We start from the raw sequence: 56,917 nt of genomic DNA, 5'->3' as shown, positions 1-56,917 counted from the left end.
CCCTGCCCGATCCCCGGCCCCGCCATGACCAACGGCACACGCAGCAGCCCGTCATACAGCATCGGACCTTTCAGCAGCAGGCCGTGATCCCCCAGCCATTCGCCGTGGTCGGAGGTGAAGATGACGATGGTGTTCTCCAGCCGCCCTTCGGTCTCAAGATGATCCAGAATGCGCCCGATCTGATGATCAATGGCGGCGATCATGCCGTAGTAGACGGCTGTCACGTCGCGCAGGTCGCGGTCGTTCAGTGCGCCCTCATAGCCCCAATAGGGTTGATCGCCCGCATGGTCGCGTTTTTGGTTGCGCCGCGTCGGGCTTTCCAGAAAGGCGCGGTGCCACCACGGCCGCCGGTCAAGGTCCAATGCGCGGTGCGGCGGCAGATCCACCTCTGCGGGGTCATACATCGTCGACCACGGCGCCGAGGCAAGGAACGGCGGGTGCGGATCGGGGAAAGAGACCCATGCCACCAGCGGCGCGTCCCGGTCCTCTTGCAGCATCTCCATCGCCTGATCGCCGATCCAGCTGGTTGACTGCCATTCATCGTCCAGCGCCGAGCGCCAGACCTGCTTGTGATGGGTCAGCGGCGGCACCGGCACCTTGGCCCGCGCCCAGCGGTCGCCGCCCTGCCCGTCCTGATCCAGGAAATTCTCATAGTGCAGCGTGTAAGGCTTGTCCTTCCAGCCACAGTGATGGTGCGGGCGCAGCATCATTCCGACCCGGTCGAACCCCATATAGGGCCCGGTCCAATCCTCGGGGTAATCCGCGACAGAGATGTAGCACTCTGGCGTCCCGGTGGCCGCAAACGTCTCATGGGTGGACAGATGCGCCTTGCCGATGAACCGGGTATCATATCCGGCACGGGCAAACACCCCGCCGAACCCCTCGGCGGCAATCGCCGGGTCAAGGTTGCGCCCGTTGTCGCGCACGCCGTGGCTATAAGGCAGCTTGCCGGTCAGGATAGAGGCACGCGCAGCCTGGCACATGGGATGCGGCGTGATGCAGGTGTCAAACCGCGCGCCCCGGTCGGCGATGCGCTGAATGTTTGGCGTCCGCACGCCCCGCCCGGCCCCGCCGATGCAATCGCCGCGCTGTTGGTCCGTGGTAATCAACAGGATATCCGGCGCGCGGCTCATACCGTGGTCCCTGACGCGCCTGTGCTTGCCTGTCTCATGCCCATGAAGCCCTCCCAAACTCCGAAGTGTCGCGGTATGATTTCAACCAACGATATTTCCAAAATCGTCGACTATTTTTTCCCTCGTGTCGACTATTTATTTTTGGTATGACCAAAATAATAGGCTACGACGCTGATACCAAAAGAAACTTCTTCAACTGACCCGGCCAGAGAATGGACAGACAATGACCACGCCCCCCCTCTCCCGCCTTGATGTGCACGTGTTTCGCGTGCCGCTGGACCGGCCCGTAGCCACCAGTTTCGGCGCCATGCGCGACCGTCCCGCCGTCTTTGTGCGGATCGAGGATACCGATGGCGCCTTTGGCTGGGGGGAGGTGTTTGCCAACTGGCCCGCTGCCGGGGCCGAACACCGCGCGCGCCTGCTGGTCGAGGATATGGGCGATCTGTTGATCGGACAGCGCTTTGCCCACCGCTCCGACCTGTTTTACCGCCTCACCGAACAGACCCGAATCCGCGCCCTGCAATGCCGCGAATGGGGGCCGTTCGATCAGGGGATCGCGGGGCTGGACGTGGCGATTCATGACCTGATGGCGCGCGCGTCAGGCCACAGTCTTGCGCAGTTCCTCAACCCCGATGCGCCGCCCTCGGTCCCCACCTATGCCAGCGGCATCCACATCCGCGACGCCTCCGGGATCATCCCCCGCTGCCGCGCAAATGGGCATACCGCCTTCAAGATCAAGACCGGCTTCGACCTGCCCCGCGACATTGCGGACACCCTGCGGATCGCCGGGACACTTGCGCCCGGCGAACGGCTCTTTGCCGACGCCAATCAGGGGTGGGACGCGGATCAGGCCATTGCCTATCTACAGGGACTCGCGGGCGTTTCACTGGGCTGGCTGGAGGAACCGATCATCGCCACCGCCGCACCAGAGGACTGGGCCCGTATCCAACAGGCCAGCGGGATCCCCCTAGCGGGCGGCGAAAACATCGCCGGATTCGACGCCTTTGACAGCGCCCTTGCGGCGGGCACCTTCGGCTACCTGCAACCGGATCTTGCCAAATGGGGCGGCATCACCGGGTGTGAGGGGGTCGCCCGCCGCGCGCTGAACGCCGGGGTCACCTATTGCCCGCATTTTCTAGGCGGCGGCATCGGCCTGTTGGCCTCAGCCGCGCTGCTGGCTGCCGTTGGCGGTCCCGGCCTGCTGGAGGTGGATGTAAATCCCAATCCGCTGCGCGCGGGTTTTGACCTGTTCCGACCCGGACAGGCGCAAAACCGCCTGCACCTGCCACAGGCCCCCGGCCTTGGCGTCACCGCCCTGCCCGACAGCCTGTCACGCTTTGAAACCCTGCACGCCAGCCTGACGGCCAAGGGGCTCCGCTATCACAGCCCCTGATCACCCGATTCGCCGCGCCGCCCCCTGCCCTGCCGCGACAGGGTCCGCCGTCCGGACCGCCAAAATCGCCAGATTTCCCGGTTTCGCATCGCAGGTGTAAATTTTTCTAATTTTTTCAACGACCTAAAGCGCCCATTGCATCGTTCGCATGAACAGCCACAATATCTAGAACGGCGGCCAATGCGGTCCGGGTGCACGAAACAGTTGCCAAAAGCCCTTCAACTTGCGTAAAGAAACGGAAAACAAAGCTCTGGCGAAAAAGAGCGTTCCTAAGAGGCGGCAGACAGGTGACAGGCGGACCAGACCCGATCCACATCAATACACGGATCCGCGAAAACGCGCAAAACCTCGCGGATGCGCTTGAGGCGCATATGCTCAAAAGCTTTGCGCCCGACGCGCGCAAGCAGCTTCGCCTGTTCTCCGCTGGCGAGGCGGCGAACCTGTTGGGCATTTCCCCCAGTTTCCTGCGCAAACTGCACTTCGAGGATCGTGTACCAGATGTACACATGACGCCCGGTGGTCGCAGGCACTATTCCGCGGCGGACCTGACGACCATCCGCAAGGTATTGGAGGAAAACGCCAAATCCCCCGGCGGCTATCTCAAAGGCAGACGTGAGGGCGACCCGGTGCAGGTGCTGTCCTTCCTCAACTTCAAGGGTGGCTCGGGCAAGACGACCTCATCCATCCACACCGCGCAGCGCCTTGCCCTGCGCGGCTATCGCGTGTTGGCGGTCGACATCGACCCGCAGGCCTCGCTCACCACCCTGTTCGGCCATCAACCAGAGGTTGATTTCCTGCATTCCGGGTCGATCTACGATGCGATCCGCTATGAGGACCCCCTGCCCTTCCGCGAGATCATTCAGGAAACCTATTTCACCGGGCTGGACCTCGCCCCCGGCGGATTGATCCTGCAAGAGTTCGAACACGAAACGCCCACCGCGCTGCGCAACAACATACAGCCCCCCTTTTACGCCCGCATGGCCGCCGCCCTGCAAGAGGTCGAGGCCGATTACGACGTCATCATCTTCGACTGTCCGCCGCAGCTTGGCTACCTGACCATGTCGGCGCTCTGCGCCTCGACCGGGGTGCTGATCACTGTGGTGCCCAACATGCTGGACGTCGCCTCGATGAGTCAGTTCCTGCAAATGAGCGCCGACCTGCTCGACGTGGTGTCCGATGCTGGCGCGCGGATGGAGTTCGATTTTCTGCGTTTTCTCATCAACCGCTACGAACCCTCTGACGGGCCGCAGCAACAGGTCGTCGCCTTTCTGCGGCAGCTGTTCGGCGATGAGGTCATGACCAACGCCATGCTGAAATCCACTGCGATTTCCGACGCCGGTCTGACCCAGCAAACCATCTACGAGGTCGAACGCAGCGCCTTTCACCGCAACACCTATGACCGCGCGGTGGATTCACTGAATGCTGTGAATGATGAGATCGAAACGCTGATGCAACAGGCTTGGGGGCGCTGATGGCACGCAAGGGAATCCTCTCCACCGATCCAACCGCAAAACCGGCCCGGCGCAATGCCGCGGAACGGATGATGCCCCGTGGCACCGTCGGCGCGCTGCAAAGTTCGCTGACAAAGCTACAGGAAAACGCGGTTCAGGATCTGGACCCGGCACTGATCCATGACGCGGGCGTGGCCGACCGTCTGGGCACGGATGAGACCGCCGACAGCGCCCTGCGCGAGTCGTTGCGTGTCTACGGACAACAGGTGCCCGTCCTCGTCCGCCCCCGCGCCGATCAGCCGGGGCATTTCGACATCGTCTATGGCCGCCGCCGGGTGATCGCCCTGCGCGAGTTGGGCCAGACGGTCAAGGCGATGGTGCGCCATCTGGACGACAAGGCGCTGGTGCTGGCGCAGGGGCAGGAAAACACCGCCCGTCAGGACCTGTCCTTTATCGAAAAAGCCAGCTTTGCCGCGCAGTTGGAAACGCTGGACTACGACCGCCAGACCATTGCCGACGCGCTGTCGATCGACCTTCCGATGGTCAGCCGGATGCTGAAAGTGGGTCGCTCCTTTGACATGGCGTTCCTGCGCGACATCGGCTCTGCCCCCGGCATCGGCCGCGAACGCTGGCTGAAACTGGTCGAGGCGTTGGAGGCCGACACCGTCCGTGAGCGCGTGACGGCGCGGATGCAGACGCTGGATTACATCGACGGGTCAGATGCGCGGTTCGAACAGGTTCTGGCATGGGCCACCGGCGCCGCCACCCCCAAAGCGGCCAAGGTACGCCCCCTGCCCGCCCGCAAGATCACCGGCCCCGGCGGCGTCGCTCTGGCGCGCGTCAAACGGTCGGACAATGGGATGACGATGACAACCACAGGGGCTTTTGCCGCATGGCTCGACAGCCACGCAGAGGACCTTGTGAAAGAGCTTCACGACCGCTGGCTCAAAAACCGGTCGGAAGACTGAAGGCACCGAAACGAGCAGACACAGGAGGCACGACAGAAGACCAAAAGAAAAGCCCCCCAGGATTGATCCCGGAAGGCTCTCTCATTTCTCGCACTCTTGAGATAGCCCCTCAGCACTGACCCTGTCAACGCTACCGATTCGGTGGGCGCTACTTTTTTGTCTTACGTGAAATTTACATGATGGAAATGTCCCGAATCCCCTTCGGGCAGCCGGTCGAGCTATGCCCGTCCCATGACAAATGGGCGCTTCTCGACATGCTGACCCGCGCCGCCGCGCGGTTTGGACTGAACCACCGCACCCTGACGGTGTTGCGCGCCCTGCTGTCGTTCTTTCCCGAACGCGAACTGCCCGCCAGCGCCGGTCTGGCGGTCGTCTTTCCCTCGAACCGCACCCTGTCACAACGGCTGAACGGAATGCCCGAAAGCACCCTGCGCCGGCATCTGGCGACGCTGGTCCGGCTGGGGATTGTCAGCCGTCAAGACAGCGCCAACCGCAAACGCTTTGCCCGCTCTGGTGGCCTCGCCTTTGGGTTCGATCTCAGCCCACTTGCGCGGGAGGCGGACACCGTCGCGATGGCCGCCGAAGCAGAGATGCAAGCCGCCAAGGAGATCGCCGCCCTGCGCGCCCAACTGGCGGCCACGCGGATGCGGTTGATCGAGGACGGCACCCTGACCGAAGATCACCCCCTGATCGAAGAAACCCGCCTGACACTGCGCCGCAAGACCGGTGCCGATGACCTGCGCGCGCTGTTGGCAACCTTGGAAAACCACTTGGACAACAGCCGGAAAATTGCCCTCGCACCCGCCGAAATGAGCGCCGAAACCCGCGAAAATGAGCGGCACATACAGACTACAGATGAATCCATTTCTGTATCTAGGGCCGAGGCAAATCGCGGAGATCAAACCGCCCCCGTATCGCTGACCGATGTGGTGGACGCATGCCATGAATACCGCAGTTTCCTGCCCGACGCGCCAAACGATTGGGACGGACTGCAAAGAGCCGCAGGACAGCTTTACCCCATGATGGGCATCGACCGGCCCACCTATGAAGAGGCGCATGGATTGATCGGGCGTCAGGGAACGGCGGTTGTCATCCTGTGTATCCTTGAAAAGATGGCCGATATCCGCAGTCCGGGCGCGTATCTGCGCGGCTTGTGCAAGCGCGCCGTTCAAGGGCGATTGAACCTCAAGGCGATGGTGAAGGCGCTGAACAGTCGGCGATTGTCAGCTGACAATCTGGTCTGCTGAGACGCTGTGACGCCGGAATTGTCAGCTGACAATTTCTGTCATTGGGCCAGTGCGTTTGGCTCTGGCTACAGCAGAAATTCCGCGCGCAGCCTGTCGCCGTGTTCGTCCAGTTCCGGACCTGTCGAGGCCGGGGCAGGCCGAATACCCTCCATCCGGATCGGGGCGGAGGGGGACAACATCCGGGCGACCAGATCGCCGCCTTGGTTGCGCATGTCCTCCCACGTCAGCACGCGGGCGCACCAGATGCCAAGAGCACCCAGATCGGTTTCCCACGTGGCCGCGGATTTGTCCTTTAGCCGGATGGCGATGCGTTGGCACAGGGCGTCGCGGTCCTTGAACGGATCACCGCTCAGGTCCAAGTTCAACGCCGCGCCCAGCCGGTCCAGCGGGGTCATCGCCAGTGCCAGATGGCCTGTGGCGCAAGCATAAACGCCGTAAGGCGCGCCCAGATAGCCGTGGGCCGACCCCTGATCCATGCGTTGCGGCGGGGTCTGGCCGTTGGTCAACCATGTGCTGAGGAACTCGAACTGCATATCCATCAGCGCCTCCAGCAGCGAGGTCTGAACATGGTCTCCTTTGCCGGTGCGGGCCAGCCGGAACAGCGCGGCCAGCAGCCCTTGGGTCAGGCAGGCCCCGGCAGAGATATCCGCGATCGGCAGACCCACGGGCACCGGCCCGTCGCCTGCATTCCCGCTGAGCCACATCAGGCCAGATCGCGCCTGCGCCAGCAGATCCTGACCGGGCAGGGCGGCCCAATCGCCGCTTTCGCCGTAGCCGGAAATGGAGCCATAGACGACCTGCGGATTGATCGCGCAGACCTGTTCATAGGACAGGCCCAGACGGTCGATCACGCCGGGGCGAAAGTTCTGGATCACCACGTCGGCTTGGGCAATCAGGCGGCGCGCTGCGTCCAATCCCTGCGGGGTTTTCAGGTCCAGCGCGATGCTTTCCTTGCCGCGGTTGATGGCGTGAAACAGCGTCGAGTCGCCCTTGATACGGGTGTCAGAGACATAGTGATGGCGGCACAGATCACCGCCATCGGGGTTCTCGATCTTGATGACCCGCGCGCCCATGTCCAACAGCCGCAGCGAGGCATATGGCCCCGCAAGGAACTGGCTGAAATCGACAACGGTGATGCCGTCAAGCGGCGCGGTCATGGCGTCAGGATCGCTGCGGTGTCGGCCCCCAATGCAGGCGCGGCGGCGGCGTTACGAAGGGTGTTCCCGTCAATGCGGATGGGACAGCGGGTGGTGCGGGCGGTGGCGCCGCTGGCGGTCTGGATGTCCTGAAGCGGGTCGAGCGCGGCAAAGCCGTCGCTCGCCGCAAAGGCGGGCCAGTCCAGAACCGGGGCGCACCAGATGCCCGCCGCCTCAAGAATGTCCAGCCAGTGCTGCGTGGGGCGTGTTTTCAGGACGTCGCCGACAACGGATTTGATCTCATCCAATCGGGCAAAGGCGTCGCTCTGCGCAAAACCGGCGATCTGCGGGGCGTCCAGCAGATCCGCCAGTTTTGCCAGCGGACACATGGCCAGCGCCATCCAGCCGTCGCCCGTGGGATAGATGCCGTAGGGGGCGGGCTGATAGGGGTTGGCGTTGCCCTGCGCATGGCGGCGGGGCTGGCGGTTGTCGTCATTGAGAAAGCAGGTGAACTGTTCAAAGGTCATGTCCAGCGCGGCGGACATCAGGTCCACCTCGACCAGACCGCCCGCGCCGGTGATCCCGCGCCGCACGAGGCAGGCAAGAATGCCCTGCACCAGATGCCCGGCGGTGGCCACGTCCAGCATGGCAAAGCCGGTGGGGACGGGGCCGTCCTCGGCGTTGCCGTTCAGCCATGCGATGCCCGACAGCGCCTGCACCAGCAGATCCTGACCGGGGGTGTCGCGCCACGGGCCGGTGGTGCCGTAGCCGGACACCGCGCCATAAACCAATCGAGGGTTCAGCGCGCGCACCGCGTCATAGCCCAGCCCGATCCGGTCCATCACGCCGGGGCGAAAGTTGTGGATCATGACATCGGCAGTGGCGATCAGCGCGCGGATGCGGTCCAGGTCGGCGGGCTGTTTCAGATCGGCGGTGACGCTTTTCTTGCCCCGGTTGAAGGTGTGAAACACAAGGCTGTCGTCCTCAAGACGCTGATCGTTGACCACCATCGACCGGCAGAGATCGCCGCCTTGGGGGCGTTCGACCTTGATGACCTCGGCCCCCAGATCGCTGAGGCGCAGCGCCGCCACGGGGCCTGCAAGGAATTGTGCGAAATCCAGAACGCGCAGGCCGGTCAGCGGCAGGGCAGGGGCGTCTATGGTCATTTAGTCACCTGTTATCAATGAGTTAAAGCGTTTTCATGTGGACTGTTCTGGGGTGAGAAGCCCAATCCGCGCGACAGGTCCAGCGCGGTGGCGCGGATCTCTGCCAGCGTGGCCTCTGCGGTGGAGGCCTGACCAAGCTGCTGGATGAAACCGGAGGTGATGGCCGCCACCACGCCGCGCGCATCAAAGACCGGGGCGCAGAGGTTACGCACGCCCGCGATCATGGTGCTGGAGGTGTCCTCATACCCGGTTTCGCGGATGCGGGTCAGGCGGGCGCGCAGGGCGTCGCGGTCAGCCTTGGGCTGGCGGGCGATGTGGCGGGCCTGTGTGTCGTCGTCGGAAAAGGCAAGGATCACATGGCCGGAACTGGTCTGGCTGACCGGGAACAGCGCGCCGGTGCGCACGGCGTATCCGGCGGGCAGGGGGCTGGCCACGCTGGTCAGGACCAGTACGTTTTCGCGGTTCAGCACGCCAAGGTGGCAAGATTGATTGGTGCGCGCGGCGATGCGTTCCAGACGGGGCAGGGCGGCGTGCAACAGCCGTTCGGTCGGGTCGTGGCGGTGTGACAGTTCGAACAGGCGCAGGGTCAGGGCATAGCGGCTGGTCTGCGGGTCCTGTTGCAGGTAGCCGCGTTCGGTCAGGTAGATGACGATGCGATACAGCTCTCCCATCGTGCGGTTCAGCGCGTCGGTGATTTCGTTCATCGTCAGGCCGTTTGGCGCGTCGGTCAGCAGTTCCAGCACGTCCAGCGCCTTTTCCACCGCCGGGACGGTGGATTTCTTTTTCTCTTCCGCTTTGGTCATGGCTCATTCCCTGTCTTGTCGGCCCGCAGTTTGGCCTGTTCCGCCTTGGCGAAACAGAGGGACATGAGTTCGTTTTCGTTTCGGAGGCCCTGTTCCAGCGTCAAATCCATCGCGCCGCGCACCGCCGCCTTGACCGCTTGGGTGGCGTGGGGGGCGTGGTTGGCGATTTGTTGGGCGACCTCGCGGGCCTTTGTCAGTTCCGCGCCGGGGTCGGTCAGGTACTCGACCATGCCGATGCGGGTGGCTTCCTCTGCGTCGAAGCGGTCACCGGTCAGCAGGTATTTCAGCGCCTGCCCCTGACCGCAGAGGCGGGTCATGTGCTGCGCGGCGCCGCCTGCGCCGTTCCAGCCAAGCTGCACCTCTGGCGCGGCAAAGACGGCAGAGGTGGCAACCACGCGCAGGTCACAGGCCAGCGCGATTTCCAGACCGCCGCCAAGCGCCCAGCCCTTGACCGCCGCGATGGCGGGTTTGCGCAAGCTGAGGATTGGCGGGATGTAGTCGAAGCGATTGCGCCATGCCCAGAAATCCTCATACCCGTCCAATGCGGCAATGTCGGAGCCTGCGCAAAAGGCGCGGTCGCCTGCGCCGCGAAAGATCACCACATGGGCGGCGGCGGTTTCATTCGTCTCGGCGCAGCAGGTGGCGATCTGGCGGTACATGGCGGGCGTAAGGGCGTTGTGTTTGGCCGGGCGGTCCAGCACGATTTCCGCGATGTTTCCGGTCAGGTCAAAGCGCACGGCGCCATCGGTGTCGGTGGTCATGGGGGGCCTCAGTCGAATTTCAGGTTGGGCAGCCAGAGCGAGAGCTGCGGGACATAGGTCAGCACGATCAGCATTCCGAAGAGGACGATGTAGAACGGCAGCGACGCGCGGATGAATTTGCCGATGGGCGTGCCGGTGATCATGCAGGTCGTGAACATCAGCGTGCCAAGGGGCGGCGTGACCCCGGCGATGGTCAGGTTGAACACCATGACGATGCCGAAATGGACCGGGTCGACGCCCAGTTTGATCACCACGGGCACAAGGATCGGCGTCAGCAGGATCAGCGCGGCGGACCCTTCGATGAACATGCCCGCAAGGATCAGCAGCAGGTTGATGATCAACAGCAGCAGCAGCGGGTCAGAGGTCAGGGACAGCATCGCCTCGGCCACTTGGGCGGGGATACGCTCCCACGTCATGTAAAACCCAAAGGCATTGGCGGCGCAGATCACCAGCAGGATCACGGCGGTGGCCTGCATGGTCTGTTCAAGGATCGGACGGATGTGGCCCAGGCGCAGGTCGCCGTGGAGGATGCCGACGATGACCGCGAAGAGGACGGCCATCGCGCCCGCCTCTGTGGGTGTGAAATACCCCAGACGGATGCCCAGCACGATGCCCACCGGCACCAGCAGCGCCAGAAACGCCCCGCGAAAGGCGCGGAAGCGGCCCGCCCACGGCATCGGGCGGTCATAGGCCGGTTGCAGGTTCAACTGCCGCGCACGGATCGCCACGGCGACCATCATGGCGGCGCAGATCACCACGCCCGGCACGATGCCCGCAAGGAACAGCCGCCCGATCGACACGTCGCCCATGAACCCGTACAAGATCAGGCCGATCCCCGGCGGGATGATGACCGATATGATCGACGACGACGCGGTGACCGCGCTGGAAAACGCAAGGTCATAGCCGCGGCGGGTCATCTCCGGCACCAAGACCTTGGACTGCATGGCAGCGTCGGCATTGGCCGAACCGGACACGCCGCCCATCAGCGTCGACAAGAGCACGTTGACCTGCGCCAAGCCGCCTTTCCAATGGCCGGTCATCGCCTCGGCAAAGCCCATCATGCGGGTGGTGATCCCGGCGTAGTTCATCACCACGCCGGTCATGACAAACAGCGGCACGGCGAGCAGGGGGAAGGAATGCGTAACGGCGACCATGCGCTGCACAAAGATTTCCGGCGGCATGGCCCCGGACAGCAGGAAAAACGACAGCGCGGCCATGCCGATGGCCATGGCGACGGGGATGCCGATGGCGATGCCGAAGAGCAGGATCAGAACGGGAGCAAGGCTCATATCACATCCTCTGGCGTGGCGGCTGTGGCGCGGCCCAACAGGCGCGCGATCTGGCTAAGGGTCATGCCGGCAAAGCCGATCACGGTGGCCAGGTAGACCCAGCTGAACGGGATATCGAGGACGGGCGAGGGGCGGGTGGCGCCCTTTTGCATCATCAGAAAGCTGAGCCATGTGACATAGGCCAGAAAACCCAGCACGCTGGCGTCGGCGAACAACATCACGGCGCGGCGCAGGGCAGGGGGCATCAGATCGACCAGCAGGGTCACCCGGATGTGGCGGCCTTCGCGGTGGGCGGTCATGGCACCGATGTAGACGACCCATGTGAACAGGATGCCCGACAGTTCGGTGGTCCAGACGGCCGGTTTTTCAGTGCCATAGCGCGTCAGGACGCCCCAAAGCACGGTGCCGGTCAGCGCCGCCAGCGCCCCGAAGGACACCAGCATTTCCGCGCGGCGCAGCCATGTGCCGATGATGTGCATGATGCCTCCTGGGTCAGGTCCGGGCGCGGGGTGCGCGCCCGGAGGTTGGGTCAGTTGTCGAGGATCGCGCGGACGCGGTCATAGAGGCCGTCGGACCAATCGGGGAACTTGGTGTAGACCCCGGCGGTGGCGTCCTGAAAGGCGGGGATGTCCACGTCGCGGTTGAAGGTGACGCCCTCGGATTCGAGTTTGGCGATCCATTCCTCTTCGGAATTCAGCATGAGGTCGGTCATGAAGACACCCGCGGCGATGGCCTCTTCGCTGAGGGCCTGTTGCACGTCCTCGGGCAGGCTGGCGTAGAGATCGGCGTTCATCATCAGCCCGGTGAAGCCCTTGAAATGCCCGGTGAGCGAGATGGTCTTCTTGGTCTCATGCAGCTTGGCGCCATAGATGGACGGCAGCGGTGCCTCTGCCCCGTCGACGACCCCGGCGGAAAGGGCGGAGTAGACCTCACCCCAGGCAACCTGCGTCGGGCGCGCGCCCATGGCGTCAAAGGTTTCGACCCACATGATGTTTGGCGGGGTGCGGAAGGTCATGCCCTTGGTGTCGGCGGGGCTGGAAATCGCCTTGTCCGCCAGCATGTGGCGTGAGCCGAAGAGCCAGTTCAGCGAGAGCAGTTCAATCCCGGCCTCTGCGCGTAGGCGGTCCTTGAGGTCGGTGTAAAACGCGCTGTCGATGATCTTGGCGAAATCGCGCGGATCATCCATCAGGTACGGCCCGCCCAGCACGCCGAAATCTGCCACGAAATCCGACAGGTAGCCGGGGTCAGAAATCGAGATCACCGGCGCACCGGCGCGGATCTGTTCGAACACCTCGGGGTTCGATCCCAGCTGCGCGTTGGGGAAAATCGGGATGTCGACAGCGCCGTCGGTGCGGGTGGCGACCTCAGCGGCAAAGCGTTCCATTGCCTGCTGGATCGGTTCCTTGTCGGACGTCACATGCGCCAGACGAAGGGTGAAATCAGCCGCCTGTGCGGTGAGCGGGGTCAGGGCCAGCAGCGCGGCCGCGATCATTCGGCCGCAAGGGCCGGTACGGAAATTCATCATGTTCCTCCTCCATCGGATCGGCTGCCGGGACTCAGATGCGGTCTCGGGGGCCGGCTCTTTGGGTATCACGTCGTTTCCATATGTCAAAATAATTTTTATACTTGAAAACATCCGGTCCGATGGGCAGTGTGCCGGACAAGCCAGATTCGGCCGGATTTCGGGAGGTGGGCATATGAAGCTGACAGGCATGACCTGGGACCATCCACGCGGGTTTGACCCGGTGGTGGCGGCCTCAAACGCCTATGCGGCGGAGACGGGGATAGAGATCGCTTGGGACAAGCGGTCCTTGCAGGCCTTTGCCGATGCGCCGATTGCCGATCTGGCAGAGCGCTATGATTTCATCGTGCTGGATCACCCGCACGTGGGGCAGATCGCCGAAACTGGCGCGCTGTTGCCGCTGCCCGTGCCCACGGATGCCAGCGCGTCGCTGGGCGGGTCGGCGGAAAGCTATCTGTGGCAGGGCAAGTGCTGGGCCTATGCGGTCGATGCGGCCTGCCAGATGGCAGCGCACCGGCCCGATCTGGGCGCGCCGCTGCCAAAGTTGTGGGAGGATTTCCTGCAAGGCGACGCCGCGCGGTTCCGCCCGCTGACGCCGCTGCTGCCGGTCGATGCCTTTGACATGCTGATGACACTGGTGGCGGGTCGGGGGGAGGTGGATATGCCCCACGATGCCGCGCATTTTGTGTCGCCCCAGAACGGGGAATACGCGCTGCGCGTGCTGCGCGCGCTGTACGCCCTTGGCCCGGATGAGCAGGTCGAGATGAACCCGATCCGGGTGCTGGAAACCCTCAGCACAACGGATGAGTTTGCCTGTTCGCCCTGCCTGTTTGGCTATGTGAACTATGCGCGGCCCGGATTTCGCGCCCATCCGGTCAGCTATTTTGATCTGCCATTGTGCGCGGGTGCCTCCCTGCCGCGTGCGATCCTTGGGGGGGCGGGGATCGGCGTATCCGCCCGCACCCGCGCCCCCGAGGAAGCCGTGGCATTCGCCCAGTGGATCGCGTCAGAGCCGGTGCAGTCGGGCGTTTATCTGGACAACAACGGCCAGCCCGCGAACCGCCACACATGGTTGGCGCAGGGGGGCAATGCGGATGTGGCTGGCTTCTTTCAGGGGGGCTTTCACACCATCGACAACGCATGGACCCGGCCGCGCGCGCCCTGGTTCCTGGATTTTGTCGATGAGGTCTGTGCCATCATGCCCGAGTTTTTCCGCAAACGGGTGCCCGAGGATGTGTTCCTGACCCGGATCGACGCGCTTTACCAACATCACTTGCAGGAGGCCTGAGCCATGCCCGTTGCCGTTATCACCGGGGGAAACAAGGGCCTTGGCCTTGCCCAGACACGCCGCTTTGCCAAGGCGGGGTTCGACGTTTATGTCGTCGCCCGCAGCCGGGGCGAGGTGGACAGCGTCGTGGGCGCGCAGTTCATCGACTGCGATATTGCCGTCGATCGTGGGGCCGATTGGCTGGTCGATCTGCACGGGCAGGTGGGGCCGATCGCGGCGCTGGTCAACAACGCGGGTGTGCATCTGAAGAAATCCGTGTGGGACGTCACACCGGACGAACTGGATGGCGTGCTGGACATCAATGTCCGCGCCATGTTTGCCGCCTGCGGGCGTTATGTGGCGCTGCACCGTGAGGTGGGCGGCGCGATTGTGAACATCGCCTCGATGGGCGGGATCATGGCGCTGCCCTCTGCCGCGGCCTATGTCACCGCCAAGACGGCGGTGGTGGGCCTGACCCGGTCGGTGGCGGTGGATGCGGCGCCGTTCGGCATCCGTTGCAACGCCGTCAGCCCCGGTTTCATCGACACCGATATGACCCGCGCGGTGCTGGCCAAAGACCCCGCGCGCCGGGACAAGATCGAGGGGCGCATTCCGTCCCACGCCTTTGGCAGGCCCGAGGATGTGGCCGATGTTGTGTATTACCTCGCCTCTGATCGCGCGTCTTACGTGAACGGCGTCAACCTGCCGGTCGACGGCGGCTATGCGGTGGGGTTCTGAAAGGATGACCATGCTTCAGACAAAACTGACCGCCGCTGAGACGGTTGAAACCTTGGCGCAGGACACCGGCGATCTGGCAGAGGGCCATGTGCGCCTGCGCCTTGCGGTCGCCAGCCTGTGTGGCACCGACCTGCACTACTATGCGCATTTCGCCAACGCCGGGTTTTTGCTGCAAAACCCGGTGACGCTGGGCCATGAGGCCTGCGCCTATGTGGTCGATCCGAACGGATCTGACCTGCGCGTGGGGCAGTTGGTGGCGTTGAACCCGATCATGAACTGTAAGGTGTGTGAGGCCTGCCAGCGGGGCGAGGAAAACCTGTGTACGGCGAAGAAATTCCCCGGCTCGGCCACCACCGTCCCGCATCTGGACGGGTTTTTCCGTGAGGTGATCGACCATCCGGCGCGTTGCTGCCGCCCGGTGGCGGATGGGGTGAACCCGCGCCACCTGACCTTTGCCGAGCCGATGGCCTGCGCGCTGCATTCCCTGAACAAGGGCGGGGTTTCTGCCGGCCAGCACGTGCTGGTGACAGGCTGCGGGCCGATGGGATTGCTGGCGATTGCGGGCGCGGCGGCGCGCGGCGCGCATGTGACGGCGCTGGACCTGCGGGCAGGGGCGGTGGAGGTCGCGCTGAACGCGGGGGCCGAGACCGGGCTGGTCATCGGTCAGTTTGATGAGGGGGAGATCGAGAAACGCTTTGACGTGGTGGTCGAGGCCTCCGGCGCGATCCCGGCGTTCAACACCGCGTTGAAGGCCGTCAAACCCAAGGGCCGCGTGTCGATCCTGTCGAACATCCAACTGCGTGAGGCGCAGGTGATGCTGCATCTGGTCATGCTCAAGGAGATCGAGATCGTGGGCTCGTTCCAGTTCAACCGCGAATTCGAAGAGGCGGTGCAACTGGTCGAATCCGGCGCGGTGAATTTCGACGCGCTGACGGCGGCGACCTATCCGCTGGAGAGGGCAGGGGAGGCGCTGGCGCAGATGGCGGCGGGCGGGGCCTTTGGCAAGATCCTGCTTCTGGGTGAGCGTGTTTTGTCGGACGAAAATTAGAAAATACGCCGTGTGTTGACAGGCGCGACCAAAATTAAGCATAAGCTGTGCAAGTTTGGTCATACCAAAATGCACTTCGTCCGGAGGGGCCCGAGGGAGGGATGTTATGGACACCTATGATCACATCGTCGTCGGTGGAGGCTCTGCCGGGTCGGTGGCGGCATCCCGGCTGGTCGAGGGCGGGGCGCGTGTGCTGCTGCTCGAAGGCGGGCATCACCATCGGCATCCGCTGCTGGACATGCCGCCGGGCGTGTTCAAGCTGCTCAAGAACGGCTCCAAGTTCTTTCAAATCCACAAAAGCACGCCGCAGCCGCAACTGGGCGGACGCCAGACAGAGATCCCGCAGGGCAACGTGCTGGGCGGCGGATCGACGGTCAACGGACAGGCCTATGTGCGCGGGCGCCCGCAAGATTACGATGCATGGCACGCGGTGTTGCGCGGTGGCAATGACGGCGTCAGCTGGGCCTGGGAGGACGTGCTGCCGCATTTCAAGCGGCTGGAAGGCAACCGCACATTCAACGATGAGTTCCACGGCAGCGATGGTCAGTTGGTGGTGTCGGACCCCGGCCATATCGACGATATGGCGCGCTGGTTCGTGCAGGCGCTTCAGGCGCAGGGCGAACCGTTCAACCCCGATTTCAACGGGCGTAAGCAGCGCGGTGTGGGGTATTTTCAGTTTACCTATAATCAGGGACAGCGGGTCTCTGCCGCCTATGCCTTTCTTGATCCGCTGAAGGATAACCCGAACCTGACCATCAAATTACAGGCGCGAGTGCGCCGCGTGGTGATCGAAGAGGGCCGCGCCGTGGGCGTCATCTGGCGCGATGCGCAGGGCGCAGAGCATGAGGCGCGTGTCAGCGGTGAGGTGCTGCTGTCGGCGGGGGCCTTTGTCACGCCGAAACTGTTGATGCTGTCCGGGATCGGCCCGGCGGAGCATCTGCGCGCAAACGGGATCGAGGTGATCGCCGATCTGCCCGGCGTAGGCGCGAACCTTCAGGATCATCCGGACGTGTCCATCGTGGCGCGGGCCAACGGGCCCTATGGCTATTTCGGGCAGGATCGCGGCTGGAACATGTTGCGCAATGGGCTGGAGTTCAAACTGTTCGGGCGGGGGCGCATCACCACCACGGGGCTGGAGGCTGCCTGTTTCGTCAACCCGACAGACCCCGAGGCGCTGCCCACGCATGAGGCGTACTGCATCCCGGTGATGTACCTGAACCCCGAGCAGGCGAAGACCATCAAGGAAAGTCACGGCGTGTCGATCCAGATGGTGCTGCTGAAACCGGAATCGCGCGGGACTGTGCGGCTGACGTCGGGCGATCCCGATGCCCCGCCCGAGGTGAATCCCAACTTTCTGTCCGATCCGCAGGACATGGCCGAGATGATCAAGGGGCTGCGGTATTTTGGTCAGACCATGCAGACCCGCCCGCTGGCCGACAAGCTGGCAGAGGTGGTTGCCCCAACAGACTGGTCCGATGCCGCGCTGGAAGAGCACTGTCGCCGGGTGGTCAAGACCAACTTTCACCCCGCAGGCACCGCCAAGATGGGGGCCGAGGGCGACGCGATGGCGGTGCTGGACGCGCGCATGCGGGTGCGTGGAATCAGCGGTCTGCGGGTCTGCGACATGTCCGCCGTGCCAGAGATCCCGGCCGGAAACACCAACGCGCCGGCGATGGTTCTGGGCGACCGCTGTGCCGATATGGTGTTGGGAAGGCTGTAGTTTGGGCCTTCCAAAATAAGAAAATCATCAGACAACGCGCGAATTTTGCGCCGATAGCTTGACAAATCCACCGAAACTCTGCCGTATGGCTTAACTTTGGTACGACCAAAATGATCCGAGGACAAAATGCCTGACCTGTCGCGCCTGATGCGGGAAAAGAACATCATCTTCGTCACGCTGGCGCTGTGTCTGGTGTTTTACATGATCAGCCCGCGCTTTCTGAGCCTTGACAACATGTCCGCCGTATCGCGCCAGATCGTGCCGATTGGCCTGATCGCGCTGGGGCAGTTCTTTGTCGTCGTATCCGGCAATATCGACCTGTCGATGGGCATGGGATCGGTGCTGTTCGCCATCGTTCTGGGCGTGTTTTTCGGCCTGACCGGGGGCGTCGCGCTGGGGATCGTGGCAGTCATCGTCTGTTCCTTGGCGCTGGGGTTTTTCAACGGGGTTTTGGTGGCCAAGCTGAAGCTGCCCGCCTTTATCGTCACCCTGTCGATGCTGTTCTGCGCGCAGGGTCTGTCGGGCCTGATCATCCCGCGCGGACAACAGATATTCCTGATGGGCGGCTTTTTCCGCTTTGTCGGGGCGGAAAAGTTCATGGGCCTCTACTGGTCCTTCCTGTTCCTTGTCGCGCTCTTTGTGCTGGCCTGGGTGGTCTACAACCACACCCGCTGGGGCGCGGCGGTGATCGCCGTCGGCAACAGTGAGGAAAACGCGCGGCTGGCCGGCGTGAACGTGGACCGGGTCAAGATCGGCGTGTTCATGTTCTCGGCCCTGTGCAGCGGATTTGCCGGGATCATGCTGTCAAGCCGCATGGGCTTTGTGCAGCCGGGGCTGGATGGCAACGGGCTGCTGCTGGACGGGATCGCGGCAATCATCATCGGCGGCACGCTGATCCTGGGCGGGCGCGGCACCATCGGCGGCGCGTTCTGGGGGCTGCTGTTCATCGGCATCATCAACAACGCGCTGAACCTGCTGAACGTCGAGGACGTCTGGCATCAGGTGTTCAAGGGCGCGGTGATCCTGGCCGCCTTGGGGGCCAACTGGATCCTCTGGCAGTCCCGCCAGATCGAGGCGCACTGATCCGCGCCACACAAGAGTTCAACATGGAGGAGGACGACTATGACTTTCAAGACGGGGACTTTCAAGACAGGACTACTGGCCGCGACGGCGCTTGCCACCCTTGGCGCACCGGTGCTTGCGGCGGATGACACGCTGGACATCGTGTTCATCAACGACGGCCACGTGGCCCCCTATCACGTCGCATGGCTGAGCGGGTTCGAGGACGCGATCGAAGCCTATGACGAGGCATTCGCCGACATCAAGGTGACAGGCCGCTGGCTGTCGGCCGAAGGCTCGCTGGAGAAGATGATCCAGCAGACCGAGGTGACGATCAACGAAGGCCCCGACGTGATGTTCGTCAACGCCATCAACGTCGACGCGTTTGAGCCGCTGGTGGCCAAGGCGCAGGCGGCGGGGATCACATGGATCGCCGTGCATTCGCCGATGGACAGCGCCGACTACAGCTTTACCCTTGGGGACGTTGTGAACGGCACCAATCAGGGTTTGGCCATGTGCGCCCTGTCGGGTGGTGAGCCCTACAAGGTGGCGATCATGCTGGGCCAAGCGGGCAACCCGTCCGGTGAGGCGCGCCACGCGGGCATCCTGAAGGGCATCGCGGCCTGTGACAACGTCGAGGTGGTGGCCGAACAGCCCGCCGACTGGGACACAGTCAAGGCGCAGTCCATCGCGGAAAACTGGCTGACCCAGTTCGAGGATCTGGACGCGATTTCCGGCGTGACGGATGCCTATATGTATCCCTCGATCGCCATTGCCATGAATAGTGGCAAGGAACTGGATTTCTTCGGCTATGACGGCGACATCCCGATCCTGCAACAGATGCAGGCCGGATCGGTCAAGGCGGATATCCTGCTGTCGGGCACGCGCGAGGGCTGGAACTTTGTCCAGATGGCGTATCGCATCCACAAGGGTGAGACGCCGGACAAGGTCTATGACTTCTTCACTCCGCTGGTGATGACCGAAGAGAACCACAAGATGGCGCTGGCCAACGGGTTCCCCGAGGATGTGCAGGTCTACTACGTGGATCAGGCGCTGGACGTGGCGGCGAAGGGCTATCTCGAATTTGGCCCCGAGTCCGTCAAGTAAGGCAAGCGGGCGGCAGGTTTTGCCCTGCCGCCCCATTTTTCCGGAAAGACAGCCATGACCACCACCACAGCCGCAGCGCCCGCGCGCCCGCGCAAGGCGATGGACAGCCTGACACAGCGTTACCTTGTGCTGGTCGCGCTGATCGTGATCGCCTCTGTCGGGTTCAGCCTTGCCAACGACAATTTCTATTCGCTTGCCAATATCGGCATCCTGCTGCGGTCCATCGCGGTGCTGTTCCTTGTGTCGATGGGCATGACCTTCATCATGCTGACCGGCGGCATCGACCTCAGCGTGGGGTCCAACGTCGCCTTTTCCGGCGGGGTCGGGGTGATCACGCTGACCACCACCGGCAGCGCGCCCTTGGGGTTTGCGGCGGCCATCGTGGCGGGCATGTTGATCGGCGCGGTCAACGGGGTGTTCATCGGGCGGCTCAGGCTGTCGGCCTTCATGGTGTCGCTGGCGACATTCGCCTTGGCGCGCGGTCTGGCGCTGGTGATCTATGACGCGGATTCGATCAACGTCTCTAACACCACCTTCCTGTGGCTGGGTGGGCAAAGCTGGGGCACTATGCCGGTGGTGATCCCCTTTGTGGCGCTGGTGTTTGGGGCGCTGTCGGTGGTGCTGTACCGGTCGACCTTTGGCCGCGATGTCTATGCCGCCGGGTCCAATATCAACACCGCCTTTGTGCTGGGCCGCAGGCCCGACCGGACGCTGGTCTGGGTCTATGTGCTGTCCGGCGCGCTGGCCGGTCTGTCAGCGATCATCACCGTGGGGCGCGTGTCCTCTGGCCAGCCGTGGACCGGGCTGTATCTGGAGTTTGACGCGATCACGGCGGTGATCCTTGGCGGTACATCGCTGTTTGGCGGGCGCGGGCGGTTGCTGGGCACCATCCTTGGCGTGCTGCTGTACGGGATCATCATCAACGGATTGGTCCTGACCGGCACCAACCCCTATTTGCAAAGCCTCATCAAAGGGTTGATCCTGTTGGGTGTGGTGCTTTTGGATACCATCGTTCAGCGGAGGCAGGCGCAATGACCGAACGGCTGGATATGCTGGGCATCGGCAAAAGTTTCTTTGCCACACGCGCCCTTGATAACGTCGATTTCTCTTGCACGGCGGGTGAGGTGCACGCGCTGGTCGGCCTGAACGGCGCGGGCAAATCGACGCTGATGAAGATCCTTGGCGGGGTGTATCAGCGCGATGAGGGCGAAATCCGCATCAACGCCAAGCCCGTTGAGATCACGGCCCCCGCGGATGCCGGAAAGCACGGCATCGCGATGATCCATCAGGAACTGTCGCTGATCGGGGAATTGACCGTCGCGGGCAATATCTTTCTGGGCAAGGAAATCCGCCACAAGGGCACGCCGTTTCTGAACAAGCGCGAGATGGCGGCGCAGGTGCGGGCGCAGTTGGACCGGTTCGGGCTGAAACTGGACCCGCACAAGCCGGTGCGAGAGTTGAATTCGGGCGAGAAACAGATCGTCGAGATCATTCGCGCGCTGATGTCCGACGCCTGGCTGATCGTGATGGATGAGCCGACTTCGGCGCTGTCCGAGGAAGACAAGGAAATGCTGTTCGAATTCATCCGCCGGATGAAGGCGGAGGGCATCGCCATCATCTATATCTCACACCACATGCCAGAGATTTTCGGCATCGCCGAAGAGGTGACGGTGATGCGGGACGGGGTGATTGTCCTGTCCGAACGCATCCCCGACACAACCGAGGATGCGGTCATCAAATCCATGACCGGGGCAGAGCTGGACCAGTTCGTGAAGCCGCACAAGCAGATCACCGGCAAAGTGGTGCTGTCGGTCGACGGGCTGTCCAGCCCCGGCAATTATGACGGTGTGACGCTGGACGTGCATGAGGGTGAGATTGTCGTGCTGACCGGGTTGCGCGGCTGTGGTGCGCCGGAACTGGCCAAGGCGATCTTTGGTCTGGATGCGGGGTATTCCGGGCAGGTCAGCTATTTGGGCAAGACTCTGAAACCCGGTCGCGGGCCAGCAGTGGCGGTGCGGCAGGGTATGGGGCTGGTGACGGAAAACCGGGACAAGAACGGCATCCTGCCGCCCTTGTCGGTGCGCGATAACATTGCGCTGCCGTTTCTGGAAAAATCCGTACGTGGCGGGTTGATAGATGGCGCGCGGATTGACGGTATCGTCGCCAAGGCGATCAAGGACACATCGACCAAGACATCGTCGCCGGATCAGGAAATCCGCTTTCTGTCTGGCGGCAACAAGCAAAAGATCTGTTTTTCGCGCTGGCTGGACGAGGATCTGAAACTGTTGATCCTGCTGGAGCCGACGCGCGGCATCGATGTGCACGCCAAGGCCGATATCTATCGCATCATCGAGGATCTGGCGGAGCGCGGCGTTGGCATCCTGATCCTGTCTTATGAAATCGACGAAGTGCTGATGTTGGGCGACCGCGTGCTGACGATGTATCAGGGCGCGACCGTTCAGGAATACGCCTATCCGCATTTCGACAAGGACCGGATGCTGGCCGATATGGCCGGGGCCGGTCACGCGACCTGAAGGATTCCAGATGTTCTACAAGTGCTTTATCGACAATGACTGGGTCGAGGCGTCCAATGGCGCGCGGATGGATGTCAGCAACCCCGCCACGGGCGAGGTCTGGGCCGAAGTGCCCGCCTGCACCGGGGCCGAGGTAGAGCGCGCTTTGGCCACTTCGCAGCGGGCGCAGAAAGACTGGCAGATGCTGCCGCCGGTGGAACGCGCCGCCTACCTGTATCGCATCGCCGAAGGCATCGAACGCGAACGCGATCTGTTCGAGGAACTGCTGGTCAAGGAGCAGGGCAAACCCCGCGCCGAGGCGGCGGGCGAAGTCACCGATACCATCCGTTACATGACCTATTCCGCCGAGGCCGCGCGGCGGCTGCGCGGCGATATCCTGCCCTCTGACAACCCGCGCGAGCAACTGTTCATCTACAAGGTGCCCTATGGCGTCACGCTGGGTCTGTGCGCCTACAACTATCCGCTGGCGCTGATCGGGCGCAAGGTGGCCCCGGCGCTGGTCACGGGCAACACGATGATCCTCAAACCGCATGAGGCCACGCCGGTCACCGCATCCGTGTTTTGTCGCGTTGTCCAGGAGGCGGGCGTGCCTGCGGGTGTCATCAACATGGTGACAGGCACCGGGGCAGAGGTCGGCGCGCCGCTGGTTCAAAGCCCGATTGTGCGGATGATCACCCTGACCGGCTCGATCCGGGCGGGGCAGGCGATTGCCCGCGCCTCGGCGCAGAACATCACCGCGCTGTCGCTGGAACTGGGCGGCTCTGCGCCGTTTATCGTGCTGAAAGACGCCGATCTGGATAAGGCGGCGGCAGCCTGTGCGACGGCACGTTTCGCCAATGCCGGACAGGTCTGTATCTGCTCAGAGTCGGTGCTGGTCGAAGAGGCGGTCGCCGATGCCTTTACCGAAAAGCTGCTGGAACACGCCGCCAAGGTAAAGCTGGGCGATCCGGCCACCAATGGGGGCATGGGGCCGATCACCACCGCCGACGCGCTGGCGCGGGTCGAGCGGATCGTGGCGGATTCTGTCGCGGGGGGTGCCACCGTGGCCTTGGGCGGCAAAAGGCCCGAAGGCATGACCGGCGGCCATTGGTATGAACCGACCGTGCTGACCGGGGCGACGCCCGACACCGCTGCCGTGCGCGAAGAGATCTTTGGCCCTGTGCTGCCGGTGGTGCGTGTGGCGGATTACGAAGAGGCGCTGCGTGTCGCCAATGCCCGCCCCGATGGTCTGTCAGCCTATCTGTGGACGCAAGACCCCGGGATCTACATGGATGCGATCCAGCGGCTGGAGGTGGGAACGATCTTTCTCAACTCCGGGATCACCGGACTGGTGCAGGGCTATCACAATGGCCACAAGCTGTCCGGCGTCGGCGGTGAGGACGGGATGCACGGCATCGAAGGTTATCTGCAAAAACGGACGGTGTATCAGGCGTTCTGAGGTTTCAGACGTCGCCAAAGGTTGCCCGCACCTGTGCCCAAGCCTTTGTCAGGTGGTCGCGCAAACTGGCCTCGGCGGCGTCAGGATCGCGCATCAGGATGGCGTCAAAGATCGCCTTGTGCGCGTCATAGTTCATCTGGTTACGCTCTGGCAGGCGGGGCATCTGCGACCATTGCGGGGCAAGCCACGTGGTATAGGCGCGGTGGATCGCAGGCAGGACGGGGTTTTGCGGGATCTGGTACAACACGCCGTGAAAGGCGTTGTCGGTGCGGTAAAATTCCTCACTGTCGGGAATGGCGGCGGCATTCGCGTCGAGTGCGGATTTCAGTGCGGCGATGTCGTCCTTTGTCGCCTGCTGCGCGGCCTGACGGGCCAAACCGGCCTCGACCATGATGCGGGTATCAAAGAGGTTCTTCACCCCGCCGGGTTCCAGCAACAGGTGGCTGACAATGCTGCCGACCGCGTCAATAGCGGCGTCAAAGCCGGGTTTGCGCACCACCGGGCGATGGCGCGGCAGCGCCTCGATCAGTCCGCGCGACGACAGGGTGCGGACCGCCTCGCGCACAACGGTGCGCGAGATGCCGTATTCCTCCATCAGGTCGCGTTCGGGCGGCAGCGGCTGGCCATCGGGCAGCACGCCCGTGCGGATGCGTTCCGCAATGCTGAGCACCACATGATCGGCGGCCCGCCCGTGTTCGTCTTGCTGCGCCATAGTCTGGTCCTGCTTTTGGCGGGAAGCCCGCGTTTCCTATTTGGACTGACAGCGATGGGGAAGTCAATTTCCTGACTTTTGGTACGACTAAAAATGCAGAATTTCCAGAGAAACATTGACACTCCCCTGAAATCCCGCCTAAATGCCGCAATCTTGGTATGATCAAAGTGACCGGAGCCTTGTGACATGACACACCCTGCATCCGACGCGCGTATTGCCCGCGTCTCTGTCCGGCTCTTTGATGTGCCGCTGGCCGAGGTGCTGAGCGATGCCAAACACGGAGATCATACGCATTTTGAGCTGATCTGCGCCACCGTCACCTTGGACGATGGCAGTGAGGGTACGGGATACAGCTATACCGGCGGCAAGGGCGGGCGCGCGATTGCCGCGATGATCGAACATGATCTTGCGCCGTTTCTGGTCGGCAAATCCGCGACAGATGTCGAGGCGCTGTATGACGCGATGCAATGGCACGTGCATTACGTGGCGCGCGGCGGCGTGGCGTCTTTTGCGATTTCGGCGGTGGATATCGCGCTGTGGGACCTGCGCGGCAAACGCACGGGCCAGCCTTTGTGGCAGATGGCGGGCGGCGCAGGCAACCGCTGTCAGGCCTATGCGGGCGGGATCGACCTGAACTTTCCGCTGCCGAAACTGCTGGACAGCATTCGCGGCTATCTGGACCGGGGCTTTAATGCGGTGAAGATCAAGGTGGGCCAGCCGACGCTGGCCGAGGACGTGGAGCGGGTCCGGGCTGTGCGCGAATTGATCGGGCCGGATGTAAATTTCATGGTCGATGCGAATTATTCCATGAGTGAGGCGCAGGCGATCGAGGCTGCGCGGGCCTTTGCCCCATATGACCTGACATGGTTCGAAGAGCCGATCATTCCCGACAACTACAAGGGCTATGGCCGGATTGCACAGGAAACGGGTATGCCGCTGGCCATGGGGGAAAACCTGCACACGCTGCATGAATTCGAATACGCGATAGAGGATTCTCGTCTGAGTTTCCTGCAACCGGATTCGTCCAACTGTGGCGGCATCACCGGCTGGTTGCAGGTCGCCGCCTTGGGGCGCGCGCATGGCATTCCGGTCTGCAGCCACGGGATGCAGGAGTTGCACGTCAGTCTGGTGTCGGGGCAGGGCCTTGGCTGGATCGAGGTGCATTCATTCCCCATCGATACCTACACAACCCGCCCCTTGGTCGTCGAAGATCACCGCGCCGTGGCACCCGATACGCCGGGCACAGGCGTGATTTTCGACTGGGACAGATTGCAAGCCGCTCATGAGGAGATGCACGGATGACAAAGATTGATGCCGCCTTTTATCGCGGCAACCGCACCTTTACCGTTGAACAGGCCGACGCCCCCGCGCCCGGCCCCGGTGAGGTGCAATTGCGTATTGCCTATTGCGGCATTTGCGGCACCGACATGCATGTGTTCCATGGCAACATGGACGCCCGCGTCGGCCTGAACCGTATCGTCGGGCATGAAATGTCCGCCGTGGTCGCGGCGGTCGGTGAGGGCGTGACCAATGTTGTGCCCGGCCAGAACGTGGTGGTGCGCCCGCTTGACCCTTGTGGGGATTGCCCGGCCTGCAAGCGTGGGCATTCCCACATTTGCCACAACCAGAAATTCCTTGGCCTTGATACCGATGGCGCGATGCAGGAACTGTGGAACGCACCCGCGCATACACTGCATATCCTGCCCGACGGGATGCGGCTGGACCATGCGGCGCTGATCGAACCCGTTGCCGTGGCCTGCCATGACGTGCGGATGGCTGCTGTTCAGCCGGGTGAGGACGTGGTCGTCATCGGTGGCGGCCCGATTGGTGTACTGGTGGCCATGGTCGCGCGCGAGGCGGGCGGCAATGTGATACTGTCCGAGGTCAATGAGACCCGGCTGGAGATTGCGCGCAAGCTGGGCTTTGACACGGTGAACCCGGCCAAAGAGGATCTGAAGGCGGTGATCGAGGAACGCACCGGCACCAAGGGTGCCGATGTGGTGTTCGAGGTCTCCGGCTCTCAACCCGGTGTGGATGCCATGACCGCCGTTGCCGCCACCCGTGCGCGCATTGTCATGGTGGCGATCCATGCCAAGAAACCGCAGGTGGATATGTTCCAGTTCTTCTGGCGAGAGCTGAAACTGATCGGCGCCCGGGTTTATGAGCCTGAGGATTATGACAAGGCTATCGCCCTTGTGGCCGAGGGCAAGATCGACGCGGAAACGGTGATCACCGACGTCAGCCCGCTGGCCGATATTCAAAAGGCGTTCGAATCGCTCGACGCCAGCCCGACAGCCCTGAAAAGCCTTATCAAGGTGGGAGACCCTGAATGACCGTCCTTTCAAGCTTTGACCTGAGCGGCAAGACCGCCGTTGTCACCGGCGCCAAGCGCGGCATTGGCCGTGGCATGGCAGAGGCGCTGGCGCAGGCGGGGGCGGATATCGTCGGGGTCAGCGCGTCGCTGGCACCCGGATCGGACGTGGAGCAGGCGGTCACGGCGCTGGGGCGGAAATTCACCGCCTACCAGTGCGATTTTTCCGACCGCGCGGCGGTGACAGCCTTTGCGGCACAGCTTGAGGCGGATGGCGTCAAACCCGATATCCTGATCAACAACGCCGGCACCATCAAGCGCAAGCCGGCGGCAGAGCACCCCGACGACTGGTGGGATGAGGTGATCGAGGTCAACCTGTCGGCGCAGTTTGTCCTGTCCCGAGAGATCGGGCGCGGCATGGTCGAACGGGGCAGCGGCAAGATCATCTTCACCGCGTCATTGCTGACCTTTCAGGGCGGGATCACCGTGCCGGGCTACGCCGCGTCGAAGGGCGGGATCGGCCAGTTGACCAAGGCGCTGGCCAACGAATGGGCGGGCAAGGGCGTGAACGTGAACGCCATCGCGCCGGGCTATATCGCCACCGACAACACGCAGGCGCTGCGCGAGGATCCGGAGCGGTCCGAGTCGATCCTTGCACGGATTCCGCAGGGACGGTGGGGCACGCCCGCCGATTTTGGCGGACCGGCGGTGTTCCTGTCCTCCGCCGCGTCGGACTATGTCAACGGCGAGATCCTTGTGGTCGACGGCGGCTGGATGGGGCGCTGAGCCGCGTTCCGGCCTGAACGTCTGAACACACCAGAGGCATTGACCGGCCTGTGTACCCAGATGCCATAGGCGGCCATTCCCAAAGGCTCTGTCATTGTCTGACCCGTTTCACGGTTGCAAAATCTGACGCAGGACGCCAGCGGCCTCAAGCGTCAGATCGCCGATGGTCACGGGTTCAGAGGTGTAATTGAACCAAAAGCGTTCGCCTTCGCAATCGCGCAGGCGAACGCCATCCGGCAGGTCCATGGTCGCGATGCCCGCTGTTGCGCAAACCCTGCCAACCAGCCTTCGTAACGCGTCCGCATCCAGCCACGCACCAAGATAGGTCGTTTGCCGGTTTGCCATCGCCGCAACAGTGCCATCCGTGGCCCGCTCTACGACCAGAGCGCTGCCTTCCAACGCCTCACGGTAGAGTTGCACATGCCCGCCATCGGCAAGCGCGATTGGCATGTCCGGGCGCAGGCTTTCGGCATAGGAGACCGTCACATCCAGACCCGGAATATTCGGCGGTAGTGGCACCGGTATCGCCATTTCCCCGTTGCGGGCACCGCTTCGCGGGCCGAAAATCACCTGTGCATCACTGGCCACAAGCGCCGATTTCAGCGCGTCTGACATATGCATCAGACCCGGCGCGGCAATCACCCGATACCCAGAGAAATCCACGGTATCCGGCGGCAGGATGTCAATTGACAGGCCGAGACTGCGCATCGCGCGATAGGTGTCGAACACCAACCCGAAGTAACTGAGACCTTCGCCATGCGGTTGGGTGGCCCAGGCAAAATCTGCGTCATAGTCAAAGATCAGGGCTACAGCAGCGCGGCCCTCGGGCACATCCGGCGCATCCTTCAGTTCTGCAAAAACCTCTCGCGCCTCATCCAGCCCCGGCGCGTCGACACTGTCGGGGCGCAACAGGCCGGAGTGCATCTGCTCTTGTGCCAACGGAGCCTGACGCCAGCGAAAATAGCATACGGCCTCGGCACCGTGGGCAAAGGCCTCCCACGTCCACAGGCGCACCATGCCGGGCAGGGGGGCAGGGTTGTAGGGTGCCCAGTTGACCGGGCCGGGCTGCTGTTCCATCACCCACCAACGCGCCGGTCTGTCCTGTCCGCCGTTGGCGCAGGCGCCAACCGCACGATACAGATCGTGATGGAACGCCTGAAAATCCGGATCACCCTGCCGCGCAAAGGCGCGTTGCCGGGCGGCGTCGGCCCCGACCCGATCTTCGAGGAACCCCAGCGGATAGCTGTCCCAAGTCGCGATATCGAGGTCCGCACCAACCTTGAAATGGTCGAAATCGGTGATCCGCCCCATGTAGTTATGCGACAGCGGCGCGCCGGAATGGGTGCGGATGATATCTGCCTGCAATCGGTTGAACGCGACCACCTGATCCGAACTGAACCGGCGAAAGGCCAGCGTATGTGCAGGGTTGGGTTCGGTCACGGTCAGGTTGGGCAGGTCGATCTGATCAAAGCTGGCGTAGTCCATCGACCAGAACACATTGCCCCAGTCAGAGTTCAGCCGCTCTACAGTGCCATATCGGTTGGCCAACCAGCCCCGGAACGCGACGCGGGCGGCGTCGCTGTAGGACAACGTGGTATCGTGACAGCCATATTCATTGTCGGTCTGCCATGCGGCGACATGAGGGTTTTGACCGTATCGCTGTGCCAGCTTTGTGACGATGGTGGCACATTCTGTCCTGTAACCTTCGTGGCTGAAACAATAATGCCTGCGTGAGCCAAAGTTGCGCGCGCGGCCCTGCGCATCGACGGCCAGCATATCGGGGTGACGGTCGATCATCCAGCGTGGCGGCGTGGCGGTCGGCGTGCCAAGCACGACACGCAGGCCAGCCGCACCAAGAACGGCAATGGCATCGTCGAGCCAGTCGAATTCGTACTGTCCCGGCTGCGGTTCCAGCCGTGACCAGGCAAATTCGCCAATGCGCACCCATGTCAGGCCAGCCTCGGCCATGCGGTGGGCGTCTTCCTCCCAGATCGCGCGAGGCCATTGTTCGGGGTAATAGCAGGTGCCAAGGGTACGTTTCATCATAGGAACACCCGATGTTCTGCCTGGCCCTGGGTTGGCGTGCGTGCCTCCGTAGCCGGGGCGGCAGAGGTGACAAACAGCGTGGTCAGATCCGGCCCGCCAAGGGCAGGGCAGGTCATCTGCTCGGCGGGAAAACAGAGGACACTCATCCGCCAAAGACCTCGTCAAACACAGCGACCATGCGGGTGGCGCGTTCGCGGATGTCGGTCGCGGTCAGTCCCGGTTTGTACAGCGCGCTGCCGATGCCGAACCCGTCCGCGCCGGCGGCCTTCCATTCGGCAAAGTTTTCCGGCCCGGCCCCGCCGACCGCCAGCACTTCGGTATCTTTGGGCAGCACCGCGCGGATCGCTTTGACACCTTCGGGGCCGATCAGAGTGCCGGGAAAGAATTTCAACCCGTCGGCACCGTGGCGCAGCGCGGAAAAGCATTCTGTCGGGGTCAGAACACCGGGATAGGACAGCATTCCGGCGGCTTTGGTTGCCTCGATCACCGCCGGGTTACAATCGGGTGACACGACCAGCGCGCCGCCCGCATCCTTTAACCGGGTCACATCCTCGGGGGTCAGCACGGTGCCTGCCCCGATCAGCGCATCCGCGCCATAGGTTCGCGCCATTTGCCCGATGCTGTCGAACGGATCCGGCGAATTCAGCGGTACTTCGATCTTGGTGATGCCGCATTCGATCAGGGTTCCGGCGATCGTCAATGCCTCTGGTGGGGTGATCCCGCGCAGGATCGCAACGATGTTTCGTGTCATCTTGTGGTTTCCTTCCAGCCGACATACGCGGCGTTGAGCCCGGCCAGCGTCATGGCATCGCCCGCCACCAATTCCGCTTTCGCTCCCTGTTGATCCAGCGCGGTCTGATACAGACTGCACAGCTTTGGATCGCCCAGCAACGCGATCCGCTGGCCCAGCCAATAAGGCCGCGCCCCCGCCAGTTCGAGACCGATCAGAATGCCCGACAGCCGCGACCGCGCCATTGCGGCGGACATGTCGTTGACCAGCGTTTCCGCCCGCAGACCGAACAGTCGCGCGGACAGGGTCTGCGGCTGGTCAAGCGTATCGCTGACCGCATCGGCAAATGCTGCCGCGTCCCAATCGTCGCTTTGAACCGAATGGCGCAGGACCGATTGACCCGACAACAACGCAAAGAGTTCGCCCGTCATGAAGGTGGCAAAGCTTTTGACTTCGCCGGCGCTGATTTGGGCCCACTTGGTGTGCGTGCCGGGCAGACACACAATACCGTCGAAACCGGGGTTTTCGGCAATAAACCCAGCGATCTGAGTTTCCTCGCCGCGCATCACATCGGTGGGCGCGGTCTGTTTCATACCCGGCAGGATCAGCGGCGCGATCCGGGGGTCGTTTGCGATGACTTTGGTCGCCTGCGCGACACCCGGCGGGGCGCAGGGAACGGTCACATAAACCGCCTCTTGCCAGCCTTGCCGCGCGCCGACCATACCGCAGCAGATCACAGGAACCGGAACCGGGCCGCCGCCCAGATAGGGCGCGACCAGTTCCAACAGGGCCGGTTCAAAGCCGGTCGGTGCCAGCGTCCCCATGCCCTTGTCCGAGCTTTTCTGCGCAATCAGCGCGTTTCCCGGGCCAAAAACCCATGCGCGCAGATTGGACGTGCCCCAATCCACCGCGATCCATTCCGCTGTAGCCATGGCGCTCATCCCGTTGTGACCACGCCGCCATCGACCACCAATGCCTGCCCCGTCATCATCCGGCTGGTGTTGGAGGCAAGGAACAGCACTGCATCCACCATATCCTGCGGCCCCAGCGTATCCTTCAGGCATTGTCGGTCCAGATGCGCCGCCAGAACATCCGGAGTAACCCATAGATCCTTTTGTTTGTCGGTCAGCACCCAGCCCGGCGCCAATGCATTGACCCGGATCCTGTCGGGTCCGAATTCCCGGGCAAGGCTGCGGGTCATGCCGTTGATGCCGGAATTGGCGGTTGTGTAGGCCGGATAGCCGGCGTTGCCCATCATGTAGCTGATCGAGGTAAAGTTGATGATCGACCCGCCGCCCGCCGCGCGCATCCCGGCAATCACCGCCTGACAGGCAAAGAAATAGGCCTTGAGGTTGATCGCCTGACTCCAGTCCCAGAAATCCTCGTCAATCTCTTCGGTGGTGTGGCGTTTGTCATTGGCGGCATTGTTGACCAGCACCGTCACCGGGCCATGCGCCTCAGCGGCCTTGGCAATGCTCTGTTTCAAAAGCGAAATATCGGTGATGTCGCATTGCATGTAGAGCGGACGTACCCCGTGTTTTTCCTCCATCCGATCGGTAAATTCGGTGGCGTCCGAGCGCTGGACAAAGGCCACCCTGGCCCCCTGCGCCATCAGTCCATCGGTGAGGAAAGCGCCGATGCCCGCGCCGCCTCCGGTTACAAAAACGCTTTGACCGGCGAGGTCGTGGAATGTTGCGGTCGGGGTCATCAGTGGCTCTCTCTTGTGACCGGGCGGGTGTCTTTGCCGACCAGAAAATCAAGGTCCGCACCCTGATCGGCCTGCAGGACATGATCGACATACATCTTGGCATACCCGCGGGTGTAGTGCGGTTCGGGCGCTACCCATTTGGCACGGCGTTCGGCCAGTTCGGCGTCGGAAACCAGCAGTTCCAGAACGCCGGTGCTGGCGGAAATGCGGATACGGTCGCCGGTTTTTACCAGCGCCAAAGGCCCGCCCGCCGTCGCCTCGGGGGCCACGTGCAAGATCACGGTGCCAAAGGCGGTTCCCGACATCCGGGCATCGGACACGCGAACAATATCGCGCACGCCCTTTTTCACTAGCTTGGCTGGAACTGGCATGTCTCCGACCTCTGGCATTCCGGGATAGCCCTTTGGCCCGCAGTGTTTCAGGACCAGAATGGTGTTTTCGTCCACCGGCAAGTCATCGCGGTCGATATTGGCCTTCAACTCTTCGATGGACTCAAAGACATAGGCCTCGGCCTCGTGTTCCAACAGGTGATCCGACGCCGCCGAGGGTTTGACGATGGCCCCGTTCGGCGCAAGGTTCCCGCGCAGAACCCGCAGGCCAGCAGCCGGTTTCAGCGGCGCATCAAAGGCATAGATGACGTCGCGGTTGTAACATTCCGCCTCGTCGAAATAGGCCGATATATCCTTGGCCATGACGGTATTGGCCGGGCGCACCTTGTGGGCCAGTTCCTGCAACACCACCGGGACGCCGCCCGCGTAGCAAAAATCCTCCATCAGATATTTGCCCGACGGCATGCAGTTGACCAACAGCGGGATATTTCCGCCGATCTCGAAATCCTCAAGCGTCAGGTCGATCCCGACCCGACCCGCCAGCGCCAGCAGATGCACCACCGCGTTGGTCGACCCACCCAGCGCGGCATTGGCCAGAATGGCGTTTTCAAAGCTGGCCTTGGTCAGAACATCGGACAGTTTCAGGTCTTCTTCGACCATCTCGACAATGCGTTTGCCGGTCAGATGCGCCAGCGCCATGCGCCGCGCATCGACCGCCGGAAGAGATCCGTTCATCGGCAGCGCCAAACCCATCGCTTCGGTCAACGAAGACATTGTCGACGCGGTGCCCATGGTCATGCAGACGCCTTTTGACCGGCTCATGCCGGATTCCGTGGCCATGAAATCCTTGAGTGTCATGTCGCCTGCCTTGACGTCCATGGCGAACTTGCGCACGTCGGTGCCAGATCCCAGATCGCGGCCTTTCCATTTGCCGTTCAGCATCGGGCCGGAACTGACGACGATGGTCGGCAGATCGACAGAAGCCGCGCCCATCAACTGCCCCGGCGTGGTCTTGTCACAACCGCCCAGCAGGACAACGCCATCCATGCCATAGGCGCGGATCGATTCCTCGACATCCATTGCCAGCAGGTTGCGAAACAGCATCGCGGTGGGTTTCATCTGGGTTTCGCCAAGGCTCATCACCGGGAATTCCACCGGGAAACCGCCTGCTTCCCAGACGCCGCGTTTGACGCCTTCGGCCAGCTCGCGCAGGCCGGAATTGCAGGGCGTCAGCTCTGACCATGTGTTGCAGATGCCGATGACCGGCCGCCCGTCAAAGGCGTGATCCGGAAAGCCTTGGTTCTTCATCCACGACCGGCGGATAAACCCGTCCTTGTCGAGCATGCCATACCAGCTGCGATTGCGTCGTTCCCCGGTCATATCAGCGTTCCTTCGATGACCCACATCGACTCTGGAAAGGACCAGGGCAACGTCAGGCCGTGATTCATCAGATAGGCACCGCTGAGCACCAGAGGATCGGATTTCAGCGCTTGATCACCGCGCGACAATGGCCCGGCATCGCCGCGGTTGATCAACTCGACCCGATATTTGGCATCCGGCGTCAGTCGGGTCAGTGTCAGCGGGCGCGGTGCGATCTGGCTGGACGTCGCGGCCTTGCCCGCAAAGACCACGAAATTGCCGCCGCCTTCGGCGAGTTGCTGTTCGGCGATGACCGCAGGGTCCGGGCTGTCGAGCCGCAGGATATCGGCGCGGTACATCCAGCTGCGATTGGCTTTCCACCAGCCTGTGACGTGCTTCAGCACGCTGGTTTCTTCCTCTGTCAATTCGCGCGGGTCCATTTCGAACCCCATATGCCGTTGCGCGGCGACCCATGCGCGGAAACGGATATCCAGCGTCCGTCCCGAAGTATGGCATTTGCGCGGGCCGACATGGCTGCCGGTGACGGCCATCGGCAGGAAAATCGCCGCGTTATGCTGCATCCGCAGCCGTTCCAGCGCGTCGTTGCTGTCACTTAGCCAGACGCGATGGGTGCGCGACAGGATGCCAAAGTCGATCCGCGCCCCACCCGAAGCACAGCTTTCGATTTCGACCTTTGGAAAGGCCGCGCGCAACCGATCGATCAGCGCATATGACCCGCGCGTCTGCGCCGCATCCGGCGTCGGCAGCACCCGGTTGTGATCCCATTTGATATATTCGATGGCATTGTCGCTCAGAACCTTGCTCATCCGGTCGAACAGGAAATCCCGAACTTCGGGCAACGCCATGTTCAACGCCATCTGCTGACGGCCCAGAATCTGATCCTCGCCCCCCAGCGCCCAATGCGGGTTGGCGCGGAAGACGTCGGAATTGGGATTGATCATCTCGGGCTCGAACCAGATGCCAAAGGTCATGCCCAACTGGTGGATATGGTCGATCAGCGGCGTCAGCCCGTCGGGATACTTGCGCGGGTCGACCTGCCAGTCGGACAGCGCCTGAGTGTCGTCGTCGCGGTTGCCGAACCAGCCGTCATCCAGCACGAAACGTTCCGCCCCCAGGGCGGCGGCGCGGTCGGCAATGTCCTTGAGGGCGGGCAGGTTGTGGTCGAAATAAACCGCTTCCCAGCAATTGTAGTGCACCGGGCGCGGCCGGTCCGGTTGCGGCCATTGCACGATCTCGTCGCGCAGGTGGCGTTGAAACGCCACGGCACATCCGTTGATCCCGTCATCCGAAAACATGGCATACAGCGGCGCCGTCTGGAACCGTGTCTGGGGGTCCACTTCTATCCGGGCAGAGTGTCCAAACTGGATCTGACGGCGTCCGTCGGGCAGTTCTTCGGCCACCATCCGGTGCCCGCCTGACCATCCGTAATGAAAGGCGTAGGCGTGACCTTGGGCATTGGTTGCCCCGCGGCAGGGCACGATCAATCCGGGGAAATGCTCATGCCCCGTGCGCCCGGTGCGGTTTTCGCGATACCGCATGCCCGGCGCCCACGGGGTCCGGTTGAGTTGAAACTCGCCGCACCACCGCCCGGACACATCAATCATCTCGTCAGATTTCTGCGGACCGGGGAATACGGGCGCGCTGAGCCAATGAAGATGGACCGGTTCAGCGGTTTCAAGCGTTGCGCGGGAACTGATCACATGTGTCCGTGCGTTGATCCCGAAGGACGCGGTATAGGTCAGGCCATTGGCTGTGTCGGTATAGACGAGCACCAGTGTGTCCTTGCCGACGTCCGCTCTTGCAAAGCAGAACTTCGGCAGCAACGGCGTGCCATCCTTGGCCCGCAGGATCAGACCCGGCTGGCCCGAAAAGGTGCGGGTTGCCTCGGGGCACAGCGACAATTCCGGGTTCGCATCCAGCATCCCGCCGGTCACATCGATGGCATGGGCCTGATAAAGTGTGGTGAGGTCCTCGTCGTCCGGCAGCCTCGGACCCCAGTAGACCACCTCGGCGAGGTGGCCCCTGTTGGATCCAAGGACCAAAGTCTGACGGCCGTCATCCAGTCGCCAGCATTGGATCATTTCACGGCTCCGAGTGTCAGACCGGCGATGAAATGCTTTTGCATCATAAAGAACATCGCCACCGGCGGCAGTGCCGCAACAATCGCTCCAGCGCTCATCAGGTGATAGGCCGCGCGGTACTGTGCATTGAACGACGTGATCCCGGCGGTCACAGGCTGAGATTCAGCCCCCTGCGTCAGCACCACGGCCCAGAAGTAATCGTTCCAGATGAAGGTGAAGATCAGGACCGACAGCGCCGCGATTGCCGGCTTCATCAGCGGCAGGACGACATAGACAAAGATCTTCCATTCCGCGACACCCTCGACGCGCGCGGCCTCGATCAGCGGGAACGGCAGCCCCTTGATGAAATTGCGCATGAACAGCGTGCAGAACCCGGTCTGAAAGGCGATGTGGAACAGCACCAGACCGGTCTTGGTGTTGTAGAGGCCCAGGTCCAAAGTCAGATCGCGTACCGGCACCATCAGGATCTGGAACGGTACGAAGTTGCCGGCAACGAACATGAAGAACAGCCAGAGGTTCGATTTGAACCGGTAGATGCCAAGAGCAAACCCGGCCATGCACGACAGTGCCACCGCCCCGATCGCTGTCGGCACCGTGATCAGGATCGAGTTCAACAGGTAACGCGGCATGTCGGATTCAAAGAAAACCTTGCTGTAGTTCTCGAACCCGCCAAAGGCCGAAGGCAGGTTCCAATAGTCACCGGTGGTGAAATCCGCAGCCGGTTTGACAGAGAACAGCGCAACGGCGATCAGCGGCAACAGCCAGAAGATCAACGCCACCGGCAGCATGGCCTGATAGCTGATCTGCGCATTGCGAGATGATTTTTGGATTGGTTTCGGAAACATCTCAGCGTCCCTTCTCTTCGTTGTACATCGACCACAGGAAGTAGGCGATGAAGCAGAGCATGATCAGGAACAGCACGACGGCGATGGCAGCACCATACCCCATGCGGAACCCGTATTCGGAAAGCGCAACTTCGAACATGTAGAAGCTGAGCACCCGGCTTTCGCCGAATGGCCCGCCATTGGTCATGATCGAGATGAGGTCAAAGGACCGCAACGCGCCGACGATGGTCACCACGAAGGCGATGAAGGTTGCGGGCTTCAGCTGCGGCACGATCACATACCACAGCATCTTCCAGCCTTTGGCGCCGTCAAGGCGCGCGGCCTCGACCTGTTCGGGATCAACCGCGTTCAGGCCGGTCAGATAAAGGATCATGCAATAGGCGGTCTGTGGCCAAAGACCGGCGACAATGATGCCGTAGGTCACATAGGTCGGATCACCCAGAACGTTGATCGGCCCCAGGCCAACACTCCCGAGGATGGCATTGAGCAGGCCAAAAGTCGGGTCATAAAACCAACTGAACACCAACCCGACGACAACCTGACTGATCACGAAGGGAAAGAAGAACAGCGATTTGTAGATCCGGATGCCGGTCACGGTCTGATTCAGGAACAGCGCGATGAACAGGCCTGCGGGAATCGCCAGCAGGTAAAGCACCAGCCAGATCAGGTTGTTGCGCAGTGAGGTCCAGAACGCCGGATCATCCCAAAGCTCGCGATAGTTCCCGAGACCGACAAATTCCTTTTCGCCCAGTCCGTCCCAGGTCACGGTCGACACGCCAAAGCTCTGGATGATCGGAAAGATGACGTAGACCATGAAGAACAGAATGGCCGGTAGCAGGAACAGCCACGGCGTAATCGCGATCTCGTTCCGTTTGTACCATGACCGCTGAGGCGGTTCGTATTCGGTTTGCGCAAGCGCGGGCGTGGTCATCTTGAACCTCGATTCATTTTGCACGGACAGTGGTCAAGGGCGTGGGGTGGGCGTGAGGCGCTCGGGCTTTGGCAGGCCGGACCAATCCGCTGCACAATTGTGCCGGTGTGCGCCTCACGGGGTGTCGGCGAACGTGGGGTAGGGGCGGGCAACGGGCCCGCCCCGGAACGCTTATTTGTAGATACGCTCACGCGATTTTTCCAAGCGCTTCAGGATCGCATCCAGATTGTCGGGACGCACCATGAACTCCTGCAGGCCTTCCATACCGACCTTGGCCATTTCAGCCGGGAAGTCGCGGTCGAAGAATTGCGCAACACCACCAGGAGCGTTGGACGACAGCATGGCAAAGCCCTTGTTCAGGAACTTGTCATCATCGACGGCGGACTTTGCGTTGACAGGCAACTGCCCCAGCGCGTCACCGGCGTTGATTCTGGTCTGGACATCGGTCGACACCATGTAGCGCAGGAAGGCGCGGGCGTTTTCCTTGTTCTTTGCACCTGACGGAATGTGGAACGTGTCGGTCGGCGCATCTTCGGCCAGGGCGACATCGGGGTTAATGATCGGGAACTGGTAAAAGTCCAGCTGATCGTCGGTCAGCCCGGCCTCGCGCAGCGGTGCCACGGCAAAGTTGCCAATCAGGTAGGATGCGGCATCCCCGCGGACCATAAACGGCAGGGCTTCTTGCCAGCTGTAGGACTGGTGGTTTTCCAGGAAGGCGCCCATGTCGATCAGTTCGCGCCAGTTGGCGAATGTCTGACGCACGCGGTCGTCTTCCCAACTGACCTCACCCGCAGCAAGCTGCATGTGGAAATCAAAGCCGTTGGTGCGCATGTTGAGATAGTCGAACCAGCCGCCGGCGGTCCACAGGAACTTGGTGCCGATGGCATAGCAGGCCCGGCCGGAATCCACGATCTTGGCGCAGTTGGCCTTTTCCTCTTCCCAGGTCGAAGGTTCGGTCAGGCCCAGTTCCTCAAAGATATCTTTGCGGTAATAAATGCCCCACTGGTAGTAGGTGTAGGGCACGTCCCACTGCTTGCCGTCGATGGTCAGCGCGCCTTTGGTGCTGGCCAGATTTTCCGCAATCTCGGGTTCGGCCCAAAGATCGCTGACGTCCTCGAAAAGGCCGGCCTTGACATAAGGCTTCATCCGGTTTGCCGCGTACCAGGTGGCAACATCGGGCGAATTGGCCGTCAGAAAGTTGCGGATCTGGGTCTTGTAGGCGTCACGGTCGATGATCGTCGTTTCGATCGTCAGGTCCGGATGTAGTTCCTGGAAATCAGCAATCGTCGCTTCCATCGTCGTGCGCGGCGCCGGGTTTGACGTGTCCAGAAAGATGTTCAGCTCGCCCGTCAGCGATTGCGCAGACGCGCCCCCGGCCAAGAGCGCAAAGGCCGCAAGGGTCGCCAGCGGTTTATTGAATTTCAGGTTCATGGTGTCCTCCCTGACACGTTCCAAATAGTGAAATGCAGCAGCCCCAAGTAGCGGAACCGTCAAGAAGGCGTTGGTCGTGATGGAACTGGTCGCATCCTTTGAGCGGCCCGTTAGATTCCCGGAAGTCCTTGAACTATCTGAATTTCCAAAGGGCACGCTCTACCGGTTGATGAAGACGCTGGCGGATGAGCAGATGCTGACATTCAACCCGGATGACCAGACATACAGTCTGGGGGTGCGCCTGATTCGTCTGGCCCACACCGCATGGAAGAACGCCTCTCTGGCGCCGATCGCCAGACCCTTTATCGAATCGCTTTCGGCTGAGGTGGGAGAGACCGTTCACCTTGCGCAGATCGACAACGGACAGGTTTTGTTCATCGACAAGATCAAAGCCGATGCGCGTCCGGACACCCTCGCCAGAGCCGGAAAGATCGTTCCGGCCTATTGCACGGGTGTCGGCAAGGCGATGCTGGCCTTCATGGCGCCCAAGCGGCTGGAACTTGCCCTGCTGCAGCAAGCCTATTTGAAATACACGCCGTCAACACACGGCTCAGCCGAAACGCTGGTCGGCGAACTGCAAACGATCCGGGACGAAGGCATTGCCTACGATCGCGAGGAACACGAACAGGGCACCATTTCCATTGCCGCACCGATTCTGTCGGACAATGGCCGTGTGCTTGGTGCGGCGTCCATCGCGACGTCCACCACCCATTACACGCTGGAACAACTCGACATGTTCCGCGAGCCACTCTTGAAAACCGCCGCGAAAATCGGGGCCGAGGCCACATCCTGGCAGTTTCCGTCATGAACAATCAAACCAAGGGAAATCACGCATGTCCGGTGTAAAGCTTCAAAACGTCATCAAACGCTATGGCGATGTTCAGGTGATCCATGGCGTGGATCTGGAAATCGAAGACGGCGAATTCTGCGTATTTGTCGGCCCTTCGGGGTGTGGAAAATCCACGCTCTTGCGGATGGTGGCGGGTCTCGAGGAAACCACCGAAGGCTCTATGTCCATCGGGGCGCGGGACGTCACCAAAATGGACCCGGCCGAACGCGGTGTCGCCATGGTTTTCCAGACCTATGCCCTGTACCCGCACATGACGGTCAAGGAAAACATGGGGTTCGGCCTCAAGATGAACGGCCACCCCAAGGCTGAGATCGAGGCAAAGGTCGCCGAAGCCACCCGAATTCTGAAACTCGAGGAATATCTCAAACGCAAACCTGCCGCTCTGTCTGGTGGCCAGCGTCAGCGGGTTTCCATTGGCCGCGCGATTGTCCGCGGGCCCGAAGTTTTCCTGTTCGACGAACCGCTGTCCAACCTTGACGCCGAGTTGCGCGTTGAAATGCGGGTCGAGATTGCCCGCCTGCACAAGGAAATCGGCGCGACGATGATCTATGTGACCCATGATCAGGTCGAGGCCATGACATTGGCGGACAAGATTGTGGTGCTGCGCAAAGGGTTTATCGAACAGGTCGGCGCGCCGCTGGAACTCTACCGCGACCCGGACAACAAATTTGTGGCTGGCTTCATCGGATCACCCGCAATGAATTTCCTTGAGGGTGTGGTCAAGGGCGGTCGGGTGCATGTTCCAAGCCTTCAAAACAGCTTTGACGTGCCGGTTGCCCTGCCGCCGGAAGGCACCGAAGTCACCTTGGGCCTTCGTCCCGAGCACATCGAGGTCGATCCGGCTGGCGATACCCACGATATCGATCTGACAGAGGCTTTGGGCGGCACCTCATACGCGTATCTGGTCTCAGCCAGCGGCGAAAAGATCATTGTGGAAGAGCACGGTGATGAGCGTTCACAAGAAGGCATGCGTGTCGGCATCAAGTTTCCAGTTGAACGCACGATGCTGTTCGACCGAAAATCAGAAGCGCGAATTCGATAACGCTGTCGAAACGCAAGCAGCACGCGCTTGAGGTCAAGGCGACGGCCGGCTGGAAGCGCTGAAGGGTGAAGAGACGGCGGCCGTGCTGGCGAGCGGGTTCGGGGTGCATCCGACGATGATCCGTTCGCCTTGCCGTCTCAGACTCGCATAATCTTGATTATGTTAATTTCTAGGACGGGGCGCGTGTCGCCCCGTTATCGCCGCGCGCGCGTCTTGGTCCGCGAGGCGATGACCCCTTTGCCAAGTTCCAGCGTATAGCGTTCCAGTGCGATCAGCACCCGGTCCGCCGCCGCCGCATCACGGGCCTCGATCGCGTCGGCCAGTTGCGTGTGCAGGTCGACGATCTGCGCCCGCGAGCGGGTGCCAAAGGTGATCATGTTCATCAGCGGTTGCATCGCCTCGACCGCCCCGGCCAGTTGATACGACAGGATCGGGTTCGCCGCCGCATCCACCAGCGCCCGGTGCAACGCCACGTCCGAGGCGCAGAACGCCTCATCGCTGAGCGCGGGCTGGGTCTGGCGGTGGATTTCTGCCCGCATGGTCGCCAGATCGTCGGCGCTGCGGCGGGTCGCCGCCAAAGCGGTGCAGGATTTCTCCAGCGCATAGCGCGCCTCACAGGCGACATCGAAATCGACCTCGTTGATGGTCAGCAGCAGGGTCGAGGTGCTGGCGTGCGACACCTGCGCCTCGGGGTAGGACAGCCGCCGCACAAACGCCCCGCCAAAGGCCCCGCGTTCGGTGCGGATCAGCGATTGCGCCGCCAGCCGTTTCAGCGCCTCTCGCACGGTGGGCCGGGATACCTGAAAGGTCTCGGCCAGATCCGATTCGGACGGCAGGCGGTCATCGGCAATCAGATCCCCGGCCAGAATCGCGTCCCGGATCGCCTTGGCGATCTGGGCGGGCAGGTCAGGCAGCTGCTTTTCTTTGCTTCTTTTCATTTGTCTTACATTTAAATGTCAGGCAGTTTAACCGCAAGCCCCGGTTCGGTGTTCAGGAAGAGGAGAGGCACCTTGCTTGCACTGCGTATCAGATCGCTTCGCGGCGCGCACTGGCTGGCCTTTTTTGCGGGTCTTCTGGTGGCCTGGGGCCTGCTGTTCTGGATGGCAGTGCCCGGTGATCTGCGCTCGTTGGAGGCGACCTATGGCGCCTCCCTCATCGAGGTTCTGTGTGGCGGCGCGTTCGGGGCCTCGGGCTTTGTCGCGGCCTTCGCCATGTGGGCGCTGATGGGGGCGGCGATGATGGCCCCCACCGCCCTGCCCGCGCTGGCCACCTATGACGACCTGTCCAATGTGGCGCAGACCGGCTTTGGCAAGCTCTTGGGCGGCTATCTGGCCGCGTGGCTGGGATTTTCGGCACTGGCGGCCTTGGCGCAGGTCACGTTGTACCGGTTGGGGCTGGTCGGTGCGCTGGGGCAAAGCCTGTCGGTGCCGCTGACCATGGCGCTGCTGATCGGCGCAGGCGCATACCAGTTCAGCGCCCTGAAAGAGAGCTGCCTGTCGCGCTGCCGCGCGCCGCTGACGTTTTTCATGCAGCATTGGGACGAAGGGCCGTTTCGCAACGGGCTGCGGCTGGGTCTGGATTGCATCGGCTGTTGCTGGGCCTTGATGCTGCTGGGCTTTGTCGGGGGCACCATGAACCTTGCCTTCATGGGCGTGGCGATGCTGCTGATGACGCTGGAAAAATTGCCCGACCTCGGGCGCTATCTGACCAAACCGCTGGGCGGGGCGCTGATCGCCGCCGGGCTGGCGGTGCCGTTTTTCTGACCCCCCGATTACTCCCCCGTTTCTCAAAGACCAAGGAGACCGCCAATGGCCCTCGACGCCACCACCATTCCCGACTGGACGCTCAAGGGAGAGCTGATCCTGAACTGCAATTGCACCGTGTTCTGCCCCTGCGTGGTCAGCCTTGGCAAACACCCCCCGACCGAGGGCTATTGTCAGGCATGGGTCGGCATCCGCATTGACGAAGGTGCCTATGGCGACACCGATTTGTCTGGCCTGAACGTCGGGTTGATCATGGACATCCCCGGCAACATGGGGCGCGGCAACTGGAAGGCCGCCGCCTATATCGACGACCGCGCCAGCGACGCGGCCTATGAGGCGCTTGTCGCGATCTTCAGCGGGGCTGCGCGCGGCACCACCGGCCTGTTCGGCATGCTGGTCAGCGAATTCCTTGGTGCCGAACGCGCACCGGTCAGCTTTGAGACAGAGGGCAACGCCCGCCGCCTGATGGTTGGCAAGATCATTCAGGGCGAAATCGTGCCGGTGACCAATGCCAGCGGCAAGGAAACCGTGGTCAGCAACACCGACTACTGGATGGGATCGGATATCACTGTCGCCACCGCCACCAAGGGCCGCGTGCGCGCCTATGGCCGGGTCTGGGACTTTGACGGCCGCTCGGCCGAGATCTGCAAGATCGACTGGCGCGGACCGCGCTGACCCCCCGAAAAACCACATCACCGCCTTGGAGTAATGGCAGATGGCCCTTCTTTCCCCTTCCCGGCGCTTGCGGCGCACCCCCTTCTCTGACGGAGTCGAGGCGGCGGGCGTCAAGGCCTATACCGTCTACAACCACATGTTGCTGCCGACGATGTTCCGGTCGGTCGAAGAGGACTACCGCCATCTCAAGGAAGCGGTGCAGGTTTGGGATGTGGCCTGCGAACGGCAGGTCGAACTGCGCGGCCCCGATGCCGGGCGGCTGGTGCAACTGCTGACCCCGCGCGACCTGCGGCCGATGCTGCCGGGCCAGTGTTACTACATCCCCATCGTCGATGAGACCGGCGGGATGCTGAACGACCCGGTTGCGGTGAAACTGGCCGAGGACCGCTGGTGGATTTCCATTGCCGACAGCGATCTGCTCTACTGGATCAAGGGGCTGGCCTTTGGCTATCGCCTTGATGTGCTGGTCGATGAGCCGGACGTGTCGCCGCTGGCCGTTCAGGGGCCAAAGGCGGACGACCTGATGGCGCGCGTCTTTGGCGACGTGGTGCGTGACATTCGGTTCTTCCGCTTCATGCATCTGGATTTTCAGGGCCGCGACATGGTGGTCGCGCGCTCTGGCTATTCCAAACAGGGTGGCTTTGAAATCTATGTCGAGGGCGGCGACATCGGCATGCCGCTGTGGCACGCCCTGATGGAGGCGGGCCGCGATCTGGACGTCCATGCGGGCTGTCCCAACCTGATCGAGCGGATCGAGTCCGGCCTGCTGTCCTACGGCAACGATATGACCGACGACAACACGCCGCATGAATGTGGTCTGGGCCGGTTCTGCAACACCCAGACGGCGATTGGCTGCATCGGGCGGGATGCACTGTTGCGGGTCGCCAAGGAAGGCCCGGTGAAACAGATCCGCGCCATCTCTATCGGTGGGGACAGGGTGCCGGGCTGTGACCGCTACTGGCCGCTCAAGGCGGGGGACAAGACGGTGGGGAGGATCTCTTCGGCGGCGTGGTCGCCGGATTTCAACACCAACGTTGCCATCGGCATGGTGCGCATGACCCATTGGGACGACGGCACCGACCTGACGGTCGAGGCCCCGGATGGTGCGCGCCCCGCCACCGTTCACGAAAAATTCTGGCTATAGGAAAGACATGATGTTCAAGGCTCTGCTTGTTGAAAAAGATGAAGACGGGAAAACCTCTGCCGCGGTGCAGGAGATCGGCGAGGACATGCTGCCCGAGGGCGATGTGACCGTCGCGGTCGATTATTCCACCGTGAACTATAAGGACGGGCTGTGCATCGGGCCGGGCGGTGGTCTTGTGCGCAATTACCCGCACGTGCCCGGCATCGACTTTGCCGGGACGGTCGAGACGTCCGACGATGACCGCTACAAACCCGGCGACAAGGTGGTTCTGACGGGTTGGCGCGTCGGGGAAAACCGCTGGGGTGGCTACGCGCAAAAGGCCCGCGTCAAGGCGGACATGCTGGTGCCGCTGCCCGAGGGGCTGACCACCCGGCAGGCGATGGCCGTGGGTACCGCCGGTCTGACCGCCATGCTGGCGGTGATGGCGCTGGAGGATCAGGGCATCAAGGACGGGCCGGTGCTGGTCACGGGGGCGGCGGGCGGTGTCGGATCGGTCGCCACTGCGCTGCTGGCTAAACTAGGGCACGCCGTCGCCGCCGTCACCGGACGCCCTGAGCAAGAGGACTATCTGCGCGGTCTTGGCGCGACGCAGATCGTTCCCCGCGACGAGCTGACCGAAGTCACCCGCAAGCCGCTGGAGGCAGAGGTCTGGGGCGGTTGCGTCGATGCGGTGGCGGGCGCGATGCTGGGCCGGGTGCTGAAACAGATGCACTACGGCGCATCGGTCGCCGCCATCGGTCTGGCCGGGGGTGCGGTGATCGAAGGCGCGCTGATCACGCCGTTTATCCTGCGCGGCGTCAACCTGTTGGGTATCGACAGCGTCATGCAGCCCTATGACAACCGCGTCCGCGCGTGGCAGCGCATCGCGCAGGATCTGCCCATGGACAAGCTGGAAAGCATGGTGCAGCCCGCCACCCTGTCGGACCTGCCGCAACTGGGCCGTGACATCCTGAAGGGTCAGGTCAAAGGCCGCGTCGTGGTCGACGTCAACGCCTGACCAAAACCAGGTGGCGGGTTACTCCCCGCCACCTGACACGGTCAGTTTGCCGGAATCCCCTTGGGCCGCATCATCCGCTTTTGCGCGGCAATCCGGAACGGCGCGTTCGGCGCGCCGTAGCCGCCGTAGTCCGCTACCCGCTGCACCACCTCGAAAAAGAAGCCGTTTTCGAAGGGCCGGGAATAGAACTGCAAAAACCCGCCCTGCGCGTCCTCGTCATAAAGGATGTCATGCGCCTGCAATTCCGCCAGCCGCGCGTCGTCCAGCGCAAACCGCGCCTTGAGATCCTTGTAATAGTTGGTCGGCATCGGCAGCGGCTGAAACCCCAGCGCCGCCATGTCCCGCGCCGTCGCCAGAATGTCGTCGCTGGCAAAGGCCACATGCTGCACAGCACCACCGAAACTGCCCGCCAGAAAGCCGCCCGCCAGCGTGCGGTGGGTTTCGGCCCCGTTCAGGGTGATCCGCGCGGCCCCGTCGGGCGTATGGATCGCCTGACTGCGCACCAGCCCGTCCGGGTCGATCACATCGGTCATCACCGACCGCTGCATGTCGAATATCGTGGTGTAGAACAGCGACCAGCTGAGCATCTCGTCATAGCTCATGGTCTCGGCCAGATGGTCGATACGGGTCAGCCCCGCGCCCTGCCCACTGCCCGCGCCTTCGGGGCGGAACTCCACCGACCAGACATCCGACAGCCCGCTGCCTTCATCGAGGAAATGCATCACGCTGCCGCCGACGCTGCGGATGGCGGGAATATCCAGCTCTCCGGGGCCGACCGGCTGGTGAAACAGCGTCGCTCCCAGTGCCTTGGCGCGCTCCGTCGTTTGCGCCGCACTTGCCACCCGCAGTCCGACGTCACACAGGCTGGTGCCCGTGGTGGTGTAGACCGAATTGGCAAAGCCGGTCGTCTCCTTGTTCAGGACAACCCGGATCTCTCCCTGCTGCCAGAGCGATACCTTTTTGGCGATGTGGTTGCCGATATGGGTGAACCCCATTGACCGCAGCAAGGCCTGCAGCGCCTCTGCCTCGGCCCCGCGGGTGGCGAACTCGATGAATTCGACCCCCTCGACCGTGACCCGCGCGGGCATGTCCGGCAGGTCGACGCGAATGTCCGGTTCCGCCCGGCGCACGTCATCCATCGTCGCCACCAAAGACCGATAGCCATCGCGCGCCAGTTCCAGCGGCCGACCGCTGCGGAACTGGTCGTTGAAGATCTCAAGGCTGATCCAGCCGTCATAGCCCGTCGCCGCCACCGCGCGCATGAAGTCGGTCACCGGCAGGTCGCCCTCACCGGGCATGTTGCGAAAATGGCGCGACCAGTACAGCAGATCCATGTCGATCTGCGGCGCATCGGCCAGCTGGACAAAGGTGATCTTGTCCGACGGGATACGGCGGATGGTGTTGGGATCGATCCGCCGCGCCAGCGTGTGAAAACTGTCGAGGATCACCCCGATATTGGGATGGTCGGCGCGGCGCACGATCTCCCACGCGTCGCGGTGGTCGTTGACGTGCCGCCCCCATGCCAGCGCCTCATAGCCGACGTGGATGCCGTAACCGGCGGCAATCGCGCCCAGTTCGGCAAAATCCTCTGCCGCGCGGTCGATGCCCCCCAACGCCTGCGGATGGGTCGAGGAACAGATCAGGATACGGTGGGTGCCCAGCTCTGCCATGGTGTCGAACTTGTGCCGCGCGCGGTCAAAGGCGCGGCGTCGCAGATCGCCGGTCAGCCCTTCGAAATCGCGGAACGGCTGGAACAGCGTGATTTCCAGCCCCTGATCGCGGATCATCTCGCCAATCTGACGCGGGCTTCCCTCATCGGCGATGAAATCCTGTTCAAAGATCTCGATCCCGTCGAACCCGGCCTTGGCAATCGCCGCCAGCTTTTCCCGCAGGGTGCCAGAGATCGACACCGTGGCAATCGAGGTTTTCATGCCGCCTCCTCCGCCTCGGCCAGCAGGGCGGCGCGCAGAGCGGGCTCATCCAGCGGCAGACCGGCGAAATGCGCCCAAGCATGCACGCCTTGGTAAAAGAACAGCTCATAGCCGGAAAGGATCGTGGCCCCGGCCGCCGCCGCATCGGTCAGGAACTGGGTGTCGACTGGCGTATAAACCGCGTCAAAGGCCCAGCCCGCGCCCGCCATCGCGGCGGCGGGCAGCGGCGTGCCGCCATAGCCCACCATGCCCACCGGCGTGCCGTTCAGCAGACCCTCGGCCCCTTGGGCGGCCTCAACTGCGTTGCTCATCGCAACCACGCGCACCCCCTGCCCCAGCGCGCCCAGCTCTGCGGCCAGCGCCTCTGCCTTGGCGGCGTCGCGATCCACCAGCCGGATTTCCTGCGCCTTCAGCGCCACCAGCGCAAAGGCCAGAGCGCGGCCCACGCCGCCGGTGCCGATCAGGCAGCAGACACCGGGGGCCGCGTCCCCGCGCACCCCGCGATAGGCGGCCATGAAACCGGTGTAATCGGTGTTCTGCCCCTTGGGGCCGTCCGCCTCGAACAGCACGGTATTGACCGCGCCGATGGCCCGCACCAGCGGATCATCGACAGTGACCTTTGACGCGGCGCGTTCCTTGTAGGGATAGGTGACGTTGATGCCGCGATAGCCGCGACCGACGCAGTGGCCAAAGACGGTGTCGAAATCCTCTCCCATGTCTTTCGGAATCAGCCGGTCGTATTGCACGACCATGTCGTTCTGCCGTCCCACCAGCCGGTGCAGCAGGGGTGAGCGGGACCGCCCGATATTGTCACCGATCAGTCCCAGTTTCAGGTCGGGCGTGTCCGTCATGGTCTCAGACCTCCTTGCCAAAGATGCGTGCCTTGCCCCAGCGCCAGACCGGCGTCTGCGAAACGAAGATCAGGATCACCGCGATGAACAGCACCAGCGACAGCGGGCTTGTCACGATACCCTCAAAGAAGCGGCCCAGATCCTCCCGTTCCGAGATGATGGCCCGTCGCCAGTTGTCATCCAGCAGCCGCGACAGGATCACCCCCAGAATAACCGGCCCCAGTGGATAACCATAGTGCCGCATGAAGTAGCCAAAGACCCCGAACCCCAGCATCCAGTAGACATCGGTGATCGAGTTGTTCACCGCAAAGGCGCCGACGATGCTGAGCAGCATGATCAGCGGGATCATCACGCTGCGCGGCATCTCGACGATCTTGGTAAAGACGCGGATGCCGGTCAGACCGAACAGCAGCATAAAGCAGTTGGCTGTCACAAGGCAGCCGACGATGAACCAGAACATGTCGGGCTGGTCGATCATCAGCATCGGGCCGGGGTTCAGCCCGTGGATGAACAGTGCGCCGATCATGATCGCCGTCACCGCGTCGCCGGGAATGCCCAGCGTCATCATCGGGATAAACGCGCCGCCCACGGCGGCATTGTTGGCGGTCTCGGGAGCCACCAGCCCCTCCATCGCGCCGGTCCCGAAGGGGCGCTCGGGGTGCTTGGTCACCCGCTTGGCGTGATCATAGGCCATCAGCGCGGCGATATCGCCCCCCGTTCCCGGCAGCGCGCCGATCACCACCCCGATGGACGAGGTCTGCAACGACAGCGGCAGGTGCTTTTTCACCGTCGACAGCGAGGGCACGATGCGGCTGATCTTTTGCCGCACGGCGGTCTTGTCGACGTGGTGCAGTTGCAGCAGCGCCTCGGAGACGCCGAACATGCCGATCATCACCGCGATAAAGGAAATGCCCCCCTCCATCAGCCGCAGATCAAAGGTGAACCGTTCCGCAAAGGTCAGCGGGTCGCGCCCCACCGCGCCGATGGCAAGGCCAAGCGCCCCGGCAAAGATGCCCTTGACCAGAGACCCCTGGCTGAGCGAGCCGACCAGCAGGATGCCAAGGATCGCCAGCAGCATGTAGTCACGCGGCTGGAACTTCAGCGCAAAGTCCGACACGAAGGGCGCGGCAAGCGCCAGCACGCCGATGCCGATAAAGCCGCCGATGAAACTCATGACCGTGGTCACGCCAATCGCCGTCCCCGCCTCGCCGCGCTGCGCCATCGGATAGCCGTCCAGCGCCGTGGCGATGGCCGAGGGCGCGCCGGGAATGTTCAGCAGGATTGCCGTGCGCGAGCCGCCATAGACGCCGCCCATATAGATGCCGATCATCAGCGAGATCGCCGGGTAGACGTCCCATGAAAAGGTGAAAGAGATCAGGATCGACACCGCCATCGTGACCGACAGGCCGGGGATCGCGCCCACGTAGACACCGGCAAAGGTGCCCAACCCCACAAGCAGCAAAAGCTGCGGCTGGCTGAACACCAGCAGGAAATCCATCAGTGCGGTCATTTCGCCCCTCCAGAGACCCAAGTGCGGAAATACTGGACAACTTCGGCCTCTGGCACGATGCCCGCGGGCATCAGAACGGAAAACACGATGCGGAAGATCAGCCAGATCACCAGCAGGCTGAGCAGCGCCACCGTCACCGTCCAGACCCAGCCGCGATGCGCCAACAGCTTGATCGCGACGATCAGGAACAGCGCCGAGGTCGGCAGAAAGCCCAGCGGCCTCAGCAGCAGGCCATAGCCCACCAGCAGCGCGACAAACAGGATCACCCGCACCGGCAGGATGTCCTGCATCAGCGTCTCGGCCCGGTCGAGTGGCAGTTTGCCGGTGCGCAGCGCCACCAGCAAGGCACTGACGACCATCGCCAGCGTGGCCGCCATCGGGATGGCCCCGGCGGACGACAGCTTGTCAAAGCCCGCGATGCCATAAGCTTCCCACAGCAGGAACAGGCTCGCCGCCAGCAAGACCACCGCAAAACCCAGTTCTCCGGGCCGCCGCTTGTCTGGCTCGCCTCCGGGTGTTGCGTCAGATGTGCCGTCGTGGTGTTCCGGATCGATGCGTTGCATGGGCGCCTCCTCCCTCTTGCAGCTTCATGATCGAAAAGGGCGCCGCAAGTCGCAGTGGACGAGCGGCGCCCCAAAGGGTCGGCAGGCCCCGCAGGGCTCGCCTGTCCGTGTTATTCGCCCGGACGGGCGATACCGAAGTCCTCGGGAGAGTTCTTGGCCAGACCTGCGTCCTGCAGCAGCCAGGCGGTGCCCTGCTGCCACTTGGACAGGAATGCCTCTGCCTCGGCACCGGAGATGGCCATCAGGGTGAACCCGCGGCCCTCCATCAGCTCGACGAAATCGGCGTTCTGTGCGGCCTCGGCATAGGCGGTGGACAGCTTGGCCACCGCGTCCTCAGGTGTGCCTTTCTTGACGAAGACGCCAAAGAACGGACCCCAGGGCAGATAGGTGTTATAGCCGTCGTCGGCCTCGGTCACCGCAGGCACATCGGGCAGCCGGTCGCTGGGTGCGGTGTCCATGATGGCCAGCGCCTTCATCTTGCCGGCGCGGATGCCTTCGATGGCAGCGCCCAGAACCGCGGGCATCACGTCGATCGCCCCGCCTTGCAGGCCGGTCAGTGCCGGGCCGTCACCGTCGTAGGGCACCTCGATCACGTCCAGACCGCCCTCGACGGCGCTGATCATCGCGTTTATCACCGACGGCAGGCCACCCGGCCCGGTCGAGCCAAAGCGGACCTCACCCGGGTTCGCCGCGATATGGGCCATCATCTCGGCGTAAGTGTTGAACGGCGCGTCATTGTTGGCCACCAGGATCGGCGTGCCGCGGGCCAGAATGGTGACCGGGATGAACTCGCCATAATCCTTGTCGCCAAGGCCCATGATCTTGTACAGCATCGGGTTTTCCGCGCCCATCAGCACGGTGTAGCCGTCCGCCTTGGCGTCGGCGACGTAGTTCAGCGCAATCGCGCCGACCGCGCCGGTCATGTTCTGCATGACGATGGTGCCGCCCAGCAGATCCTCGGCATGCGGCGTGACAGAGCGCATCACCGTATCGGTCGAGCCACCGGCCCCCCACTGGATGATGCCCTGAATTTCTTTTTCCGGGTACTCGGCAGCGGCATAGCCAGCCGAAAGCGCCAGCGCCGCAACGGCGCCGTAAAACATGCGTTTCATGGTATCCTCCCTAAACGTCATCTCTTCCCACCGCCGGTGCAGTCCGACGGACGACATGGGGACAATCGCAACGGATGGGGCTAACGTCAAATACCTATTCTGCGCTCTTGTTAACCTGATGTTACGTCCGGCTGCGCATCCACGGCCCGTCTTCGACCGCCTTTGCCAATTCGCGGCGGAATTGCTGGATGGTGAACTCGGCAAAGCCCGACAGCACCCGGCCCTTCTTGCGCACGACATAGGTGGCAATCCGCACGTCCTCGGTCAGCGGACGGCGGACAACGCCGGGCATATAGACCTCGGCCACCGAAAACTCGTCGATCACCGACACGCCCAGACCGTGCCGCACCAGACTGACGACCGTCTGGGCAAAGCGACCGCGCATGGCGTGGTTCAGCGGCAGGCCCGCCTCGATGAACGGCTGCGCCAAGAGTTTGCCATAAGGGTCGGTCGGGTCGATGCCGACCTGCGCCTCGGTGGCCAGATCATGCACCGACACCGTTTTCTGTGCCGCCAGCCGGTGCCCTTCGGGCAGGATCACCACCAACCGCCCCTCGGCGATCTGCTCGTTCACGACGGCGGCGTTTTCGATGCGCGAACTCATGATCACAAATTCGCCGCGCTCCAGCAGCAGGTAGTCCACGGTTTCCTCGATCTTGAGGATATTGAGGTCGATGAACAGATCGCCGTACCGCGCCCGTACCCGCTGCATCACCCGCGCCGCGATGAACTGCGCCACCGAGGGCGCAGAGGCAAAGGCCAGCCGCACGTCCTCTCCCTGTTGCAGCGCGCCGACCGCGCGTTGCAGGTTCTCGACGCCCTTGTAGACCTCGCGCACCTGATCAAAGACCTTGCTGGCCTCGATCGACGGCACAAACAGCCCGGCCTTGCGTTCGAACAGCCGGATGCCCAGCGACTCCTCGGTGTGTTTCACAAGGCGGCTGATGCCGGGGGCCGAGACGTTCAGCATCGTTGCCGCGCCGCTGATCGTGCCGGTCATCATCACCGCGCGGATCACCTCGATCTGTCTCAGGGTCATTTCCGCCATTGCGCGCTCTCCTTTGGGTTAACCTGAAGTTACGCTCACGCAAGAACAAGCATTTGACGTTAGGCGCGTTTCGGCAAACCCTGTCAAGGATCATGACCATAAGGGGCGCGCTATGAAAGACGCGGGAGAGGCAGAGACCTGCGATCTGCTGGTTGTCGGCTCTGGCGCGGCGGGGCTGGCGGCGGCGGTCACGGCGGCGCAGGGCGGTTTGCGGGTCATCCTTGCGGAAAAGGCGGGGGTGCTGGGCGGCACAACCGCGTGGTCGGGCGGCTGGATCTGGGCGCCCTGCTCTGATGTGGCGCGCCGTCACGGCATCAACGAGTCCGCCGCCGCGCCGCGCCGCTATCTGGCTCAGGTGCTGGGCAATACCTTTAACGCCGAGCTGGTCGATGCCTTTCTGGCCGCCGCGCCAGAGATGGTGGCGTTTATGGAGCGTGAAACCGCGCTGCGCTTTGACTGCGGCGCGCGGATACCCGACACTTACGGCCATCTGCCCGGCGCGGGTCAGGGTGGCCGGTCGGTCATCGCCCTGCCCTATGACGCCCGCGCGCTGGGGCCGGATATCGGCCTGCTGCGCGCACCGCCGCGCGAGACGACGTTCTGGGGTATGACCATTCAGGCGGGCCCGGACCTGCGCGCCTTTTTGACGGCGACCCGGTCCCTGCGGTCGGCGCTGCATGTGGCCCGGCGGCTGGGTCGGCACCTGTGGGATCTGGCGCGCCATGGCCGGGGGATGCAGCTGCGCAACGGCAACGCGCTGGTGGCGCGGCTGATACGCTCGGCGCGCGATCTGGGGGTCGAGATCCGGCCCGCGCACGCGGCCTCGCGGCTGCTGTCCAGCGACGGTATTGTCACCGGCGCGGTGCTGACCGGCCCGCAGGGCGCGGTCACTATCCACGCGGCGCGCGGCGTCGTGCTGACCTGCGGCGGCTATCCGCAGGACATCGCCCGCCGCGCCGCCACCTTTCCGCGCGCGGACAGCCATCTGACGCTGGCCGTGGACACTGCCACCGGCGACGGGCTGCGGCTGGGCGAATCCGCAGGCGGCCAACAGGCGCTGGATCTGGCGGCGGCGGGGGCGTGGTGCCCCGTCTCCAAGGTGGTCTGGGCAGATGGCAAAACGGGAGTGTTCCCGCACATCATCGACAGGGGCAAACCCGGCGTGATCGGCGTGCTGTCCAATGGCCGCCGGTTCTGCAACGAGGGGCTGGGCTATCACGACTACGTCCGCGAGATGCTGACCGCCACCGCCGACCAGCCAGAGCCTGTCTCGTGGCTGGTCTGCGATCACCGCTTTTTGCGCCGTTACGGGCTGGGCATCGTGCGTCCGGCCCCCCTGCCCTTTGGCGGCTGGATCAGATCGGGCTATCTGCGCACCGGCAAGACCCCCGCCGCCCTGGCCCGCGCCTGCGGCATCGACCCTGACGCGCTGACTGCAACGCTAATCCGATTCAACGATCACGCCCGTCAGGGCGTGGACCCGGAGTTTCATCGCGGCACAACCGCCTACATGCGGCTGCAAGGCGACCCGGACATCAGCCCCAACCCCTGCCTCGCCCCGATCGACCGCGCACCCTATTACGCGGTCAAACTGGTGCCCGGCAGCTTTGGCACCTTTGCGGGCCTGCACACGGACGGCTGCGCCCGCGTGCTGGATACGCAGGGCGCGCCGATCCCGGGGCTTTATGCCGCTGGCACCGACATGGCCAGCGTCATGGGCGGACAGTATCCGGCGGGCGGCATCAACCTTGGCCCGGCGCTGACCTTCGGCTATGTCGCGGGCCGCCACGCGGCGCAGGTGCAGCCATGACCCAACCCATGAACCGGGCCCCCGAAAAACGCCCCCTGTCACTGGCCCATCTGACCGCCATCGACCTGCCGCCACCGGCGCTGATCCATGCCGCCGCCAAGGCCGGGTTCGACGCGGTCGGCCTGCGGCTCTTGCGCGTCACCCCCACCAGCCCCGGCTATCCGCTGATGCAAGACCCCGCCCAGCTGCGCGCCACGCAGGACGCGCTCAGCGCCACCGGCCTGCGCGTTCACGAGATCGAATTTGTCAAGCTGGAGCCGGACACCGACCCCGCGCACCTGTGCGCCTTTCTGGACACCGGCGCCGCCCTTGGCGCGCGTGAGGTCATCTGTGCGCCGTACGATCCCGATCTGACCCGCCTTGCCGACCGTCTGGGCGCGCTGGCCGATCTGGCCGCCGCCCGTGACCTTGGCGTCTCTCTTGAATTCTTTCCCTGGACCGTTGTGCCCAGCCTAGAGGCCGCGCTGCGCGTGGTCGAACAGGCCGGACCGACCGCTGGCATCCTTGTGGACAGCCTGCATTTCAACCGCTCGACCAGCCGCCGTGGGACGCTGACCGCCCTGCCCGCGCAGCGCCTGCGCTTTGCGCATCTGTGTGACGCGCGCGTCGCCCCGCCCTACACGACCGACTCTCTGCTGCACACCGCGCGCGAGGATCGCCTGCCCCCCGGCCAAGGCGACATCGACCTTGTGGATTTCCTGCGCGCCCTGCCGGCAGACCTGCCCTTGGGGCTGGAGGTGCCAAGACCCGCGCCCGCCGACCCGGCTGATTCCATCGCCGAGATCATGCGCGCCACCCAAGATTTGCTGCGCAAAACCGACGGAGCGCATCACATCGCTGATCCAACTGCCGAAGGCCACTAGCGGTGTCCGTCGGTCAGTCCGCTGCGCCCGCGCCTAGAACGATTTCGGCTTGGATAGCCCCAAGGCCCGGATCTGTTGCGACATCTGCACAAATGACCCGTCCACATGTTTGCAGATCACCAGATGCGCCCGCGCGGCATCATGCGCACGGCAGGCGGCGACCAGTTCGTCATGCTCTTCCAATATGGCCTCGAACCGGGCGGGCGAAATCCGCAGCCGCGCGGCCTGCACGTTCAGGGACGTGCGCAGGTTGTGCCAGATCTCGGCAGCCGTCTGGTTATAGTGATTGCGGCTGAACACTTCGTGAAACTGGAAATCCAGTCGCCGGAACGCGCGCTGTTCGCTGTGCGGCGTCTCGCAGATCTTGTTCTGGATCGCCTCCAGTTCGTCAATCATCTCGGTCGAGCCATAATCCGCAAACCACGTGACGAAATAGGGCTCTAGCATCTGGAGCACCTCAAACGCATTCTGCAAAAACCCCGCATCCGTGGGGCGGATCGTGGCACCGCGGTTGGGATGGATCTGGACAAAGCCTTCGCCCTGCATCCGGCGCAGCACTTCGCGCACCGGGCTGGTGCTGACCCCGAAACGGTCGGCAAGTTCAGAAACCTTCAGACGTTGACCACCGGCAAGACGTCCCTCGTAAATGTCATCAAGGATCGCTTCATACAGCGAGGTATCCTCGGAACCGTCGTCTTTTGCCATTCGCCTTGTCCGTATTTTCGGATCAGCAGCCACTATAGCGATGCCCCCTTTTCAAAACCAGACCGTGCGTCGCCATGTCAGATGTCCCCCGCATAGTGGCACAGAACATCCGCACCGCTGACCTTTTTGACCGGCGGTCGCGTCGCGTGGCACAGGTCGGTGGCATGGGGGCAGCGGGGCGCAAAGCGACAGCCCTTGCCGACCGCACCCACATCGACAGGTTCCCCGGCCCCCGCGCCACGGCGGCGCTTGCGCGGGTCGGCCACGGGGACCGCCTGCATCAAAGCGCGGGTATAGGGGTGCTGCGGCGCGCTGAACAGCGTCGCCGTATCGGCCACCTCGACGAACTGACCGCGATACATCACCGCCACCCGGTCGCAGATGTGTTCGACCACCGCCAGATCATGCGCGATGAACACAAAGGTCAGCGCAAATTCTGTCTGGAGGTCCTGCAACAGGTTCAGCGTCTGCGCCTGAATGGACACGTCCAGCGCCGACACCGCCTCATCCGCGACCACCAGTTCGGGATGCGTCGAGAGCGCCCGCGCAATCCCCAGCCGCTGCCGCTGGCCGCCGGAAAAGGCGTTGGGATAGCGGTGCAGGAACTCACGGCGCAGGCCGACATTCTCCAGCAGATCACCGACCCTGTCCGCCAGCGCCCTGCCCTTGAGCCCTTCGGACTTCTGCAAGGCCTGACCGACCACGTCGATCACCCGCAAACGCGGGTTGAGCGAGGCCTGCGGATCCTGAAAGATCATCCGCAGCTTGCGCCAGACCTGCCGCAAGCTGTCAGAGGTCGCGTCGGCCAGTTCAACCGTATCGCCGTCTTTGGGGCTGAACTTCATGCTGCCGGAACTGGGGTCATGCACCCGCAGGATACAGCGCCCCAGCGTGGTCTTACCGCTGCCGCTTTCGCCGACGATGCCGAACGTCTCACCGCGCATGACGTCAAAGGACACGGAATCCACAGATCGGAAGAGCAC

General features: G+C 63.1%; 52 protein-coding genes and 1 pseudogene (1 of these 53 cut by a window edge). 25 read left to right on the top strand and 28 right to left on the bottom strand.

What is annotated here, in order from left to right:
- On the bottom strand, positions 1-1,133 hold the 5' portion of the coding sequence (locus VOI21_RS23725) for a sulfatase (protein WP_323772451.1). 388 nt of this gene lie to the left of the window's left edge; 1,133 of the gene's 1,521 nt are visible here — the first part of the coding sequence; it begins with the start codon at positions 1,131-1,133; its stop codon lies off the left edge, out of view.
- Positions 1,134-1,356: 223 nt separating this feature from the next.
- Between VOI21_RS23725 and VOI21_RS23720 the strand changes: the two genes are divergently transcribed.
- The 4 genes from VOI21_RS23720 to repC all read left to right on the top strand — a co-directional run bounded on the left by VOI21_RS23720 (position 1,357) and on the right by repC (position 6,192).
- Complete coding sequence (locus tag VOI21_RS23720) at positions 1,357-2,526, top strand: mandelate racemase/muconate lactonizing enzyme family protein (protein WP_323772450.1); 1,170 nt, start codon at positions 1,357-1,359, stop codon at positions 2,524-2,526.
- A 371-nt stretch (positions 2,527-2,897) separates the two neighbouring features.
- Positions 2,898-3,998, top strand: a complete 1,101-nt coding sequence (gene repA, locus VOI21_RS23715) for a plasmid partitioning protein RepA (RefSeq protein ID WP_323772459.1) — start codon at positions 2,898-2,900, stop codon at positions 3,996-3,998.
- Positions 3,998-4,945 (top strand): plasmid partitioning protein RepB, encoded by a 948-nt coding sequence (repB, locus tag VOI21_RS23710; RefSeq protein ID WP_323772449.1) that lies wholly within the window; start codon positions 3,998-4,000, stop codon positions 4,943-4,945. Before repA ends, repB begins: the two co-directional genes overlap by 1 nt.
- 176 nt (positions 4,946-5,121) lie before the next feature.
- A complete protein-coding gene (gene repC / locus VOI21_RS23705; RefSeq protein WP_323772448.1) occupies positions 5,122-6,192 on the top strand; it encodes a plasmid replication protein RepC in 1,071 nt (356 codons plus the stop codon).
- 65 nt (positions 6,193-6,257) lie between these two features.
- On the opposite strand, the gene VOI21_RS23700 is transcribed toward repC, so the two are convergent.
- From VOI21_RS23700 to VOI21_RS23670, 7 genes are read right to left on the bottom strand one after another with little or no spacing between them, the layout of a single operon-like run.
- Positions 6,258-7,349, bottom strand: a complete 1,092-nt coding sequence (locus VOI21_RS23700) for a CaiB/BaiF CoA-transferase family protein (RefSeq protein WP_323772447.1) — start codon at positions 7,347-7,349, stop codon at positions 6,258-6,260.
- A complete protein-coding gene (locus tag VOI21_RS23695) occupies positions 7,346-8,494 on the bottom strand; it encodes a CoA transferase (RefSeq protein ID WP_323772446.1) in 1,149 nt (382 codons plus the stop codon). The genes VOI21_RS23700 and VOI21_RS23695 overlap by 4 nt, the downstream gene beginning before the upstream one ends.
- A gap of 14 nt (positions 8,495-8,508) precedes the next feature.
- Positions 8,509-9,297 (bottom strand): IclR family transcriptional regulator, encoded by a 789-nt coding sequence (locus tag VOI21_RS23690; RefSeq protein WP_323772445.1) that lies wholly within the window; start codon positions 9,295-9,297, stop codon positions 8,509-8,511.
- Positions 9,294-10,058: an enoyl-CoA hydratase/isomerase family protein gene (locus VOI21_RS23685; protein WP_323772444.1), complete on the bottom strand. Its 765-nt coding sequence runs from the start codon at positions 10,056-10,058 to the stop codon at positions 9,294-9,296. Before VOI21_RS23685 ends, VOI21_RS23690 begins: the two co-directional genes overlap by 4 nt.
- An 8-nt stretch (positions 10,059-10,066) precedes the next feature.
- Positions 10,067-11,347 carry a TRAP transporter large permease gene (locus VOI21_RS23680; RefSeq protein ID WP_323772443.1) on the bottom strand — a complete coding sequence of 427 codons (1,281 nt, stop codon included), beginning with the start codon at positions 11,345-11,347 and terminating at the stop codon, positions 10,067-10,069.
- Positions 11,344-11,826, bottom strand: a complete 483-nt coding sequence (locus VOI21_RS23675) for a TRAP transporter small permease (RefSeq protein WP_323772442.1) — start codon at positions 11,824-11,826, stop codon at positions 11,344-11,346. Before VOI21_RS23675 ends, VOI21_RS23680 begins: the two co-directional genes overlap by 4 nt.
- 50 nt (positions 11,827-11,876) lie before the next feature.
- Positions 11,877-12,872, bottom strand: a complete 996-nt coding sequence (locus VOI21_RS23670) for a C4-dicarboxylate TRAP transporter substrate-binding protein (protein ID WP_323772441.1) — start codon at positions 12,870-12,872, stop codon at positions 11,877-11,879.
- 172 nt (positions 12,873-13,044) lie between these two features.
- Between VOI21_RS23670 and VOI21_RS23665 the strand changes: the two genes are divergently transcribed.
- From VOI21_RS23665 to VOI21_RS23625, 9 genes are all read left to right on the top strand, one after another.
- On the top strand, positions 13,045-14,157 hold the full coding sequence (locus tag VOI21_RS23665; RefSeq protein ID WP_323772440.1) for an extracellular solute-binding protein: 1,113 nt from the start codon (positions 13,045-13,047) through the stop codon (positions 14,155-14,157).
- 3 nt (positions 14,158-14,160) lie between these two features.
- On the top strand, positions 14,161-14,874 hold the full coding sequence (locus VOI21_RS23660; RefSeq protein WP_323772439.1) for an SDR family NAD(P)-dependent oxidoreductase: 714 nt from the start codon (positions 14,161-14,163) through the stop codon (positions 14,872-14,874).
- A 10-nt stretch (positions 14,875-14,884) separates the two neighbouring features.
- Positions 14,885-15,922, top strand: a complete 1,038-nt coding sequence (locus tag VOI21_RS23655; protein ID WP_323772438.1) for an alcohol dehydrogenase catalytic domain-containing protein — start codon at positions 14,885-14,887, stop codon at positions 15,920-15,922.
- 106 nt (positions 15,923-16,028) lie between these two features.
- Positions 16,029-17,642, top strand: a complete 1,614-nt coding sequence (locus tag VOI21_RS23650) for a GMC family oxidoreductase (RefSeq protein ID WP_323772437.1) — start codon at positions 16,029-16,031, stop codon at positions 17,640-17,642.
- 126 nt (positions 17,643-17,768) lie between these two features.
- Positions 17,769-18,725, top strand: a complete 957-nt coding sequence (locus VOI21_RS23645; protein ID WP_323772436.1) for an ABC transporter permease — start codon at positions 17,769-17,771, stop codon at positions 18,723-18,725.
- A 39-nt stretch (positions 18,726-18,764) separates the two neighbouring features.
- Complete coding sequence (locus tag VOI21_RS23640) at positions 18,765-19,808, top strand: sugar ABC transporter substrate-binding protein (RefSeq protein WP_323772435.1); 1,044 nt, start codon at positions 18,765-18,767, stop codon at positions 19,806-19,808.
- A 54-nt stretch (positions 19,809-19,862) separates the two neighbouring features.
- Positions 19,863-20,843 carry an ABC transporter permease gene (locus VOI21_RS23635; protein ID WP_323772434.1) on the top strand — a complete coding sequence of 327 codons (981 nt, stop codon included), beginning with the start codon at positions 19,863-19,865 and terminating at the stop codon, positions 20,841-20,843.
- A complete protein-coding gene (locus tag VOI21_RS23630) occupies positions 20,840-22,342 on the top strand; it encodes a sugar ABC transporter ATP-binding protein (RefSeq protein ID WP_323772433.1) in 1,503 nt (500 codons plus the stop codon). Before VOI21_RS23635 ends, VOI21_RS23630 begins: the two co-directional genes overlap by 4 nt.
- Positions 22,343-22,352: 10 nt before the next feature.
- Entirely contained in the window at positions 22,353-23,780 is a 1,428-nt protein-coding gene (locus VOI21_RS23625) for an aldehyde dehydrogenase family protein (RefSeq protein WP_323772432.1), read from the top strand.
- A 4-nt stretch (positions 23,781-23,784) separates the two neighbouring features.
- Here the strand turns inward: VOI21_RS23625 and VOI21_RS23620 are convergent, their stop codons facing one another.
- Positions 23,785-24,492, bottom strand: a complete 708-nt coding sequence (locus VOI21_RS23620) for a FadR/GntR family transcriptional regulator (protein WP_323772431.1) — start codon at positions 24,490-24,492, stop codon at positions 23,785-23,787.
- 186 nt (positions 24,493-24,678) lie between these two features.
- Here VOI21_RS23620 and VOI21_RS23615 point away from each other — a divergent pair, with 186 nt between their 5' ends.
- From VOI21_RS23615 to VOI21_RS23605, 3 genes are read left to right on the top strand one after another with little or no spacing between them, the layout of a single operon-like run.
- A complete protein-coding gene (locus VOI21_RS23615) occupies positions 24,679-25,794 on the top strand; it encodes a mandelate racemase/muconate lactonizing enzyme family protein (RefSeq protein ID WP_323772430.1) in 1,116 nt (371 codons plus the stop codon).
- Positions 25,791-26,825, top strand: a complete 1,035-nt coding sequence (locus VOI21_RS23610; RefSeq protein ID WP_323772429.1) for a zinc-dependent alcohol dehydrogenase — start codon at positions 25,791-25,793, stop codon at positions 26,823-26,825. The genes VOI21_RS23615 and VOI21_RS23610 overlap by 4 nt, the downstream gene beginning before the upstream one ends.
- Positions 26,822-27,589 (top strand): SDR family oxidoreductase, encoded by a 768-nt coding sequence (locus VOI21_RS23605; RefSeq protein WP_323772428.1) that lies wholly within the window; start codon positions 26,822-26,824, stop codon positions 27,587-27,589. Before VOI21_RS23610 ends, VOI21_RS23605 begins: the two co-directional genes overlap by 4 nt.
- 108 nt (positions 27,590-27,697) lie before the next feature.
- On the opposite strand, the gene VOI21_RS23600 is transcribed toward VOI21_RS23605, so the two are convergent.
- From VOI21_RS23600 to VOI21_RS23555, 10 genes are all read right to left on the bottom strand, one after another.
- Entirely contained in the window at positions 27,698-29,632 is a 1,935-nt protein-coding gene (locus tag VOI21_RS23600; protein WP_323772458.1) for a beta-galactosidase, read from the bottom strand.
- Complete coding sequence (locus VOI21_RS23595; RefSeq protein WP_323772427.1) at positions 29,632-29,781, bottom strand: SMP-30/gluconolactonase/LRE family protein; 150 nt, start codon at positions 29,779-29,781, stop codon at positions 29,632-29,634. Before VOI21_RS23595 ends, VOI21_RS23600 begins: the two co-directional genes overlap by 1 nt.
- Positions 29,778-30,386, bottom strand: coding sequence for a 2-dehydro-3-deoxy-6-phosphogalactonate aldolase (locus tag VOI21_RS23590; protein ID WP_323772426.1), 609 nt, complete (start codon positions 30,384-30,386; stop codon positions 29,778-29,780). The genes VOI21_RS23595 and VOI21_RS23590 overlap by 4 nt, the downstream gene beginning before the upstream one ends.
- Positions 30,383-31,297 (bottom strand): 2-dehydro-3-deoxygalactonokinase, encoded by a 915-nt coding sequence (locus VOI21_RS23585; RefSeq protein WP_323772425.1) that lies wholly within the window; start codon positions 31,295-31,297, stop codon positions 30,383-30,385. Before VOI21_RS23585 ends, VOI21_RS23590 begins: the two co-directional genes overlap by 4 nt.
- Positions 31,298-31,302: 5 nt before the next feature.
- On the bottom strand, positions 31,303-32,073 hold the full coding sequence (locus VOI21_RS23580) for an SDR family oxidoreductase (protein WP_323772424.1): 771 nt from the start codon (positions 32,071-32,073) through the stop codon (positions 31,303-31,305).
- Positions 32,073-33,782: an IlvD/Edd family dehydratase gene (locus VOI21_RS23575; protein ID WP_323772423.1), complete on the bottom strand. Its 1,710-nt coding sequence runs from the start codon at positions 33,780-33,782 to the stop codon at positions 32,073-32,075. Before VOI21_RS23575 ends, VOI21_RS23580 begins: the two co-directional genes overlap by 1 nt.
- On the bottom strand, positions 33,779-35,863 hold the full coding sequence (locus VOI21_RS23570; protein WP_323772422.1) for an alpha-galactosidase: 2,085 nt from the start codon (positions 35,861-35,863) through the stop codon (positions 33,779-33,781). Before VOI21_RS23570 ends, VOI21_RS23575 begins: the two co-directional genes overlap by 4 nt.
- Positions 35,860-36,708, bottom strand: a complete 849-nt coding sequence (locus VOI21_RS23565; protein ID WP_323772421.1) for a carbohydrate ABC transporter permease — start codon at positions 36,706-36,708, stop codon at positions 35,860-35,862. Before VOI21_RS23565 ends, VOI21_RS23570 begins: the two co-directional genes overlap by 4 nt.
- A 1-nt stretch (position 36,709) precedes the next feature.
- Entirely contained in the window at positions 36,710-37,639 is a 930-nt protein-coding gene (locus VOI21_RS23560; protein ID WP_323772420.1) for a sugar ABC transporter permease, read from the bottom strand.
- Between the two features lie 171 nt (positions 37,640-37,810).
- Positions 37,811-39,070, bottom strand: a complete 1,260-nt coding sequence (locus tag VOI21_RS23555; RefSeq protein ID WP_323772419.1) for an ABC transporter substrate-binding protein — start codon at positions 39,068-39,070, stop codon at positions 37,811-37,813.
- A gap of 67 nt (positions 39,071-39,137) precedes the next feature.
- Here VOI21_RS23555 and VOI21_RS24250 point away from each other — a divergent pair.
- From VOI21_RS24250 to VOI21_RS23545, 3 genes and pseudogenes are all read left to right on the top strand, one after another.
- A pseudogene (locus tag VOI21_RS24250) lies at positions 39,138-39,266 on the top strand (helix-turn-helix domain-containing protein); the annotation flags it as partial.
- Complete coding sequence (locus tag VOI21_RS23550; protein WP_416359001.1) at positions 39,240-39,878, top strand: IclR family transcriptional regulator; 639 nt, start codon at positions 39,240-39,242, stop codon at positions 39,876-39,878. The pseudogene VOI21_RS24250 and the gene VOI21_RS23550, both read left to right, overlap by 27 nt.
- Positions 39,879-39,903: 25 nt before the next feature.
- The gene (locus tag VOI21_RS23545; protein ID WP_323772418.1) at positions 39,904-40,962 is read left to right on the top strand and encodes a sn-glycerol-3-phosphate ABC transporter ATP-binding protein UgpC; all 1,059 of its coding nucleotides are present in this window, start codon (positions 39,904-39,906) and stop codon (positions 40,960-40,962) included.
- 194 nt (positions 40,963-41,156) lie between these two features.
- Here VOI21_RS23545 and VOI21_RS23540 read toward each other — a convergent pair whose 3' ends face one another.
- Entirely contained in the window at positions 41,157-41,900 is a 744-nt protein-coding gene (locus tag VOI21_RS23540) for a FadR/GntR family transcriptional regulator (RefSeq protein ID WP_323772417.1), read from the bottom strand.
- A gap of 72 nt (positions 41,901-41,972) precedes the next feature.
- Here VOI21_RS23540 and VOI21_RS23535 point away from each other — a divergent pair, with 72 nt between their 5' ends.
- The 4 genes from VOI21_RS23535 to VOI21_RS23520 are packed head-to-tail and all read left to right on the top strand — an operon-like array spanning position 41,973 to position 45,541.
- Positions 41,973-42,725: a DUF2182 domain-containing protein gene (locus VOI21_RS23535; RefSeq protein ID WP_323772416.1), complete on the top strand. Its 753-nt coding sequence runs from the start codon at positions 41,973-41,975 to the stop codon at positions 42,723-42,725.
- A gap of 45 nt (positions 42,726-42,770) precedes the next feature.
- Entirely contained in the window at positions 42,771-43,400 is a 630-nt protein-coding gene (locus VOI21_RS23530; protein WP_323772415.1) for a DUF1326 domain-containing protein, read from the top strand.
- A gap of 40 nt (positions 43,401-43,440) precedes the next feature.
- Positions 43,441-44,544 carry a dimethylsulfoniopropionate demethylase gene (locus VOI21_RS23525; RefSeq protein ID WP_323772414.1) on the top strand — a complete coding sequence of 368 codons (1,104 nt, stop codon included), beginning with the start codon at positions 43,441-43,443 and terminating at the stop codon, positions 44,542-44,544.
- 10 nt (positions 44,545-44,554) lie between these two features.
- Positions 44,555-45,541 carry an MDR family oxidoreductase gene (locus VOI21_RS23520; protein ID WP_323772413.1) on the top strand — a complete coding sequence of 329 codons (987 nt, stop codon included), beginning with the start codon at positions 44,555-44,557 and terminating at the stop codon, positions 45,539-45,541.
- A 41-nt stretch (positions 45,542-45,582) separates the two neighbouring features.
- Here VOI21_RS23520 and VOI21_RS23515 read toward each other — a convergent pair whose 3' ends face one another.
- The 6 genes from VOI21_RS23515 to VOI21_RS23490 all read right to left on the bottom strand — a co-directional run bounded on the left by VOI21_RS23515 (position 45,583) and on the right by VOI21_RS23490 (position 52,556).
- Positions 45,583-47,472 carry a bifunctional sugar phosphate isomerase/epimerase/4-hydroxyphenylpyruvate dioxygenase family protein gene (locus tag VOI21_RS23515; protein WP_323772412.1) on the bottom strand — a complete coding sequence of 630 codons (1,890 nt, stop codon included), beginning with the start codon at positions 47,470-47,472 and terminating at the stop codon, positions 45,583-45,585.
- A complete protein-coding gene (locus VOI21_RS23510) occupies positions 47,469-48,323 on the bottom strand; it encodes a shikimate dehydrogenase family protein (RefSeq protein WP_323772410.1) in 855 nt (284 codons plus the stop codon). The genes VOI21_RS23515 and VOI21_RS23510 overlap by 4 nt, the downstream gene beginning before the upstream one ends.
- Before the next feature lie 4 nt (positions 48,324-48,327).
- On the bottom strand, positions 48,328-49,833 hold the full coding sequence (locus tag VOI21_RS23505; protein WP_323772409.1) for a tripartite tricarboxylate transporter permease: 1,506 nt from the start codon (positions 49,831-49,833) through the stop codon (positions 48,328-48,330).
- A complete protein-coding gene (locus VOI21_RS23500; RefSeq protein ID WP_323772408.1) occupies positions 49,830-50,396 on the bottom strand; it encodes a tripartite tricarboxylate transporter TctB family protein in 567 nt (188 codons plus the stop codon). Before VOI21_RS23500 ends, VOI21_RS23505 begins: the two co-directional genes overlap by 4 nt.
- Positions 50,397-50,506: 110 nt before the next feature.
- The gene (locus VOI21_RS23495; RefSeq protein ID WP_323772407.1) at positions 50,507-51,508 is read right to left on the bottom strand and encodes a tripartite tricarboxylate transporter substrate binding protein; all 1,002 of its coding nucleotides are present in this window, start codon (positions 51,506-51,508) and stop codon (positions 50,507-50,509) included.
- 121 nt (positions 51,509-51,629) lie between these two features.
- Positions 51,630-52,556 carry a LysR family transcriptional regulator gene (locus VOI21_RS23490; protein ID WP_323772406.1) on the bottom strand — a complete coding sequence of 309 codons (927 nt, stop codon included), beginning with the start codon at positions 52,554-52,556 and terminating at the stop codon, positions 51,630-51,632.
- A gap of 112 nt (positions 52,557-52,668) precedes the next feature.
- Between VOI21_RS23490 and VOI21_RS23485 the strand changes: the two genes are divergently transcribed.
- Together VOI21_RS23485 and VOI21_RS23480 are read left to right on the top strand one after the other, a co-directional pair.
- Positions 52,669-54,366: an FAD-dependent oxidoreductase gene (locus VOI21_RS23485; RefSeq protein WP_323772405.1), complete on the top strand. Its 1,698-nt coding sequence runs from the start codon at positions 52,669-52,671 to the stop codon at positions 54,364-54,366.
- Positions 54,363-55,229, top strand: a complete 867-nt coding sequence (locus tag VOI21_RS23480; RefSeq protein WP_323772404.1) for a sugar phosphate isomerase/epimerase — start codon at positions 54,363-54,365, stop codon at positions 55,227-55,229. The genes VOI21_RS23485 and VOI21_RS23480 overlap by 4 nt, the downstream gene beginning before the upstream one ends.
- A 33-nt stretch (positions 55,230-55,262) precedes the next feature.
- Here VOI21_RS23480 and VOI21_RS23475 read toward each other — a convergent pair whose 3' ends face one another.
- A complete protein-coding gene (locus VOI21_RS23475; RefSeq protein WP_323772403.1) occupies positions 55,263-55,934 on the bottom strand; it encodes a GntR family transcriptional regulator in 672 nt (223 codons plus the stop codon).
- A 77-nt stretch (positions 55,935-56,011) separates the two neighbouring features.
- Positions 56,012-56,917 (bottom strand): ABC transporter ATP-binding protein (locus tag VOI21_RS23470; protein WP_323772402.1); only part of this gene is annotated, 906 nt, incomplete at its 5' end.

The sequence above is a fragment of the Antarctobacter sp. genome (genome assembly GCF_034670325.1).
Classification (GTDB): Bacteria; Pseudomonadota; Alphaproteobacteria; order Rhodobacterales; family Rhodobacteraceae; genus Antarctobacter.
This window is presented reverse-complemented; position numbering and strand designations above follow the sequence as displayed.

Bases quoted from the DNA above. Each gene is read 5' to 3' on its own strand.
- VOI21_RS23520 (WP_323772413.1), top strand. From the start codon at position 44,555: ATGTTCAAGGCTCTGCTTGTTGAAAAAGATGAAGACGGGAAAACCTCT.
- VOI21_RS23515 (WP_323772412.1), bottom strand. From the start codon at position 47,472: ATGAAAACCTCGATTGCCACGGTGTCGATCTCTGGCACCCTGCGGGAA.
- VOI21_RS23585 (WP_323772425.1), bottom strand. From the start codon at position 31,297: ATGGCTACAGCGGAATGGATCGCGGTGGATTGGGGCACGTCCAATCTG.
- VOI21_RS23565 (WP_323772421.1), bottom strand. From the start codon at position 36,708: ATGTTTCCGAAACCAATCCAAAAATCATCTCGCAATGCGCAGATCAGC.
- repC (WP_323772448.1), top strand. From the start codon at position 5,122: ATGATGGAAATGTCCCGAATCCCCTTCGGGCAGCCGGTCGAGCTATGC.
- VOI21_RS23675 (WP_323772442.1), bottom strand. From the start codon at position 11,826: ATGCACATCATCGGCACATGGCTGCGCCGCGCGGAAATGCTGGTGTCC.
- VOI21_RS23620 (WP_323772431.1), bottom strand. From the start codon at position 24,492: ATGGCGCAGCAAGACGAACACGGGCGGGCCGCCGATCATGTGGTGCTC.
- VOI21_RS23695 (WP_323772446.1), bottom strand. From the start codon at position 8,494: ATGACCATAGACGCCCCTGCCCTGCCGCTGACCGGCCTGCGCGTTCTG.
- VOI21_RS23575 (WP_323772423.1), bottom strand. From the start codon at position 33,782: ATGACCGGGGAACGACGCAATCGCAGCTGGTATGGCATGCTCGACAAG.
- VOI21_RS23630 (WP_323772433.1), top strand. From the start codon at position 20,840: ATGACCGAACGGCTGGATATGCTGGGCATCGGCAAAAGTTTCTTTGCC.
- VOI21_RS23485 (WP_323772405.1), top strand. From the start codon at position 52,669: ATGAAAGACGCGGGAGAGGCAGAGACCTGCGATCTGCTGGTTGTCGGC.
- VOI21_RS23650 (WP_323772437.1), top strand. From the start codon at position 16,029: ATGGACACCTATGATCACATCGTCGTCGGTGGAGGCTCTGCCGGGTCG.
- VOI21_RS23550 (WP_416359001.1), top strand. From the start codon at position 39,240: ATGAAGACGCTGGCGGATGAGCAGATGCTGACATTCAACCCGGATGAC.
- VOI21_RS23510 (WP_323772410.1), bottom strand. From the start codon at position 48,323: ATGACGGACACGCCCGACCTGAAACTGGGACTGATCGGTGACAATATC.
- VOI21_RS23490 (WP_323772406.1), bottom strand. From the start codon at position 52,556: ATGGCGGAAATGACCCTGAGACAGATCGAGGTGATCCGCGCGGTGATG.
- VOI21_RS23685 (WP_323772444.1), bottom strand. From the start codon at position 10,058: ATGACCACCGACACCGATGGCGCCGTGCGCTTTGACCTGACCGGAAAC.
- VOI21_RS23495 (WP_323772407.1), bottom strand. From the start codon at position 51,508: ATGAAACGCATGTTTTACGGCGCCGTTGCGGCGCTGGCGCTTTCGGCT.
- VOI21_RS23580 (WP_323772424.1), bottom strand. From the start codon at position 32,073: ATGACCCCGACCGCAACATTCCACGACCTCGCCGGTCAAAGCGTTTTT.
- VOI21_RS23480 (WP_323772404.1), top strand. From the start codon at position 54,363: ATGACCCAACCCATGAACCGGGCCCCCGAAAAACGCCCCCTGTCACTG.
- VOI21_RS23570 (WP_323772422.1), bottom strand. From the start codon at position 35,863: ATGATCCAATGCTGGCGACTGGATGACGGCCGTCAGACTTTGGTCCTT.
- VOI21_RS23600 (WP_323772458.1), bottom strand. From the start codon at position 29,632: ATGAAACGTACCCTTGGCACCTGCTATTACCCCGAACAATGGCCTCGC.
- repB (WP_323772449.1), top strand. From the start codon at position 3,998: ATGGCACGCAAGGGAATCCTCTCCACCGATCCAACCGCAAAACCGGCC.
- VOI21_RS23555 (WP_323772419.1), bottom strand. From the start codon at position 39,070: ATGAACCTGAAATTCAATAAACCGCTGGCGACCCTTGCGGCCTTTGCG.
- VOI21_RS23670 (WP_323772441.1), bottom strand. From the start codon at position 12,872: ATGATGAATTTCCGTACCGGCCCTTGCGGCCGAATGATCGCGGCCGCG.
- VOI21_RS23635 (WP_323772434.1), top strand. From the start codon at position 19,863: ATGACCACCACCACAGCCGCAGCGCCCGCGCGCCCGCGCAAGGCGATG.
- VOI21_RS23475 (WP_323772403.1), bottom strand. From the start codon at position 55,934: ATGGCAAAAGACGACGGTTCCGAGGATACCTCGCTGTATGAAGCGATC.
- VOI21_RS23540 (WP_323772417.1), bottom strand. From the start codon at position 41,900: ATGAAAAGAAGCAAAGAAAAGCAGCTGCCTGACCTGCCCGCCCAGATC.
- VOI21_RS23625 (WP_323772432.1), top strand. From the start codon at position 22,353: ATGTTCTACAAGTGCTTTATCGACAATGACTGGGTCGAGGCGTCCAAT.
- VOI21_RS23560 (WP_323772420.1), bottom strand. From the start codon at position 37,639: ATGACCACGCCCGCGCTTGCGCAAACCGAATACGAACCGCCTCAGCGG.
- VOI21_RS23645 (WP_323772436.1), top strand. From the start codon at position 17,769: ATGCCTGACCTGTCGCGCCTGATGCGGGAAAAGAACATCATCTTCGTC.
- VOI21_RS23655 (WP_323772438.1), top strand. From the start codon at position 14,885: ATGCTTCAGACAAAACTGACCGCCGCTGAGACGGTTGAAACCTTGGCG.
- VOI21_RS23640 (WP_323772435.1), top strand. From the start codon at position 18,765: ATGACTTTCAAGACGGGGACTTTCAAGACAGGACTACTGGCCGCGACG.
- VOI21_RS23605 (WP_323772428.1), top strand. From the start codon at position 26,822: ATGACCGTCCTTTCAAGCTTTGACCTGAGCGGCAAGACCGCCGTTGTC.
- VOI21_RS23660 (WP_323772439.1), top strand. From the start codon at position 14,161: ATGCCCGTTGCCGTTATCACCGGGGGAAACAAGGGCCTTGGCCTTGCC.
- VOI21_RS23610 (WP_323772429.1), top strand. From the start codon at position 25,791: ATGACAAAGATTGATGCCGCCTTTTATCGCGGCAACCGCACCTTTACC.
- VOI21_RS23500 (WP_323772408.1), bottom strand. From the start codon at position 50,396: ATGCAACGCATCGATCCGGAACACCACGACGGCACATCTGACGCAACA.
- VOI21_RS23700 (WP_323772447.1), bottom strand. From the start codon at position 7,349: ATGACCGCGCCGCTTGACGGCATCACCGTTGTCGATTTCAGCCAGTTC.
- VOI21_RS23530 (WP_323772415.1), top strand. From the start codon at position 42,771: ATGGCCCTCGACGCCACCACCATTCCCGACTGGACGCTCAAGGGAGAG.
- VOI21_RS23680 (WP_323772443.1), bottom strand. From the start codon at position 11,347: ATGAGCCTTGCTCCCGTTCTGATCCTGCTCTTCGGCATCGCCATCGGC.
- repA (WP_323772459.1), top strand. From the start codon at position 2,898: ATGCTCAAAAGCTTTGCGCCCGACGCGCGCAAGCAGCTTCGCCTGTTC.
- VOI21_RS23505 (WP_323772409.1), bottom strand. From the start codon at position 49,833: ATGACCGCACTGATGGATTTCCTGCTGGTGTTCAGCCAGCCGCAGCTT.
- VOI21_RS23545 (WP_323772418.1), top strand. From the start codon at position 39,904: ATGTCCGGTGTAAAGCTTCAAAACGTCATCAAACGCTATGGCGATGTT.
- VOI21_RS23615 (WP_323772430.1), top strand. From the start codon at position 24,679: ATGACACACCCTGCATCCGACGCGCGTATTGCCCGCGTCTCTGTCCGG.
- VOI21_RS23525 (WP_323772414.1), top strand. From the start codon at position 43,441: ATGGCCCTTCTTTCCCCTTCCCGGCGCTTGCGGCGCACCCCCTTCTCT.
- VOI21_RS23665 (WP_323772440.1), top strand. From the start codon at position 13,045: ATGAAGCTGACAGGCATGACCTGGGACCATCCACGCGGGTTTGACCCG.
- VOI21_RS23690 (WP_323772445.1), bottom strand. From the start codon at position 9,297: ATGACCAAAGCGGAAGAGAAAAAGAAATCCACCGTCCCGGCGGTGGAA.
- VOI21_RS23590 (WP_323772426.1), bottom strand. From the start codon at position 30,386: ATGACACGAAACATCGTTGCGATCCTGCGCGGGATCACCCCACCAGAG.
- VOI21_RS23720 (WP_323772450.1), top strand. From the start codon at position 1,357: ATGACCACGCCCCCCCTCTCCCGCCTTGATGTGCACGTGTTTCGCGTG.
- VOI21_RS23595 (WP_323772427.1), bottom strand. From the start codon at position 29,781: ATGAGTGTCCTCTGTTTTCCCGCCGAGCAGATGACCTGCCCTGCCCTT.